Source organism: Pandoraea oxalativorans, assembly GCF_000972785.3.
Lineage (GTDB): Bacteria > Pseudomonadota > Gammaproteobacteria > Burkholderiales > Burkholderiaceae > Pandoraea > Pandoraea oxalativorans.
This window is the reverse complement of record NZ_CP011253.3, coordinates 2,527,976-2,585,646: the sequence shown is the minus strand read 5'-3', so window position 1 is coordinate 2,585,646 and position 57,671 is coordinate 2,527,976. Positions and strand designations below refer to the sequence as shown.

Below are 57,671 nucleotides of genomic sequence, written 5' to 3'. Positions count from 1 at the left end.
CAACGCGAATGACGATAACGCCAGCCAGTAAGGCACGGCGACCGACACTCCACACACCAGATACCAAGATTTGACGGGTTGAACGACATGACCGAGAAACATCACGCCGAACTGGCCATTCCCGAGCACGATCCTGCCGACGGACGGCAGCTGCCCCCGCGTCACGGCGAGTTCCGTCGCGCGAAGATCGTGCTGATCGTCGTCGCCCTGCTGCTGGTCGCAGGGGCAGCACGCACGACCCTCTCCAACTTTCTGCAACGCCGGGCCGTCGCCAACGTGACGTCGCAAAACGCGAAGCAGTTCGTAAGCGTAGTGACGCCACAGGCCACCGCCGCCAGCGAAACGCTGCTGCCCGCCACCCTGCGCGGTGCGGTCGAGTCGCCCATCTACGCCCGTGCGACGGGCTATTTGCTGCATCGTTACGTGGACATCGGCGCGAAGGTCAAGCAAGGTCAGTTGCTCGCCGACCTCGATACGCCGGAAACCGATCAGGAACTGGCGCAGGCCATCGCCCAGCGCAATCAGATCAACGCCAGCCTCGGCCTGGCCAGGTCGTCGCTCGACCGGTGGCAGCAACTGCGTCAGCGCGACGCCGTCTCGCAGCAGGAACTGGACGAACGTCAGAGCACCTACACCCAGGGCGTGGCCAATCTCGCAGCGGCCGACGCCAACGTCAAACGGCTTGAGCAGCTGGAATCGTTCAAGCGCATCGTCGCCCCGTTCGACGGCGTGATCACGCAGCGCAATGTGGACGTCGGCGATCTCATCGCGGCGGGCAGCGGGAGCGCGCAGGCGATGTTCTCGCTCGCGCAGACCGACCCGTTGCGCGTCTACGCGCAAGTACCGCAGGCCTATGCGCAAAGCGTGTCCGTCGGTCAGCCGGTGGTCGTGACACAAGCCGAACTACCCGGACAGCACTTCCAGGGCAAGATCACGCACGTGTCCGGCGCCATCGACGTCGCGACGCGTTCGCTCCAGATCGAAGCCGCCTTGCCGAATCCGGATGGCAAGCTGCGCCCCGGCGCGTATGTGCAACTCGCGCTGCCCGGCGCCGTGCAACCGCATCTGAGCGTGCCTGCCAACGCGCTGCTGTTCCGCGCCGAGGGCCCGCGTGTGGCGGTCGTGGACGATCAGGGCATCGTGCATCTGCACAAGATCGTGATCGCACAGGACCTCGGACAAACGCTGGAACTGGCCGACGGCGTGTCGCGCAAAGACCGCGTGATCGTCAATCCGAGCGATTCGGTGGACGACGGCGACCAGGTGCAGGCCAAGGCACTTGAGACCAAAGGTGTCAGCAAACCCGCAGCCAAGGCGCAAGGAGGCGAATCGTGAGCCGCGTAGACGACGACAGCCAGGGTCGCCTCAAAAGCGGCATCCGGCTCAGCGCAACGCTGCTCGCCGTCGTCGCGCTGCTCAGCGCGTGCGCCGTTGGCCCGGACTACCATCGTCCGGAAGTCTCGACCCCACCCGTCTGGAAAACAGACGGTTACTGGAAGGTCGCGCAACCGTCGCGCGCTGCGATGCAGCCTGACTGGTGGAAAGCGTTCAACGAACCGGCGCTCGACGCCCTCGAAGACAAGGCCCTCGCACAGAGCCAGACGCTCGCCGCCGCCGTCGCGCATTACGATCAGGCACAGGCGACGCTGTCCGGCATTTCGGCTCAGCGGCTGCCGGAAGTCGATGCCTCGTTCGGGCTGGCCCGTCAGCGCATCTCGGCGAATCGCCCGGTCACGAGCTACTCGTCGAGCAGCATGTCGACCGTGCAGAACAACGTTCAGGTAGGACTGGGCGTGAGCTACGACACCGATCTGTTTGGCCGCATTCGCCGTCAGGTCGAAGGTGCGCAGGCGTCCGCCGAGCAAGCGGGCGACGATCTGGCGAATGCCAGACTCGTCCTCACGACACAACTCGCCACGGCCTACTTCCAATTGCGCGCCATCGACGCCGAGATCAGGGTGCTGGACCAGTCGGTCACCTTGCAGCAAAAAGCGCTCGATTACGTGAGCGCCCAGCACGATCTCGGCGCGGTCTCGGGGCTGGACGTCCTACAGCAGCAATCGCAACTCGACACCACGCGCGTGCAGGCTCGCCTGCTGCATCAGCAACGCGACCAGTACGAGCATGCCATCGCGGCGCTCGTCGGCGTGCCCGCGCCGGCGTTCTCAATTCCGCAGGGGCTCCTGCCTGCAACGCTGCCCGAGATCCCGCTCGGCGTGCCGAGCGATGTGCTGCAACGGCGTCCGGACGTGGCTTCGGCCGAACGTAGCATGGCCGCTGCAAACGCACAGATTGGCGTGGCGAAAGCGGCCTTCTTCCCGAGCCTGACGCTGAATCCCGGCATCGGCTGGCAAAGCACCGAGTTCGCCAACCTGCTGTCTGCCCCCAGCCTGTTGTGGACATTGGGCACGTTGGCGTCGCAGGTCGTCTTCGACGGCGGACGGCGTCAGGCAGGGGTCGATTACGCCAGCGCGGGCTATCGCGCCGTGCAAGCGAACTACCGTCAGACGGTACTCACCGCCTTCCAGCAAGTGCAGGACGGCGTGACCGGTCTGTCGGTCCTCAATGCCGCCGCGCAGGAATCGCACGCAGCTGTGGTCGATGCCGAGCGCCTGCTGAGTCTGGCGAACGACCGGTATTCGGGCGGGCTGACGGCCTATCTCAGCGTGATTACGGCGCAGCAGGCGGCGCTGGCGAGTGAGCGTCAGGACGTCCAGATCCGAGGGCAGCAACTCGTGCTGTCGGTCGCGCTGGTCAAGGCACTGGGCGGCGGATGGCAGCCCTCGGAGACGTCCCCTGACTCGTATAATGCGCAAAGATGAGGTGACGACATGAAAGTGCTGATCGTTGAAGACGAACAAAAGGTGGTGGACTATCTGCGCTCGGGGCTGACAGAGCAAGGCTGGGTGGTCGATGTTGCGCTCGACGGCGAGGAAGGCACGCACCTGGCGCTGGAGTTCGACTACGACGTCGTCGTGCTCGACGTGATGCTGCCCAAGCGCGACGGCTTTGCCGTGCTCGGGTCGCTACGTGAGCGCAAGTCCACGCCCGTCATCATGCTCACCGCCCGCGACCACGTGAACGACCGGGTGCGCGGCCTGCGCGAAGGGGCCGACGACTACCTCACCAAGCCGTTCTCGTTCATCGAACTGGTCGAACGCCTCCACGCACTCGCTCGTCGCACGCGCGTGCAGGAATCGACGCTGATCTCGGTGGGCGACCTGTTCGTCGACCTGATCGGCCGCCGGGCGACGCGCGACGGTCACCGGCTCGATCTCACTGCCAAGGAGTTCCAGCTCTTGTCGGTGCTTGCGCGCCGTCAGGGCGACATTCTCTCGAAGACAGCCATCACCGAACTGGTCTGGGACGTCAACTTCGACAGCCATACGAACGTGGTGGAGACCGCCATCAAACGGCTGCGCGCCAAGCTCGACGGCCCCTTTACCACCAAGCTGCTGCATACCGTGCGCGGCATGGGCTACGTGCTGGAAGTGCGCGAGGCCTGAGCGCCCCCGCCCTCTACACCCACGACCTCACCGTGAAACACTCGATCTCCCGCCGCCTTGCCGCCATGTTCGCCGTCGTGGCGCTGTCGGTGTTCGCGCTCGTCGGCGCGGCGTTGTATCTGGTGCTGCGCGTTCAAATGGAGCGGCACTTGCGCGAGTCGCTGGACGACCGCGCGCAGATCGCCCACATCATCGTGTATCACGGCGCCACGCCCGAGAAGTGGCAGATCGTGCGGGAAAAACTGAGCGACATGACCCCGCGCGACGGCACCACGACGTACGCGGTCTCGAGCGACGACCCGCGCTACACGTTCGGCACGCCGGTGAGCGGCATGTTCGTCAAACGACTATCCAACGGTTATGTGCGCCTGAGCCCGGACGGCGGTGGCGACGATATGCTGACGACCCGCGAGATCTTGCCGCCCTACGGCGCGCGCCCGGCCGTCACGCTGCAAGTCGCGGCCAGTTACTCCCCCAACGAGCAGACGCTGCGCGCGTTCGGGCTGAGTCTCGCGGCAATCTCCGGATTGGGCGCGCTGGGCATGCTGCTGCTCAGCTACTCGGTAGCGCGCCTGGGTCTTTCGCCGCTTACGCGGCTCACGCGCGAAGCGTCTGAAATCCGGCCGGATAACCGTTCGCAACGCCTCGTGACCCGCTCGCTGCCCGTCGAACTGGACGATCTCGCGCATTCGTTCAACGGTGCGCTGGCTCGGCTCGACGGCGCCTACGAACGGCTGGAATCGTTCAATGCCGACGTCGCCCACGAGTTGCGCACGCCGGTCACCATCCTGATCGGACAAACGGAAGTGGCCCTCACGCGCGACCGGCCCGTCGAGGAACTGCGGCTGCTACTGCAATCGAACCTCGAAGAACTCGGCCGCATGCGCACTATCATCAACGACATGCTGTTCCTCTCACGCGCCGATCAGGGCGAACGCGCGACGGGCCTCACGGCCGTGTCGCTGTCGAGCGAAGCGGCGCACACCCTTGAATTTCTGGAATTTCCGCTGGAAGAGGCCCAGGTCACGGCCAGACTGCATGGCAGCGCGTTCGCGCAGGTCAACAAGGCGTTGTTCGGACGCGCGCTGGCCAATCTGGTGATGAACGCCGTCGAGCATTGTGCGCCGGGCGCGAATATCGACGTGCGTATTACCACCGAGACCACCTCGACCATCGAGGCCATCAATGCCGCCGAGCCGAACCGTGCCCGTCAAGTGCGCATCGAAGTCGTCAATCCGGGGGCGGAAATCCCGGCGGACGTGCTCAAGCATCTGTTCGACCGGTTCTACCGCGCGGAGGCGTCGCGCACCAATAGCCGTGAGAATCACGGCCTTGGGCTAGCCATCGTCAAGGCCATCGCGGAAATGCACGGCGGTACGGTGTGGGCACACAGCGCGAACGGTTTCAACGCGTTCGGCTTTTCGGTCAGCCATCGCGAAGACGCAGGTGCCGTCGGCACGCCACCCGCCACGTCTTTCGCTGCTTCTACCGCAACCCCATCGACTCAGCTCGTGCGTCAGACCCCGTGACGACCCAGGCCGCTCGCCTGCTGCACGGCATGCGGTGCGAACACCGTGAGCGTTTCGCCCAATGCCTCGCGGGCATAGGCGGCGGCCACCGTCATTTGCGCCAGACGCGCCCGTAGCTCCAGATTTTCCCGTTCCAGATGCTGCACACGACGCATGGCGTCGGCTACGTCGGTGACGCCATCGCTGGCCGTGCCGTGACTCTCGGGCATCGCGTCGAGCAGCGTCATGGCGCGCGCCAGATTCTGTTCGAGCTGCTGCGCTCAGACGGACTGCCCTGCGACGGGTATTCCCCCGAACGCCGGGATGACCGGGACTTCGTACATGCTGCGGGCACGCACGATGGCTTTTTGCACGGTACCGGCGCTCGGACGGCGTGTCACACCGGCCTGCGCCATGAAGCGCAGATAGGTTTGCGCACCGTAGATCCGGCGTGCGGCTTTCCATGCATCCGCCAGGAAGGCATCGAGGAAGGCGGGGTTGTTGTGGGGGTGTGCGGCGTCTGCATCGCGTGCAGCGCCGAGCAAGGCAGCGTAGGTTGCATCGTCGAATTGCAAGGCGGACCGTGCCATGGCGATCTCCGGGTGCTTACCGTATCAGGGGGTATCGCGCCCCGGAAAGCCAACACGGGCCCTCCGGGGACACGACAGTCAATGCGACTGCGCGCTGCGCGGCGCAGTCGCCGGGTGACACAACTTAGGGCTTCGGGGCCGAGGCAGGCACCGACGGCACCCTCTTTGCCTTGTTCTTTGCCGCCGGATCGGGCGTCACGGCCACGGCAACCGCTTCGGTGTAGTTCACCGTCATGGAGTCGCCTACCTTCACGCCTTCGAGCAACTTCGGATCTTCCACGTTCACGTCGACCGTGCGATTCGGGCCACGCAACGTCACGACATTCGACTTACGGTCGATACGCTGCACCGTCGCCACGACCTTCAGATTACGAGCCGCGTCGGCGGCAGGCTTCTGACCCGGCGTCGCGCGGTCGGCCCCTTCGGTCAGCACGCGGCTGCGAATACCGTCGCCCGGCGCGACGGAGATGGCCACCGAGCGCTGAAACGCCACGATGATTTTGTCGCCCTTGCGAATCTGATCGAAATTCCGGACATCCGGGCCAACGACGAAGGTGACCGGCTTGCCGTTATCGTCGGCGACCTGAATGGTGCGCTTCTTAACATCCACGCCCAGCAACGTGGTCCGGAATTCGACGACGTCGCCTGCAACGATCGGTGCCGGACGCGCCGCATCCTGTGCGTGCGCCACCGTCCCCAACGACAACAGACCGGCCAGAATCATGGCATTCGTGAGCTTCATGCTGAGTCCTTTTGTTATCGATGTATGCATATCGAATGCATACGTTGCATATTGTTTCGCAAACTAGTTAATTGTCCAAACTAAAACACCGGGCATTCGCCGACTTCGTAAAAACCCGGATGTTTCCATCGGATAGTAACAAAATAATTCAAAGCCGCAAGTTTCTTTCGAATTGCATACCAAATTCCATCATCGACTTACGTAATTTAAATTACCCTCAAATTCCCACGAAATCTCTTAATATTCACTAAATATGGGAATCGAGAATATCGCTGGTTGATGCAGATCAAGCTTTTCCGACGGTTCACGGGGTAATAGGTTTTCTTTTTGCATCGCCCCGGATACAGCTTGTTACAAAATTATTCGTCAAGTTCAAGTAATTCTTAATCCGTTCGGATGATGGTTACGCCGCTTGACAGTTTGCAATCCGAATCACTATTCTGATCCCACATACCGCGCGCCATGCCGCCCGGGTATTGCCTGAAGTTCATGTTTGCGCGCCATCTGGCGTCGCGTCCGCACATGTTGGTCGTCCCGTTCAATTCCATCATTCGAATGAGGTCACACAGTGCTTTTTCCATTCTCCCGACGAAAAATCCGACGATATCCGCCCCGCGGCGTGAGGCTGGCCTTGTTGACGGGCGCACTGCTCGTGGCCGCACCGGCATGGGCGCAGGCCCCTGAATCGGACAGTACTTTGCCAGTACAGGGTATGCCGGAGATGCAGCAAGGCGCCGTCGATGCGTTGACGACAATGAGTCGGTACTTGCGCTCCCTCAAACGATTTCAGGTACACGCGGATACCGTGACCGATGCCGTGTTAAGTACCGGACAGAATGTCGGCTTTCTTCACCAAACCGAGTTATCCGTCCAACGCCCCGATAAAGTCCGTGCTGTTGTGACGGGTCAGGCGCGCAATCGCGGGTTCGTCTACGACGGCAAAACCTTCACCCTTTATCAAGAATCGCAAGGCAAGCGGTATTTCAGTCAGGCAAGCGCTCCGCCGACCATCGACGAGCTGATACGCGATATCGACGAGAAATATCAGGTCGGTATGCCATTGGCCGACCTCTTCTATTGGGGCATGGACCCGGACGATGCCACGCAATTGCGTTCAGCTCTGTTTATCGGTCTGGACCGCGTGGGTGGCGAGTGGTGCAACCATTACGCGTTCCAGCAGCCCGACGTCGACTGGGAGCTGTGGATTCGGGTGGGTTCGCGCCCGCTGCCATGCCGCTTCGTGATCACGGATACGTCGCAACCGTCGCGCCCGCGACATTCCGTGAATTACCGCTGGGACGTGAATCCGACTTTCCCGTCAGGGACCTTCACTTACAAGGCCCCGGCCGGCGCGCAACGCATCGAGATGCGGCCGCCGTCTGCCGCAGGAGGTCAGCAATGACGCGAACGACCTCTTCAACAAGCACACCTGCGACGGTGGGCACACGCGGCATCCTCACTGTGGCTCGTGCGACGTGCCTTGCCACAGCGGCGGTGCTCGTCCTGACGTCCACGGCCAGTTATGGCTTCGGTTTTCGGGGCGGCGCGCGCACCAGTCTTCACGCTGGCGGCGGTGGTGGCTTCCACGGAGGCGGCGGGTTCCATGGCGGCGCGCCGCAAGGCAACTTGAGCGGTGCCACGCGCGGTGGCGGCCCTGCGGGCGGCGGCGCGATGCATGCCAATGCCGGGGGTGGACAACCGCCCGGACCGGGACCTCAGCCGCATCCGAACCCCGGCCCCAATCCGTCACCGAATCCCGGCCCGCACCCGCCTGGCCCCGGACCTGGCCCCGGACCTGGACCTGGACCTGGACCTGGACCTGGACCTGGACCTGGACCTGGACCTGGACCCGGGCCGCACCCGCCCGGCCCCCCTCCTGGCCCGGGGCCAGGACCCGGGCCACATCCGCCGCCGCCCCCTCCACCACCCCCACCGCCGTATTGGGGTTGGGGTGGCGGTTGGTATGACCCGGTGGCGGCCGCCGTCACAATCGGGGTATCGGCAGCCATCATCGGCTCAACTGTTGCTTCGTTGCCGCCGAGTTGCGTGAGCACTATCGTCAACAACGTTGCCTATCAGCGTTGCGGCTCGACCTGGTATCAGCCGGTCTATTCCGGCACTACCGTCCAGTTCGTCGTCGTGACGGCACCTCACTGAGGCAGCTATCTCAGCGCGCATGTCGGCAGCACCGGATATCATCTCCGGCGCTGCCGCATCGCTTTTGGGGTGTCGCTTGTGGGCGTCGCATCGGGAACGTTATTCTTGAGCCCATGAACCGTCGCATTCTTATCGCCCCCGAAGACGTCGAACTCACGGCCATGCGCGCGCAAGGCGCAGGCGGCCAGAACGTCAACAAAGTCTCCAGTGCCATCCATTTGCGCTTTGACGTCATGCGCTCGTCGCTGCCCGACGAAGTGAAAGCCCGCCTGCTCGCCCGGCTCGATCACCGCATTACGCAAGACGGCGTGATCATCATCAAGGCGCAACAACATCGCTCGCAGGAACTCAACCGCGCCGACGCGCTGGCGCGTCTTCAAGCGCTGATCGACGCCGCAGCCATCGCCCCCCGCCGCCGCGTGCCCACGCGCCCCACGCTCGCGAGTCAGGTGCGCCGCCGCGATGCCAAGCAGGTGCGCTCTCGCGTTAAAGCATCGAGAGGCAAGGTACATTCCGGACACGAGGGTTAAGGCTAATTTTTATTAGCATTAACACATAAAAGCTAATTTTAATTAGCTTATTTTTTGCACGTCGCCCGGGAAAATGCTAAGATAAGTCATCATTTATCCCGAAAAGCACATGATAATGAGCTTCATGGAACCGCTAATCTCGGCACGCAAAGACGCCGGACTGACCCAGGCCGAACTGGCGGATCAGGCCGGGCTGTCGCGCATGACCGTGCAAAAAATGGAGTCGGGCGCGCTCGATCCGCGTATGTCGACCTTGCTGGAGACGGCGCGCGCGCTCGGACTGGAACCGATGTTCGTGCCCGCCGCACTGCGTCAGGAAGTCGAAGCGTTTCTGCGCTCCGGCGGCAAATATCTCGGGCAGCCGAGCGGCGTGTCGGCCCCGCCCTCCATCGTGGATACGCTTCGGGGCTAACCCGCCCGACGGGCATTATCGGCACTGGCGGCACCCTCGACACATGACCGCCCGAACGAGACTCTCGCCATGAATATCAAGTACTTGCGCGCCTATCTGCACCAGCCGGACGGCAGCCGTCGCGCCATCGGCTATCTCTCCCAGTACGGGGACATCCTGCGCATGTCGTTCGACGAGGACTACATTGCGGACGCACGACGTCCTGTCCTCTCGCTCGCCTATCGCGGGGCCAACGAGACGGCGACCCGCGAAATTCTCGCCTCTCCGCAGGACGTTCGTCTCGTGCGCACCGATGGCCGCTGGCCTGTGTATTTCGAGAATCTGCTGCCCGAAGGCCACAACCGCGAACGCCTCGCGGCCGAGCGCCATTGCAGTCCCGACGACGAATTCGAACTGCTCGCCGCCGCCGGTCATGATCTGATGGGCGCATTGGAAGTCGAGCCGGTACCGCCGCGCGAAGGCGTGCCGGACGTCGTGCATCGCTGGCACACCGCATTGGGACTCGAAATGGTCGAGCCGGGCTTCGTCGACACGCCAGTGGAAGATGCGGCGTCGCTGCCCGGCGTCGTGACGAAGTTCTCCGCCATTCGCGACGGCCGCCGCTACATCGTGAAGCGTCAGGGGCGCGCGGGATCGGTCATTCTCAAGCTGCCGACCACGCGCCACCCCGATCTCGTCGAGAACGAATTCACCGGCTATCGGCTGTGCGAAGCCCTCGATCTCGAATGCGCAAAAGCCGAAATCATCTCGCGGCACGACGCCGATCTGCCTGAGCACGTACCGTTCGAGCACATCCTTGCGGTGCCGCGCTTCGACCGGCTGCCCGATGGCCGACGTGTGCATATGGAAGAGTTCGCTCAGGTGCTGCAATACCCGCCGCGCAGCAAATACGGACGCGGCCTCGACGTCGACTACACCACGATGCTGCGCGTGCTCGACCAACTCTCCGGCCAGCCCGTACGGGACGTGCGCGAGTTCATGCGGCGTCTGATCGCGTTCATCCTGCTCGGCAACACCGACGCGCATCTCAAGAACTGGGCGTTGATCTATCCCGACGCGCAGACACCACAACTCGCCCCCGTCTACGATCCGGTGTGCGTCGCAGCCTTCTTTCACGATGTACCGCTCTCGCACTACGGCGTAAACCGGGCCATCGACAAGACGCTGCGGGCGTTCGACTGGCCCGCCCTCGAAGCGCTGCTCAAAGGCGCAGGACTGCTGCGCGTGGGACGGCTGATGACGATCGCCCGTGAGACAGTTCGTGAAGCGCAGACCGTCTGGCCCACCTTGCTCGACGAGGCACCGGGTGCCGTCAAGGCCACCGTGCTGGAGCGACTGAACGGCGGCGTGGCACTGACCGCCTGAAACGCCGACTTGCTACACCGCCGACAATATTACCCGGATGATATTGCAATTCAAATAACACCCGGGTAATATTCGCCACATCGACCGTCCGTCACTGTTATCGGAGTCCGCTGTGGCTGCTCAATCTCTTGGCTATACCGTCTTTCGCGACAAGCGTCGCATTGCCTCCGGTTCGCTTGCCGACGCCGCCATTGCCTATCAGCAGGCGATGCTCGCCGACCCGCACGCGTCGGTCCTCATCTTCGACAACCTGACGGGCGACACGCGCGATGTAGACGCACGCGGTAGCGCCGCCGACATCCGTGCGCGCTACCCCGCCGCCGTGGCCGACAGCCCCGACAGCCCCGTGGGTGCCGACAGTGCATCCGAACCGGCCGATGCCCCCAAAGGCCGGGGCCGCCCGAAGCTCGGCGTCGTGGCACGCGAAGTCACGCTGCTGCCGCGTCATTGGGACTGGCTCTCCGAGCAGCGCGGCGGCGCGTCCGTCGCCCTGCGCAAGCTGATCGACGAAGCCCGTCGCGCGAATGCCGAGCGCGATATGCAACGTCGTGCGCAGGAGCGTTCGTACAGCTTCATGTCGACGATGGCAGGCGACCTGGCGCACTTCGAAGAGGCGTCTCGCGCGCTCTTCGCCAACGATCTCGACGCACTGGCCCAGCGCATCGTCGAATGGCCCGAAGACGTGCGCACGCACCTGATGCGCCTCACGTCCACCGACGATCTGGTCGATGCGTTGGCCTGATGCACACCGGCGGGCCATTTGCTGGCGAGGGTGCCTGACATCCGTCACACCGGACTGACCACGCCGTAGGCCATCGGCGCGAGGTGCCGCCGCGCCCTCGCGCCCCCTTCACGGATTTCACTGCTCACCGGGCGGACCGCCGTCCCGGATAGGCCTCGCTTTGCCTGTCGCTTTTGCGGTATCCCGTTCGATGCCCCCCTGTCGACGTCCCTGTTTACCGACGTCCTTGTCCGACGTGTCCCGTCCGACGTTTGCGTTCTCACCAAGGAAAACGAACCATGACGCAACACCCCTCCACCCCACCGCAGCCGCCCAGACCGCTCTGGAAGACCTGGCTCCTCATCGCCGTGCCGATGATGCTGACCAACGCGCTCCAGTCCATTGCAGGCACCGCCGACGGCATCTATCTCGGCCACCTGATCGGCACCGACGCGATTGCGGCCGTCTCCGCGTTCTTTCCCGTCTTCTTCTTTTTGCTGGCCATCGTGATCGGTCTGTCTGCCGGTGCAACCGTCATGATCGGCCGGGCATGGGGCGCGCAGGATCGGGCGCTCGTGCGCAACATTGCAGGCACGGCGCTCGTGATGATGTGCGGCGCGAGCCTCGTGATCAGCGTGCTGGGTGGCCTGTTTGCGACGCCGCTGATGCGCCTGTTCGGTACCCCCGAGCCCGTCTTCGACGCCGCGACGCTATACGCCCGATGGATGCTCATCGGCATGCCTGTCATCTTTATGCTCTGGCTGACGACGTCGATGAGCCGGGGCACCGGCGACGCAGTGTCTCCCCTCATCGCCCTACTGATCGCAACGCTGCTGTCGCTTGGTCTGACACCGGCGTTCATCTACGGCTGGGGACCGTTCCCCGCACTGGGCGTAGCGAGTGCCGTGGCGTCGACGATGCTCGCGTTCACCGTCGCCCTGCTCTGGATGACCATCCACTGGCGACGCAAGGGGCATCCGCTGGCGCCGAGCGCCGATCTGTGGCGCGCGATTCGATGGAATCCGGCGTTGGCGCGCGGCATCCTTCACATCGGCGTGCCCGCAGCGATTCAGATGCTGACGATGGCGATTGCCGAGATGGCGCTGCTGAGCATGGTCAACCGACACGGTGCGAATGCCACCGCCGCTTACGGCGCAGTGACGCAGGTGATGAGCTGGTTGCAGATGCCGGTGATGACGCTGGGCATCACGGCGTCGATCCTGTGCGCCCATGCCATCGGCGCAGGACGCGGTGAGCGCGTCGGCGCGATCGTGCGCACCGGTCTGCTGTGCAATCTGGGACTGACCGGCAGCCTGATCATGGTGATCTATCCGATCGCACCGACGCTCCTTCGCGGCTTCCTGACCGATCCCGACGTGCTGTCGCTCGCGACGCACCTGCTCTACATCGTCGCCTGGAGTGTGCTGGTGATGGGAGCCACCGCAGTGATGACCGGCGCCATGCGCGCCAGCGGCCGCGTGTGGGTGCCGACGCTACTCGGCATGACCGGGCTGTTGGGCATCGAAGTGCCCGCCGCGTGGATGTTCGAGCGGATCGCCGGACTCACCGGCATCTGGTGGGCGTATCCGCTCGCGTTCATCGCCATGCTGACGATGCAGGGCTTGTGTTACCGGGCCTTCCGGCGGGCATCGTGCCGCGCCCAGAAGAACATGACCATGCCCGCGCAGGAGAGCAATGCGCCGACCCAACCGGTCGACGTCCAGCCGTAACCCGCAGTGATCGCCACACCGCCGAGCCATGCGCCGGCGGCGTTGGCCATATTGAAGGCCGAATGATTCAGCGCCGCCGCGAGCGTTTGCGCCTCGCCTGCCACGTCCATCAAACGAATCTGCAATGCGGGGCCGATGATGATGATCGTGCCGATCGCCAGCACGTTCACTCCCGCCAGCCAGGGGCTCGACGATGTGAACGCGAAGGCCACGAGCAACAATGCCGACCAGATCAGCGTGCCGCCGATGGCGCGCATCAACGTGGCCGCCGCCACCAGACGCGGGCCGATGATCGTGCCACCGACCATCCCCACGCCGAACAGCGCGAGATAGAACGGCACCCACGACTCGGGCACACCGGCGACTTGCATCAGCGTCGGCTTGATATAGCTGAAGACAGCAAACATGCCGCCGAAGCCGATGGCGCCGATTCCCAGTGTGAGCCAGACCTGCGAGTTGCGCAGTGCGCCCAACTCGCGCAGCGGGCTCGCGCCATGCGGTGCAGGCGCGTCCGGCACCCAGCGCCACACGAGCAAGGCCGTCAGCGCGCCGATCACCCCCACCATCACAAACGCCGCACGCCAGCCCAGCCATTGGCCAAGGCCTGCGGCAATCGGCACACCGAAGAGTGTCGCGAGCGTGAGTCCGAGCATGACTTGTCCGACGGCATGCACTCGGCGATGCGGCGGCACGAGCGACGCCCCGACGAGCGCCGCCACACCGAAATAGGTGCCATGCGGCAGACCGCTGAGAAAGCGCAACACGATCAGCGAGAGATAACCCGGGGCCAGCGCACTTGCGAAATTACCGATGGCGAACATCGCCATCAGGGCGACGAGAAACGCGCGACGCGGCAGACGCACGCCGAGCACCGCAAGCAATGGCGCGCCGATCACGACACCCAGTGCATAGGTGCTGATGGCGTGACCGGCCTGAGGAATGCTGATGTCCAGACCTTTGGCGACGTCGGGCAACAGGCCCATGATGACGAACTCGCCGGTCCCGATACCGAAGCCGCCCATGGCGAGCGCCACGAACGAAAGCCAGACGGGAATGGATGAACGGGGCAACGTTTCGGTCGCCTCGACGGGGAGGATTTGGGGGGAACTCATCGGGATTCGGAGATGACAGCAAGCAAGGATTTTACGCGAAGCCGTCAAAGTCTGCAGACTCACTGCGGCGTTGCAACATTATCAAAACGTCACAAATGCGGGCAATTGGCCTCGTTTTTGCATGCATCTGCCGCACCGCAATATGGCAAGCGACGAGACGCGCCCCCATCAACATCGCGACACGCGTGCACGCGCGGGGGCGACGTAAAAAAAAACCGGCCCAGTGGGTGGGCCGGCAAGCTACGAATGCGCTCCGGTTGCGGGAACCGAATGCAATCGTATTGGGGGTCAACGGCGAGTGCCGCTTCGCGTACGCCGCACGGATGCCACTGCGCAAAGCTTCCGCGCCCTCGCCGGAACCACCGGTCAGTGGTCAATGATGCTTCGAATGCCACTTCCCGGACTTGTCATCCTTTTCGTAAGTCTGTTTCACGGCGCTCCATGCCACTTTGTGCGCCGTCTCTTCACGCGATTCATGACCGCGTCGCTCGCCGGGATCCTTGTACTCATCCCAAGCCGAATTGAACGCCTTGAGATAGATCTGCTGAGCGTGCGCCGGCAAGTTGTCTTTCACGCTCGCCGGTAAATCGTGAGTCTGTCGATACGGCATGACGCGTCCTCCTTGTCCTCCTTGGGTGGGGCCAACCGTCAGATATGCCCCATCACCACGAGCAACACCACAATCAGAACGACCAATCCGAGCCCGCCGGATGGGTAGTACCCCCATTCCCGGCTATGCGGCCACGCGGGTAACGCACCGATCAACAGCAACACCAAAACAATCAACAAGATGGTGCCAAGCATGACTTTCCTCCCTTGCCGACCTGACGACGTCCGTCACCTGCCAGCCATCCGGGCGACCTGCACGCTGTCCCGCCCCAACCGCACGACCGCTCGACATACTTGCCGGGCGGGCGGACCGGGGGATCTTCCACCGGCGGATCGAGCGGCCGGTCGGGCGGCGGCATCGGCGTCGGTTCGTCCTCGTCAGGAGGCGACTTCGGCGGCGGTGTCCCCGGCGGTTTGCTCGGGTCAAACGGCTCCGGCAAATGCCCTTCCAGACCGGGCACCCGCGTCAGCCGACGAATTTGTTTTGGGCTCGGCATGAGCAAAGACTCGTGCGGCTCAATGCCAGTACGGGTCGACGGTGTAATACGTATGCACCTGCTCGGCCCAATGCATGTCGGCCATACTCGGCCAGTGGTCCTTGTCGAACCCCGGCGCCTTCTTGAGCGCCTCTTTGTCGATGTTCAGGATGAAGCGCTTGTTCTCCACGTCGAGCTGTAAGGCATGCCACGGAATGGCGAACAGTTTGTCCCCCATGCCGAGGAAGCCACCGAAGGACAACACGGCATAAGCCACGGTCCCGCGCTGGACGTCGAGCATGATGTGCTTGACCTTCCCGAGGCTCTCGCCTGCGGTATTCACGACGTCTTCCGCGTCGAGCGTGTCGGCCGCCATCACGGACGGACCCGGGCCATCGGGCAGCTTGTGCGATGCGCCGACGATGCGAGCACCGGGTTGATTGGGTTGGGGCGTCTGGCCCCGGCCTGATTGCATGTTCATGATTCCTCCTTCGCTAATGAAGTCGAAGCACGCATTTCAGAACAACGGCGAGTAACTTACGCCGTCATCCCAACAATGCGTCTTCGACAGGGCGAGAGTGCGGTCTCTTGTACATTGCGGCGACATGAGTCGCCGCAACGTGCTGCAATGACTGGCGCTTACTTGGCGGACACCTTGAGGTCGTTCTTGACATCGACCACGCCATCCACGCCCTTGACCGTATCCTCGACGAGGGTCTTCTGCGCCGACTCGGGCACCGAACCCGTCAGATGCACCACACCGTGGCGCGTCGTGACGTGGACCTTGGTCGACGGCACGTCCTTCTTCGCGAGCAACTCGGCCTTGACCTTGGCGGTCAGCGCCGAATCGTCGATCTTGCGGCCGGTATCGCTCATCACGCTGCTGGCGCTCGCGTTATCGGCAATCTTGATGATCCCGCCCTGATCGAGCGCGTGAGCTGCGATACCCGTGGTAGCAAGGGCACCCGCCATGACGAATTTGAGCAAATTGGCTTGTTTCATTGTGTTGACCTCCCGAAATTGGCCGTCGCGTCACTGGCATTGCGTCGCATTGCCTATGGGCGTCACCTCCTGCACGTCAAGCGCGCGGCGCCCACACGACGACCGAGTCTTAGGTGATACATCCCCTCGCCCGGAGATGCCCGGTCTTGCCTCTTGACCGGCGTCTTCGGTGCATTGCCTGTATCGCTGCACCCCCCGATGCCGGTTTGTCCTTTATTAGGTTGTTTGCGTTAAATCTTGTGACCTTCCTGGCTCTCGCCCGGGCGGCTCATCGATTTCATACGCCGCTCGTGCAACCGGTTGTCGACGCCCTTCACGCCGTCGACCTTCTCCACTTCCGTCTGCACGACGTGTTGCATCCAGCGTTCGGGCACATAGCCAGTCAGCAGTACCAGGCCTGACGTCACGCTCACTTCGACGTGGGACACATCGAGGTCGATGGCGTCGGACAGCGACTTGCGAATCGCGTCGTGTATCGCGCCATCGGCCTTGACGTCTTCGTTCTCATTGCCACGCCCACCGCTACGGCCCCGACGCCCTGCTGCCTGTCCGGCTTCGCCCTCGATATCCTCGACGCTGCTCGCCTTCGCATTGCGCTTGAGCGCATCCACCGGTTCGACGCCGACCGTGCCCTTCGGCCAGTCGACTTGCCGCGACTGCGCCGGACTTCTCACCGGCGGCATCGATCCCGAGGCATCCCGTCCGGTACCGGCATAGTCGTCGTGCGGACCATAAGCGCTTTGCCGCCCGAATCTCGGGTGCTCGCCCGGCACTGCATCTGCCGGGCCATAGCCGCTCTCCTCGCCATGAGCGATCTGCGGCGCATAGCCGTGACCGCCCGAACCACTTGTCGACCTCTTTTCTGTTCCCTGGGACGCGGCGCGCTTCGGCGACGACGCCCCTAACCATTCCGGCTCGCTTTGCTGGACCGCGCGCGCCGTTTGTTCGTCGCGCGCCGCCGCCTGCCTGGCCTCATGCGGCTGTGCTTTGTCCGCATCGTCCGTCACAGGCTGTGGCGCTCCGTGCGTTTCGGCATCGCCGTCTTCATGCGTGAGTTCGTGATCCTCGCGTTCCGGCCGATTTGACGACGTGCCTTTGCGCGCTTCTTCTTCCGCCAACCCACGCTTGCCCGTGTGGGTGGGCGCTACGGGCGACGGGGGGTTACGCTTCGCCATGACAAACTCCTTGGCTGCCGTCCGTGCTATTGCATCTCGCACCGGACTTGTTGAAATCGATTGTAGAGAGCCCGCCGCATTCGGCGAATCGGCGGAATCTGAAAGACGTGTAGGCGGGCGCTGGCAAGACGTAAATGACGGATGCATCATTCCGTCGATACGCAAAGAGTCACCAAAGGATCAAAGACTTACAGCCGTCTTTTGATCCTCTTGAAGAACGAGAGATTCGCGAGAAAATGCGGACCATGAATCGTCGATCCGCACCCGTTGCAAGTGCGAAACCAGACAATTCCTACGAGGAGATGGGGACGACCCGCGGGGAATCGACGGACTTACGATGCCAATGCGGCCGTAGCATCGTCTTCCGAAGCGACGATCACGCGATTGCGGCCGGTGGCTTTGGCCCGATAAAGCGCGCGGTCCGCAGCCTTGACGAGCATATCGACCGACTCCCCGGCGCGGGGCTGTCGGCAAGCCACACCGATGCTCACCGTCACATGACCGAAGTCGCTCGATGCATGGTCGAGGTCGAGGCGGTCGACCGCTAGACGGATACCCTCCGCTACGCGCTGAGCGCCCTGTGCATCGGTGTCCGGCAGCACGACGATGAATTCCTCTCCACCATAGCGACCGGCGGCATCCGACGGGCGTTGCAGCGCCGCCCCGATGGCGCTGGCGACCGCAGCGAGTGCGGCGTCGCCCGCCTGATGCCGGTGCGTGTCGTTGTAGCGTTTGAACCAGTCGATATCGATGAAGGCGACGGCCAGCGAATGACCGGCGCGGCGCATGCGCCGCCACTCCGTCGCAAGGATCTTGTCGAGCGAGCGGCGGTTCGAGAGGCCGGTGAGACCATCGGTACGGGCCAGAAGGCTCAATTCCCGCTCGGCCCGCAGGCGTCTGCGCAACTGGGCTGCGAGGAGTAACGACGTCAGCACGAACCCCGCGTTGAGCAGGAGAAACAGTCCGCCGAACTCGATGACGCGCTTGTGCCACGGTGCAAGCGTCTCGTTGCTGGACGTGACGATGATCAGCGTCAGGGGCGCATTACTCAGAAACCGGCGGGACATCAGGCTGTCGCGCCCCATGAAGCGGATCGGATAAATGCGATATTCGTCACGCCCCGGGGGCAACGATTCGTAGCGACCCCTCTGCGCCATCGTCAACCCGATGACATTTTCGTCGTACGGTTTGCGCATGAGAATTACGCCGCCCTTGCCGAGCAGCAGGATCACCCCCTGACGTCCGACTTCGATGTGATCGAACAAGTGACGGAAATACTCGATGTCCACCGCGAGCGATACGACGCCGCCGAACGAGCCGTCCGCGCGGGAGATGCGTCGGCTCATGACCATGGTCGGCGCGTCGTTGCGAAGGCGCGAATGGAGAAAGCCGCTCACGTACAATCCGGCATCCGGGTTGGCGCGATGGACGCCGAAATAGTCCCGGTCGGCGAAGTTGAACGGACGCGGCACCTCGCTCTGCGCGTCAATAGCGACGTTTCCCTCGGGATCGAGCACGACGAGCGACCCGATGTAACGCGACGCCCCTGCCCGCTCGAAGATCAGCTCACGACGAAGTGCGGGCGCCATGGCCTCGATGTCGGGACGCGCCAGCAACTTCACGACCGCGTCGAGCGAAGCCTCGTACAGCTGAAAGTTGAGCTCCAGATCCCGGTCCAGGACTTCGGCGATGTTGCGCTGGTTATCGGCCGCACGGGCGAGCACCAGCAGCCGACCTTCGTAGAGCAACGCCACGGCCACCATCATGACGAGAATGGATATTCCCACGCCACTCCATACGATGAGCGTCGGCGTGCGCACGACCCAGCGCACCGCCGTTTCCAACGCGACGACGATACGTGCCTGCAACCGATGCAGCGGCATACTTCAATGCGCTCCTTCCTTAGTCGGGTCCAGCGTCAAGCGAATGGCGACGTCGGCCCATCATCGCTTCAGGCCATAAAGTCGGCGGCCATATCCGCGTCGGTGCGCGCTTCGAGCCTTCCGTCACGGCATGCCTTGCGAAACACTTCGTAGTCCCGCTCGACCTGATCGGCGTAGTCCGTCGCGTAATGAATCAGCGCCTCGCCCAGACGAATCCCCTTGCCGACGTAACCCACGAGTTCGGGCGCGCATCCGCCCGCTTTGGCATGCGCACGGGCCAGCACCCAGCCGCACAGACTGGCGTACTCGCGAAAGCCGTCGGCACGAAACAACTCGAACTGTGCGGAGATCTTCATGTCGCGCAACTGGCGGCCATAGATACAACGACCGAACGGTCCCGAACCCCAACCGAGGAAGGCGTCGGAGGCCGCCTGCATGAGACGCTGCCCCTCGACCACACGACGTCCGTCATGCTTGGGTGTGGCATTGCGGAAGAAGCGAGAGACGACCGAACGCGACGCCTCCTTGAACTGAAGGAACAGCGGCTGCGCGTGGGTATCCATCATCAGCAACACCAGACAGCGCGTACCGACGCTGCCGACGCCCACGACCTTGAACGCCAGGTCCTGCTGCGTGTAGCTATCGAGCATGCGGGCGCGATCGGGCGGGAGTGAGTTGGTGTAACTCTTGTAGACCGGAGCGAACAAAGTACGCCAGTCGCCCAGACCCAGCCAGTCGTCTTCCGGACCGAAAAGCGTGGTCGCGCCATGGACGTGAAACACCGTGGGCGGTGTGTCGCGAATCTGCCAGTAATCGCCGATCTGCTGAGCGAACTTCGGCAGAACGTGCTCATGGGTGCGGCCGGACGCCCGGGCGATGCCGCGCTTGACGCCCTCGCGCACCCGGTCGGACCCGGCCAGGTTCAGCATGCGCTCAAAGGTGATCTGCTCGTGCCAGAGTTCAATGGTCGGCATGTGGGCGTACTCGTCCAGCCGTCGGGCATAGCTGTCTACGGCCGTGCGCACCATCTCGACACCCAGCGTGTCGCCGAAGCCGAACTGCCGGGCGGCGAGCACCAGACTCGCGCACAGCCGTTTCAGATCCCATTCCCACGGGCCGGGCGCGGTTTCGTCAAAATCGTTCAGATCGAAGATCAAGCTCCGCTCAGGGGTGGCGAAACCGCCGAAGTTCGCCAAATGGCAATCCCCGCAGATCTGCAGGGTGAGCCCGGTGTTCGGCGTACCGGCCAGATCGTGCGCCTGGACGATCGCGCTGCCGCGATAGAAGGCGAACGGCGACGCGAGCATCCGACCGTAACGCAACGGTACGAGCGCCGCCACCCGCCCCTCGCTGCTCGTTCGCAACAACGCCACGATGTCGCGGTCGGTGTTACCGAGGTGCGAATGACTGCTGCGGGGTGTCTTCTCGCGCAGTTGGCGCCCCGCTGCGACGCGGGCTTCGAACGGAACGCTGGGCACCGTCGGTTGCGACGATGAGACGGGCGCGACAGACGCTGCGGTCGGTGCGGCTGGGGCCGCTTTCGCGGCACTTTCCTTTGTCGTCAATGATTTAACGGGCATGACCGGTTCCTTGTTCTTGTGATGTCGGCAATGGTGCGGATGTCGATGGCGCGCTGCCCGCATCCACGGGTGCGCGCGCCGGGGCCGGATACCAATGTTCTGGCTGGATCGTCAGCGGCGAGTGGGGTTGCTCTTCGAAATGCGGCGACATGATCTGGACGCCGTAGCGGTTGAAGACGTCCTGAATGTTTTCGTGAAGCGCGGAAATCGCCCCGAAACGCGTGGCCGGATCGCGCAAGGTGGCAAAGACTTCGTACTCGACGTAGAAGTCCGACAGCGCCCGTTGCAATACATACGGCGCGGGCTCAGCGGCGACTTGCGGCGTGTGCGTCGCCGCTTCGATCAGCATGGCGTGCACCTGACGCCACGGCGTGTCGTAGCCGATGGTCAGCGTCGTGCTGATTGCAACACCGTGCCCACGCCCATGCGTCGTGAAGTTGCGTACCGTGGAGGCCACGACGACGGCGTTCGGGATCGTCAGTTCTTCCTGCGCAAGATTGCGCAACTTGACCGAAAGCGCATCGACGCCGACGACTACGCCGGTAGCGTCACCAATCGACACGAGATCGCCCTTCTTCAGCGAGCGGCTGTAGATCACGACCATCCCGCTCATCAATTGATTGACAATGCCGCTGGATCCCAGCGTGACCATCAGACCGAGCAGAACCGACAGACCTTTGAAGACGTCGCTCTGCGCGCCCGGCATGTAGGGGTAAGCGAATGTCAGCGCAAGACCCCAGACCACCACCGACACCAAACGCCGTGTTGCGCCAGCGGTCTCGGGGTGCATGCCGGGAATGGACAGGCGTCCGCTTTGCACCGCGTCGAAGACGTTGTTGACGAGGCTCTGCAGGGCACGCGTGAGAAGAAAGATGACGATGACCGTGAGGATGCCCGGGATGGCGGCGGCCACGCCGATGCCGAAACGGTCCACGAGCGTCCAGAGGAAGTCCGACAGGCGTCCGGCCAGTGGCTGGCTGGCCGGGAACTGCATCAGCACGAAGATGAGGTAAAGATACGCGAAGGCCAGCGCCAGACACACGGCCCCGATCTGCACGACCTGATGCACAAGGTGAAAAGCCGACCCTGTCCAGTCGAAGGTGCGGGCCGTGCGTTGCAGGACACGCTTTTCGAAGGCGGTCTGAAGGCGCGTCTCAAGCCGGGTCCGCATGCGCCCGATGCCGATCACGATGATCGTCAGCACGACGGCCCCGAGCGCACTGAGCGCGATGCCGCGCAGAATCGTCGGCCAGTGAAGCTGCGCGCGCCGCGCGGCGAAGGCGGTCTGAAGATTCGTCTGCACCTCGGCCACCACGGCGTCGAGCGGGCGCGGGTCGCCCGGTGCGAGGTCGTCGGTCGTCAGCGCAAAGAGGATTCGGTCGCGCACGCGGAACGCCACGCCGGACGCACCGCCGAGCGATGCGTGCAGCACGTCGACAGGCAAATCGAAGGTGCCGCCGGGCAGACTGTCGAGCACCGCCTGGGCCCGTGCCGCCCGCACCTCGGGGGTTGCGCCGCCAAGCGTGCCGCGGAACGTGACAACCGGCCGGTCCATGAAGCGAAGCTCGGCCCCGTCGTTCGGCGCGTTGGCGGACGCGTCTGCCACGCCCGAGGACGCCGGCGGCGAAGCCGCGACCGCAGATGTCGCTGATACCGCTTCAGTGAGCGGCGCGACGGCCATTCCAACCACCACCAGCACTTGCAACAGCCTCATGCGAATGCGCATATCACGGCTCCTGCGGGCACGTTGGCCACCAAGATTGCACTCAGTGAGAGGAAATCCCAAGGAAATCAGGCAAAATCTAGGGCTGCTGTATTTCGCCCCGCGCGGGCGGGTATGGACGGATTATTCACTATGGCATCGGCACTGTCGAGCATCGACGCAGCAGGCGCGAATACGCGCGCGCGAGGTGCAGGCAGTCGCAGGTTCCCAGATTCTCGGCAATATTCCACCGCAATCCTCAACTATTGGCGCTGCGTGCCGATAACCAGTTAAGCGGGACTTTTCGGTCGGTTTTCATATGTCCAGTTCGTACAGTGGTTGGCTTGTTGCGCTATCGCTAGCAGTGGCGGTACTGGCGTCGTTCACGGCGCTCGACCTGTCAGGTCGCATCTATCTTCTGACCCACCGTGGCATGCGCCAGGCGTGGCTTGCCGTAGGCGCGACCGCCATGGGTATCGGCATCTGGTCGATGCACTTCATCGGCATGCTCGCCCTGTCGCTCTCGCCTTCGTGGTCGCCGCTCGACTCGAAAGCCACGCTCGCCCTCGGCTACGACCCGGCCATCACGGCGGCGTCGCTCGGCATTGCCATCGCGATTTCATGGGCAGCGCTCTGGCTCGTCGCCAGCGAACGCTTCACCCGGTGGCGCCTCGGATGCGCGGGCGTCACGCTGGGCATCGGCATCGCCGCCATGCATTACTCCGGCATGGCCGCCATGAAGATGGACCCAGCCATCAGCTACGATCCGCTGCTCTTCGCCGCGTCGATCGCCATTGCCATTGCGGCCGCCACGGCGGCGCTGTGGATCGCCCGGACGCTGCGCGACGGCAGCCTGCGGTATGTGATGGCCAAGCGCATGGGTGCCGCCGTCGTCATGGGGCTTGCCATCACCGCGATGCACTACACCGGCATGTCGGCCGCCACGTTCGCCGCGGGCGCCGTCTGCGGCGCAGCCAACGGCGTGAGTTCGCCGTGGCTGGTGACGACCGTGAGCCTGTTTACCTTCCTGATTCTGATCACCACGATGCTGGTCTCCCGTCTGGACGCGCGTACGAGCTTCCTGGCCAACTCCGTCCTGCAACTGAACACCCAGATCGCCCGCATGGCGACGTACGACGCGCTGACGGATCTGCCCAACCGCCGCGCCCTGCATGACGCGGCCGCGCGCATGCTGATCAACTCGCGTCGCGACCAGCGCCGGTTTGCGGTGCTGTTCATGGATCTGGACGGCTTCAAGACCATCAACGATTCGCTGGGCCACAACGTAGGCGACGACGTACTGCGCGCCTTCGCCAAGCGACTGCGCAAGAACGTGAATGGCGACGACGTGGTGGCCCGGTTGGGCGGCGACGAGTTCGTGGTGCTGCTCGGCTCGCTGTCGTCACCCGAAGTCGCGGGACGTGTGGCACAGCGACTGCTCGACGACATGCGCGACGGTCTGAAGGTCGGCACCCAGTCGCTGCACGTCATGCCCAGCATTGGTGTGGCGCTGTTTCCTGACGACGGCGACAGCATCGACTTGCTGCTCAAGCACGCCGACACCGCCATGTACGAAGCCAAGCGCGCGGGCCGGGGCATCTTCCGGTACTTCGAGCCGCGCATGAACGCGGCGGCCCAGCGCACCTGGGAAATTCAGCAAGCGCTGCACGACGCCGAGAGCGCGCAGTACTTCTCGCTGAATTTTCAACCGAAGTATCGTGGCGACACGGAAGCGCTGGCGGGTGCCGAGGCCCTGCTACGCCTGACGCACCCGACCTTCGGCGAATTGCAGCCGGCCGACTTCATCCCGGTCGCCGAGCGCACGGGTCAGATCGTGCAGATCGGTTACTGGGTGGTGCGTGCCACGTGCAAGCACATCAAGGAGTGGGATGCGGCCGGGTTGCCGCCGGTGAAGGTGGCGATCAACCTGTCGCCGCGCCAGATGGCGCAGTCGCAGTTGGTCGAGAACATCGTGCAAATCGTGCAGGACGCTGGCATCGCCTGCACGCGTCTGATGTTCGAGATCACCGAGACGGTGGCGATGTTCGACGCACAGCACACGATCGACGTGATCCGCGCCTTTCAGGATCACGGCTTCGAGGTGGCGATCGACGACTTCGGGACGGGCTATTCGAGTCTGGCGTACTTGCAACGCTTCCGCGTCAAGCAGCTGAAGATGGACCGCTTTTTCACCAACGGACTGGATACTTGCGGACGCGAAGGCAGTGCTGTGGTGTCCGCCATCATTGCGCTGGCCCACTCGCTCGATATGGACGTGGTGGCCGAAGGCGTCGAGACGGCGTCGCAACGCGAAGCGCTCAAGACACTCGATTGCGACGAGCTACAGGGTTTCCTGCTGGGCAAACCGCTGACCGGTGACGCCTTTGCCCGCCTGCTCGCATCGCTGCCGGGCATCCCGGGCACGCCTGTGATGGCCTGAGCGGCCGCCAGAAAACCAAACAAAATCAACGATCAGCCGCCACTTCCTCAGAACTGGCTTCCGCTTTTCCTTCTGCCTCCGCCACAGGCTGCCCCGTCGCAAACGCTGCGGCTCGCGCCAGGCGCGCACGCATGCCCTGGGTGGCCACCGGACCTGCGCTAGGCACGTGCCGCTTCGGGTCCAGTCGCACCCCGGTCACTGCATCGACCACGACCGGCTCGACCACTTGCCCCGTCTCCCGGTCCACCAACTGAGCCGCAATGCCTTCCGGCGCAAAGTGCCGATTACCCCATGCGAGCAATGCCCACAGCACCGGACGGAAATCCCGACCGGCGTCGGTGAGCACGTATTCGAAGCGCGGCGGGCGATCGCAGTACTGACGACGCGCCAGCAAGCCTTCTTCCACCAACGCATTCAGACGTCGGGTCAACATGTTGGGCGCGATATCCAGGCGACGCTGAAAATCGTCGAAGCGCGTGGTCCCGTAGCCTGCCTCGCGCAAGATCAGGATGCTCCACCATTCGCCCACGCGCTCAAGGCTGCGGGCAATGGGGCATTGCATGTCGCGGAATGTCTTTCGTTGCATAAGGATTCCCCCTGTTCAGCGCCGTCGATGACGACCGCTGCCTATTACCATGCAAGTGAGCATAAGCGCGTCAACACCTGCGGGCAAGCCGACCGCGTCTCAAGAACCTCACATTTCACTTGAACAACGAGGCGTCACCGTTCTTAATTATTAAAAATCAACTATTTACAGACGGTTTGGGACGTAAATAATCTAAAGTGAATTCTCCGACCGATGTCCTCAGTGCGCATCTGCGCTCGGCGCTTTGGGCGGTGCAACCCGACGCATGAGCGGCACCATCAGCGTCACCCCCAGAAAAATCAGCCCCAGCCCGCCAAAGATATCGCCGAACGTAATCGTCTGGGCTTCGCGCAGCGTCAGCAGCCAAAGTTGTCGAAGCGCAGCCGTCTGCGCATCGACCAGGTCCAGTCCTGTCGCACCCAACCGAGCGCCCACGCTCGCCAACCACTGGCCGACCGCCGGATTGCCCTCACCCATGCGCTCGGCGAGCCGGAAGAAGTGCAGATTTGTCCGGTCGTTAAGGACCGTCGTACAGACTGCGATGCCAATGGCACCGCCGAGGTTGCGCATCAGATTGAAAAGCCCCGACGCCAGACGCAATCGCGCAGGCGCAAGGCTGCCCAGCGTCAGCGTGACAATCGGCGCCACCGCGAACTGTTGCGACGCACCGCGCAGCGCCTGCGGCAGCATCAGTTGCAGCGAACCCCAATCGTGCGTGATGGGCGCGAACTGCCACATCGACGAGGCAAACCCACCGATCCCGAGCATCATCAGGATGCGTAAATCGATCCGGTTGGCCAGCATTGCGTAGATAGGAATCGACAACAACTGGAAGACCCCGGTCGAGAACACCGCCATGCCGATCTCGAACGCCGAAAATCCACGCACGCGTCCAAGGAACAGCGGCGTGAGGTAAATCGTCGCGAAAATGCCGATGCCCGTTGCAAACGAGAAGAAGCACCCGAGCGCGAAGTTCCGCTGCTTGAGCGCCCGCAAATCCACGATCGGCTGCGAATACACCAGACTGCGCCAGATGAACGCCACGCCACACAGCCCGGCCAGCCACGCCGTCGCACGGATGGTGTCGTCACCGAACCAGTCCCAGCGCGGCCCCTCTTCCAGCGTGTATTCGAGACACCCGAGGCTCACCGCCATCAGGACCATCCCCAGATAATCCGCACCACGCAGCAGCGAGAAGTCGGGACGGTCGATGCGCACCAGCAACGGCACCGTCACCGTCACGAAGATGCCCGGGACGATGTTGATGAAAAACAGCCAGTGCCACGAGTAGTTGTCCGTGATCCACCCGCCGATGGTCGGCCCGAGTGTCGGCGCCAATGACGAAAGACCGCCGATCACAGCCGCCGCCACCACGCGCTGCGGCCCACTGAAGAAGGCAAACGCCGTGGTGAAGACCAGTGGAATCATCGAACCGCCGAGAAACCCTTGCAGCGCACGGAACGCGATCATGCTCTGGATGTTCCACGCCGCGCCGCACAGCAGGCTCGCCACGGTAAAGCCCGCCGCCGAGGCAGCGAAGATCCAGCGCGTCGACATCACGCGAGACAGCCAGCCCGAGAGCGGAATCACGATGATCTCGGCGATCAGGTAACTGGTCTGCACCCAGGCCGTTTCGTCCGCGCCCGCCGAAAGGCCGCCGCCGATATCGCGCAACGAGGCCGACACGATCTGAATGTCGAGCAGCGCGATAAACATGCCGACGACCATCGTGGCGAAGGCGATGATCTTGGCGGGCGTCGACATGGCGTCAACCGAGAAGCCGCCACCCGCCGGTGCCGGGGCCGCCGCCAGTCGCGGTCGCTCGTCATTCGCAGAGTGCGCCGGCGATCTACCGGCGTCACCACTGGAAGGCAGCGGTTGCGCGCCCCCCGGGTTCGTGGCGCTCATCGCGCGGCTACCTTGGCGGGTGCCGGGGCCGACGACTTGTCGCCCCTGCCATCACCGCTACCTTCGCCGCGCGCATCCACCTCGGCCGTCACCGACAGACCGGGGCGCAACGTCCCCAGACGCGCATCCGCATCGTCAAGCTGCACTCGCACCGGCACGCGCTGCACGATCTTCGTGAAGTTGCCCGTCGCGTTTTCCGGCGGCAACACGCTGAATTGCGCGCCCGTCGCAGGGGCAAGACTCGCCACTCGGCCGTGGAAGACGCGACCGGGCAACACGTCTGCCTCGATCTTCACGGGCATGCCGGGACGCAGATGCGCCACCTGCCCCTCCTTGAAGTTCGCATCGACCCAAAGTCCGTGCGCCGGTACGACGGCCAGCAGTTGCGTGCCCGCTTGCGCGTACGCGCCCGGACGCGCCCGACGGTTCCCGATGGTGCCGTCGACCGGCGCACGCAGGACCGTGTATTCGACGTTGAGTTTGGCGATGTCGCGCTCGGCGATGGCCTGTGCCAGTGCCGCCTGCGCCTGCTGCTTCTGTGTGGCAATCACGTCCAGTTGACGCTCGGCCGCCACGGCCCCTGCCTCCGCCCGATCGCGATTCGCGACGATCTGCTTGTAGTCGGCGTCCGCCTTCTGCGCGCTCTGCACCGACACCGCCGCCTTGGCGACGAGATCCTGATAACGCACCTGGTCGTCATGCGCACGTCGTGCGTCGGCAGTCACCGCCACCACGCTGGCGCGCGCCTGCGCAATGACCGCCGCCTGCAGCTTCGCCGTTGCATCGAGATTCGCAATCAGCGCCTGCTGCGCGGCAACAGCGCCTTCGGCCTTCGCCAATGCAGCGCGGTAGTCGCGGTCGTCCAGCCGCACCAGCACGTCACCCGCATGCACGGTCTGGTTATCCGTCACCAACACTTGCGCGATGTACCCCGGCACCTTGGGGCCGAGCACGGTGACGTCGCCACCGACATAGGCATCGTCCGTCGATTCCAGATAGCGCGCCGTCGTCCACCAGTAAGTCCCGTAACCCAGCACCGCGATCGCCGCGGCGACAACCGCGCCGCGCATGGCGAGGCTGCGCAGGAACTTGCGCTTCTCAGAGGGACCGCCCGGTTGGCTGGCGTGTTGGGCGGGAGTGCTCGGGGATGTCATGGGTCGATCCTTCTTCGCGCTTAAGGCGGTCATGAGACAGAGAACGGGAAATCGCAACCAGGGGTTGCTTTCATAATGGAAGTGAGTATAGAGTTGTGACTATCATCTTGCAAGTAACTTGGTAAATTCCATGAATGCAACCCTGCTCACGGTGCCCGGCGCTACCCCGTCGATTCTGCGCAATGCCTTACTGGCGCTGTCTGTCAGCGCAATGGCCGGATGCGCGGTCGGCCCCGATTACGTCGCGCCGAAGGCCGATTTGCCGACGCATTTCCAGGGCGGCGCAGCGCTCGCGCAACGCGATGCGAGCCATGGACTGACGGACTCGCCGCCAGAAAACGGCGTGGCATTGGAGACCTGGTGGACGCGCTTTCATGACCCGGTGCTAACAGGGATCGTCGAGCAGGCGCTCGCGCAGAACCTCGACTTGCAGGCTGCCGTGGCACGCGTCGAACAAGCCCGGGCACAGGCGCGTGCGGCTGGCGCGCAACGACTGCCCTCGCTCACCCTGGACGGCAGCGTCACGCGCGAGCATCAGTCGCTGGAAAGCCCGCTTGGCGTGGTGGCGCGCAACCTCCCCGGCTATAACCGCAACATGACGATTTACGACATCGGCGCGGGCGCAAGCTGGGAGCTGGATCTGTTTGGCGGACTGCAACGCTCGGCACAAGCCGCAGGTGCGTTGGCGCAAGCGGCGCAGGCACAGCGTGACGGCGTGCGTGTGAGCATCGTGGCCGAGGCCGCCGATGCCTATTTCCGCGTCAGGGCCGCCCAGCGACGATTGGCGATTGCACAGGACCAGATCGACACCGACGCGCGGTTGATGGACATCGTCCGATTGCGGCTGAAGGATGGCTTGGCGACGGCGCGCGAACTCGCGCAATCGGAAGCGTTGCTGGCACAGGCGCGTACAACGCTGCCACCGCTACGCATTGAGCGTGAGACGCAACTCAATCGACTCGATGTGTTGATGGGCGCAGCACCTGGCACCTATGCGCGACGCATGAGCGTGGTCACGCAGGATGACGATCTGAAGGCGCGTCCGCTGACGATTCCGGCCATCGGTGACGCCAGCGCCCCCACCGATTTGCTGCGCCGCCGACCGGACGTCATCGCCGCAGAACGCAAACTGGCAGCGTCCAATGAACGGATTGGCGCATCGCTCGCGGAGTACTACCCCAAGCTATCGCTCTCCGGTGTGCTGGGATTCGACACGCTCGCTGGCGCACGTGTGCCGAGCGCCGCGACGTTCCAGCCGCTTGCCGCGCTGGGCCTGCGCTGGCGTCTGTTCGATTTCGGACGCATCGACGCCGAAGTCGCTCAGGCGCGCGGCGCAAACGCACAAGCCTTGGCGGAGTACCGGCTGTCGATGCTGCACGCCACGGAAGACGTCGAAAACGCCATCGTCACACTGGTGGAACTCGAACAGCAACGCAAGGATCTGGCGAGCGCCGTCGACGCGCAGACACGCGCGCGCGACAGCGCGCAGGAGGCATACACGGGCGGGACCGTGAGTCTTTACGAAGTGCTGGACGCCGACCGCCAGTTATTGACGGTGCGCGACGCCGATGCCCGCGCACAGGCAGACAACGCTCGGGCGGCCGTTGCGACGTTCCGCGCGCTGGGAGGTGGATGGGAGGCCAGCACACCGACGCTCGCGCAGGCGAAGTGAAGGTCCAGGTAGCCCATCGCCGAATGTCACGGACGCCGCGCCCGACGTAACACTGAAGCCGTCGGCGCGACGGCGCTGCTAAGACGCCGCTTGACGCCCAATGTCGCGCTCGACGCCACGCCGCGTCCGGCCACCGATGCAGGCGGCGCCGCCAACATCGACTGATAGGTCGAGACCAGTGCTTCCTGCGTGCCGACCTGTTCGCGAAGGCGCGCGATCACGACGTCCTGCAACGCTTTGGCCGAACGCATCTCGTGCTGCGCTTCGGTCATCGCCGCGAGACTGGCCTCGGCGTCCTGCAACTGACGTTGTGCCTGCTTGCGCTCCTGCTGCAACGACTTGATGGATTCGCGCGCCGTATCCAGCTCCAGCATCAAGCGACGTTCGTTGGCGTCGGCACGTTCCACCAGCTTCGCGCGCTCGGCATCCCAGTCTGCTCGATGCGAGGCATGCGCGTCCTGCATCGCCTGCGCCGCGTCGCGCGCCGAGGCAAGCGACTGACGCGAGGCCACGGCATCCGCCTGCGCATCGATGAGCAACGCCTCGGCGCGACGTGCCTGTGCCTGCGCCTCATCGCGCGCCTGACGGGCATCCGCCGCAGCCGTCTCCGCCGAAGCAATCCGCTCGTGCAGCACAGCGCGGGCTTGCTCCAGCGCTTCGCGATCCGCCGCCAATTCGGCTTCCCGCGCATCGAGCGCCGCGCGCTGCGCGGCAGCCTCCTCGGCCAGCGCCGTACGGGCTTCGTGTATCGCCAACGCCCACCAATCCAATGCGGCCCGGGCCACTGGCTCCGGCATGGGCACTCCGTCCGGCAAACCCATCACGCCGCCACCGGCACCGTCCGCACCTTTCAGACGCGCCCCCAATCCCGCAAACCACGCATCCAGATAAGGACTCACGGTGTTCGGCGATCCGCGCCCCAGTTGCTGGCGAATCCGCTCAATCGTCGGACGCTGCCCCGACATCAATAACGTATCGGCGGCCGTCCATACGTCATGCTCGGAAATACCGCGACCGCCCTGTCGAGGCGACGGCGCGAGCGTGGCGGATTTCGGGGTGTGGGACGCAGTCATCGTGAATACTCCTTGAATTCGACGGCATTGCCAAATAGGTCACGATAATGGAAGATTATCGATACTTATTTCTCGCATACGTTATATTTACTACATATCACATAAAAATTCATATGTTCTGTAGAAAAATTACGTTTCAAGGCGGTTCAATGCGCAAAAGCAACGCTGGCGATCTCGTGAAAATCGTGGATGCAACCCACCTCCCTACGCCGCTGGATCCGGCCACGCTGAATGCCGACGCTCGGGAAGCCGCGCAGGCGCTCGTTCGTGAAGGCGACTCGGCAAATACACGCCAGAGTTACCAGTCGGCCATGCGTTACTGGATGGGTTGGTATCGGTTGCGCTACGGTGCGCCGCTGATCCCCCCGCTAACGCCCGCAGTGATCGTGCAATTCGTTGTCGATCACGCACAGCGTCAGGGCAAGCATGGGCTGACGACGGAGATGCCAGAGGCCCTCGATGCGGCGCTGGTCGCACAAGGGCTCAAAGCGCGCACCGGTCCGCCCGCGCTCGCGACACTGCGCCACCGGATCAGCGTCATCGCCAAGCTGCACACCTCGCGCGATCTGCCCAATCCCTGCGCCGAACCGGCAGTTCGGGAGTTGCTCGCCAGAACGCGGCGTGCCTATGCGAAACGTGGCGTGAAGACCGCCAAGAAAGATGCGCTCACCCGCGAACCGTTGCGCGCGCTGCTGGCCACCTGCGACGACTCGCTGCGCGGCAAGCGCGACCGGGCATTGCTGCTCTTTGCATGGGCGAGCGGCGGACGCCGACGCTCCGAAGTCGTTCGCGCAACGTGTGAGAACGTGCGACGAAGTGGACCGGAACATTACGTCTACACGCTGGGCTGGTCGAAGACGAACCAGCAGGGGACCGACCGCCCGGAGAATGAAAAGCCGGTGACGGGTGCTGCCGCCGCCGCGCTCACGGACTGGCTGGCAGCGTCGGGCATCGATGGCGGTCCGATCTTTCGGCGGGTGCGGCGCGGGGGCCATATCGGAGAAGCGCTTTCGGAGGCCGCAGTGCGCGATATCGTGCGTGAGCGCTGCGCACTGGCGGGCCTCGAGGGCGATTTCTCGGCACACTCGTTGCGCGCAGGCTTCGTGACGGAAGCGGCACTTCGGCAAGTGCCACTGGCCGAGACGATGTCGATGACCGGACATACCAGCGTGGCCACCGTCGTCGGATACTTCCGTCGGGCAGACATGCAACGCTCGCGTGCCTCCGATTTGATGGGCGCCGACGACGGCGCGCACGAATAAGCATTACGTGAGCGAAGCTCAGCTATTGCCCGGCGAGCGCATGCCACGGCGAGATGCCCCGACAGCGTCAAGGGTGGTTGGCATAAAGATGTATTTAAGTGGTATCTTTTGTGGCGTTGGGCGTATGCCATAGTGAACATACCGCCTGCTGTGACTGCTGCTGTTCCCCCCATTGAACACTCTTAGGTGCAGATCGTCATGCCTAGCTCCCTTGCTTCCCAATCCCGTAATCGCGCGCTCATCGAGCGACTCGGCCTGCTCACTCCCATCATTCAGGCGCCGATGGCGGGCACGTCCACACCGGCGCTTGCTGCTGCCGTCTCAAACGCAGGCGGGCTCGGCTCCATCGGCGTGGCGGCGGGGAATGCGCAAACGGCTCGCAAAGCCATTCACGAAACGCGTGCCCTTACGCGCAAGCCGTTCAACGTCAACGTGTTCTGCCACGCGCCGGCCAAACTCGACGCCTCGCGCGATGCCGCCTGGCTCGCCTATCTGGCCCCGGAATTCGCGCGCTTCGACGCCACGCCGCCCGCCGCGCTCAGCGAGATCTATACGAGCTTCGTCGCCGACGACGCGATGTACGCCATGCTGCTCGAAGAGCGCCCGGCCGTCGTCAGCTTTCACTTCGGTTTGCCCTCGCAAGAGAAGATCGACGCGCTGCACGCCGCTGGCATCATGCTGTTCGCCACGGCGACGAATCTCGCCGAGGCCCGCGCCATTGAAGCGGCAGGGGTGGACGCCATCGTCGCGCAGGGATACGAGGCCGGTGGCCATCGCGGACGCTTCGAAGATCTCGGCGACCGCGTGCCGACCGACGACGAGCAGCTCGGCACCCTGGCGCTGGTGCGGTTGATCGTGACGCACACGTCCGTTCCCGTGATCGCCGCTGGCGGCATCATGGACGGGGCAGGGATCGCCGCCGTGCTCGCGCTCGGCGCGCAAGCCGCACAACTCGGCACGGCCTTCGTCGCCTGCCCGGAATCGTCGGCCGACGCGGCTTACCGGGCGCGACTCACCGGACCGAATCCGCCGCGCACCGCCCTCATTCGCGCCATCTCCGGACGCCCCGCTCGCGGCTTCGTCAATCGGCTCTTTGCGCTTGAACAAACCGCCGAGCGTCCCGACTTGCCCGCCTATCCTGTGACGTACGACGCAGGCAAGGCCATCAACGCCGCCGCCAAGGCCAAGGGGAACAGCGACTACGCCGCGCAGTGGGCCGGTCAGGCTGCGCCGCTTGTGCGCGCGATGCCAGCCGCTGAACTCGTGGGCGTGCTGCGTGCGGAAGTGCACGAAACGTTCGACGCGCTGCGCGATCTGGCCGCCAGTTTCTGAGACGAGGCCCAGACCATGACTACCACAGTGTCTCCGTCGGCCCGCATCACGCAACGTCTCGGCATGTCGACGCCGATCATTCAGGCGCCGATGGCTGTCGCGTCGACGCCCGCGCTCGTCGCCGCCGTCTCGAACGCGGGAGGCCTCGGTTCGCTCGCCGTCGGCAATATGGATGCCAACGCCGCGCGCGACGTGATCCGCCAAACCCGCGCGCTGACCTCCCGCGCGTTCAACGTCAATGTGTTCACGCACACGCCCGCGCAGGCCGACGCCGTGCGCGAAGCCGCATGGCTCGCCTACCTCGCACCGGAATTTGCGCGCTACGACGCAAAGCCGCCGGAAGCCCTGCGCGAGATCTATCTGAGCTTTGTCGAAGACGTCGCGATGTATGAGATGTTCCTTGAGGAACGACCGGCCGTCGTGAGCTTTCATTTCGGCCTTCCGTCGCAGGACTGGATCGACGCATTGAAAGCCGCAGGCATCGTGCTGTTCGCTTCGGCCACGAATGAAGCGGAGGCCGACGCCATCGAAGCCGCAGGCATCGACGCCATCGTGGCGCAGGGCTGGGAAGCCGGTGGACATCGCGGACGCTTCAACGACGAAGGCGACCGCCAGCCAAGCGAAGACGAGCAACTCGGCACCTTCGCGCTGGTGCGGCGGCTGGTGGCACGCACGTCGCTGCCCGTCATTGCAGCGGGCGGCATCATGGATGGTGCGGGCATTGCGGCCGTCCTGGCCCTCGGTGCACAAGCGGCCCAAATGGGAACGGCCTTCGTCACCTGTGCGGAATCCGGTGCCGACATGGCCTATCGCGATGCGCTGCTCGGCGGGCAACCGCCGCGCACCGCGCTCATCCGTGCCATCTCGGGACGTCCGGCGCGCGGTCTCGCCAATCGCTTCTGGGCATTGGAGCAAGTCGCCGACCGGCCCGCAATCCCGGACTATCCGATCACCTACGACGCGGGCAAAACGCTCAACGCAGCCGCAAAGGCGCACAAGGAAAGTGGCTATGCGGCACAATGGGCCGGTCAGGCGGCACCGCTTGCGCGTGCACTTCCCGCAGCGGAACTCATCGACGTTCTCGCGCGGGAAACACGCGACGCTATTGCGGCGGCCATCTCCGGCTAAAGCCACTTCCTGGCGACGGTTGTCTCGCCCCCGCGAAGAGCGTCGCTGCCGCCTGTGCTCGTAGCCTCACGGCCCACCCGCTTCGGAGACTTCAAGGCATGTTCAATGCAATCCTGTTGACGCAGTCGGACGGTGTCACCCACGCCCAGGTGACCGAACTGCAAGACGATGCACTGCCCGCCGACGGCGATGTCCTCGTCGCCATCGATTACTCGACCATCAATTACAAGGATGGCCTCGCCATCACCGGCAAAGCGCCCGTCGTACGCGCGTGGCCGATGGTCGCTGGCATCGATGGGGCAGGCACCGTACTCGAATCGTCGCACCCCTCGTGGCGAAAGGGCGATCGCGTGGTGCTCAACGGCTACGGTGTGGGGGAAACCCACTGGGGATGCCTCGCACAAAAGGCCCGGCTGCGCGGCGACTGGCTCGTGCGCCTGCCCGAACGCTTCACGCCGCGCGACGCCATGATCATCGGCACGGCGGGCTACACGGCCATGCTCTCGGTCATGGCACTGGAGCGCAGCGGTGTGCTGCCGCATCACGGCGATGTGCTCGTGACGGGCGCTTCGGGCGGTGTGGGATCGGTCGCCATCGCGCTCCTCAGTTCGCTCGGCTATCGCGTCGTGGCGTCCACCGGCAAGTTGCATGAGATGGAGTATTTGCAGGCGCTCGGTGCGTCGGAGGTCATCGACCGTCGTCTGATGTCGGATCCGGGCAAGCCGATGCAGAAGGAGCGTTGGGCGGCGGTGGTCGATTCCGTCGGCTCGCACACGCTGGCCAACGCCATCGCGCAATTGCATTACGGCGGCGTCGCAACGGCATGCGGTCTCGCGCAAGGCATGGACTTTCCGGCCAATATGGCACCGTTCATTTTGCGCGGCGTGACGTTGCACGGCATCGACAGCGTGATGGCGCCGCGTGAAATACGTGAAGAAGCGTGGCAACGGCTGGCGCGCGATCTCGAACCGCAAAAGCTCGGCGGCATTTCCCATGACGTCGGCCTTGCAGACGCCATCGGCATCGGTCAACGCATCGTCAATGGCGAGATCCACGGCCGCGTGGTCGTGAATGTGAATCGCTGATATTTCCGCATCCGCAGCAACATCCGCAGCAAAGACAAAGGGCAGCCAACTGGCTGCCCTCCGAACTGACGACGACGTGCAACGCTCGCGTCAGTGACTTCCCCCCAGATAGGCCGCGCGTACCTTGTCGTCGTTACGCAGGCTTTCCGCCGGGCCGTGCACGGAAATGTTGCCGTTCTCCAGCACGTAGCCATAGTCGGCCACGGCCAGTGCGGCGGCGGCGAACTGCTCCACGAGCAGCATCGTCACGCCTTCCGCTTTCAGGTTGCTGATGATGCGGAATACCTCGTCGACCAGAATCGGCGCAAGACCCATCGACGGCTCGTCGAGCAGCACGATGTCCGGACGCAGCATGACCGCGCGCGCCATCGCCAGCATTTGCTGCTCGCCGCCGGAAAGCGTGCCCGCCAATTGATTTCGACGCTCCTTCAGGCGCGGGAACAAGTCCATTGCGCGCTCCAGATCCGCCGCGACGTCGCCGCGCGGGCGGCTGCCGGTCAGACGCGGAAATGCGCCGAGGCGCAGATTGTCCGTCACCGACATCGTGGCGAACACACGACGCCCCTCCGGCGAATGCGCCAGACCGAGCTTCGCAATGCGGTGAGAGTCCAGTCCGTCGATACGCTTCTCGCCGAGCGTGATTTCGCCCGACGAGGGCTTGATCATGCCGGACACCGCACGCATGGTGGTTGTTTTGCCCGCGCCGTTCGAGCCGATGAGCGTGACGACCTGACCGCCCGGCACATCGATGTCGATGCCGTGCAGCACCTGCACCTTGCCGTATCCCGCTTGCAGATTACGAATGGAAAGCATAGTGGTTCCGTTTGTCCGTCTATCCCGGTCAGTGCGCGGTCGATGCGCCGCCCAGATACGCCTCGATCACCTTCTCGTCGGCCTGAATCTGCGCGGGCAGCCCTTCGGCAATCTTCTGCCCGAAGTCCAGCACCGACACCGTCTGGCAGGTGCTCATCACCACGTCCATGTGGTGCTCGATCAGAATCACCGTGATGCCGTGATCGCGAATCTTGCGGATGATGGCAAGCAACTCGCGAATGTCGGGTGCCGTCAGCCCGGCTGCCGGTTCGTCGAGCAACAGCAGACGCGGATCGAGTGCGAGCGCACGTGCGATTTCGAGCAGGCGCTGTTTGCCGTACGGCAGGTTGCGCGCCTCCTCGTCGGCCAGCGACGCCAGCCCCACGAACTCCAGCAAACGCATGGCACGCGCACGCGCACCGTCTTCTTCGCGCTTGTAGCGCGGCAGACGCAGCGAAACATCGACCAGCGTCGAATGGAACGTGTGGTGCAGACCGACCAGCACGTTTTCGAGCGCCGTCATTTCACCGAAGAGCTGCACGTTCTGGAACGTACGCGCGACACCCGAGAGGGCAATGTCGGCGGACGTGCGTCCGGCCAGCGACTCACCGGCGAACTCGATGCTCCCGGCCGTGGGCACGTAGATGCCCGTCAGCACGTTCATCATCGTGCTCTTGCCCGAGCCGTTCGGGCCGATCAGCCCGTGAATCGTGCCGCGCTTGACCGTCAGGTCCACCTGATTGAGCGCCTTCAGGCCGTCGAACTGCATGAGCAACTGACGCACCTTCAGCAACTCGTCCGGGCCGCTGGCCGCCGCCATGAGCACCAGGTCGCTGCTGCTGGCGGCCGTTTCGTCCACCTGCGTGGCCGACACCGTGAGCGTGCGGCGACGATGGAGAATGCGCGAGCGCAGGAAACCGATGATGCCGTCCGGCAGGTAGTACACGACGAACAGAATCATCAGACCGAAGATCGTCAGACGCCAGTCGGTAATGCTGTCGCGCCACCACGTCACACCGGCCAGTGCGATGGTGCCGATGACCGGCACGGCGGCCTTGGCGAGCGTGGTCCGCCCACGTGCGACTGCGGCTACCGCTGCAACCGTCGTGACGGCAGCGATGGCCGACGCCACAATGCGGAAGATGTTGATGTCGTCGAGCAACTGCGGCAGCAACACGATGATCGCCGCGCCCAGCAGCGAACCGCTGCGCGTCTTGCGTCCGCCCATGATGACGGCCAGCAGGAACAGAATCGTCAGCTCGAAGTTGTACGTGTTCGGCGAGATGTACTGCTCGGAGTAGGCATAAAGGCTACCGGCCAGACCGGCAAACCCGGCGCTGATCACGAACGCATACACCTTGTAGCGATACACCGACACGCCCATACAATCGGACGCCACCGGCGAATCGCGCAACGCTTCGAACGCGCGACCGAGGTGCGACTTCAGGATGCGGTGGGCCACGAGCATGCTCAACAGCAGCAGCACGGCAACGATCCAGTAGTACTCGACCTCGTCGATCGGATGACCGCCGATGACCGGCTTCGTGAGCTTGATGCCCATCGGACCGGACGTCAGGAAATCCATCTCGTTGATCAGAATCTGGATGATCGTGCCGAAAGCCAGCGTCACCATCGCGAGATACGGCCCGATCACGCGCAAGGCAGGTAATGCGAGGACTGCACCGAAGGCCGCAGTGACGAGAATCGCGGCAGGCAGCGCGAGCCAGAGCGAGAGGCCCAGCTTGGCGAAGAACACACCCGCGACGTAGGCGCCGATGCCGAATAGCCCGGCGTGGCCCAGCGACACCTGTCCCGTGTAACCCACGACGATGTCCAGCCCGAAGAGCAGGATCGCGTAGATCATGATCGTCTCGATCATGTGGATGTAATACGGGTTGCCGATGGCCAGAGGAAAGCCGAACAGCGCGACGATGCCGAGTACGGCAGCGATCTTGGTCAACGTACGCATGCCGCCGAGATCGCCGGCCCCGCGTGCAGTGGAGGTCTGTGCGGTCATGGTTACACCTTCTTGATGGCGGTCTTGCCGAACAGACCTGCAGGCTTCACAGCCAGCACGAGCAGCAGCAGTACGAGACCCGGCACGTCTTTGTAGCCGGTGGAAATGTAGAACGCCGTCGTGGTTTCGGCCACGCCGAGAATCACGCCACCGACGAGCACCCCCATGCCGCTCGACAGCCCGCCGATAATCGCCACGGCAAATGCCTTGAGGCCGAGCACGGCACCCATCGTGGCGCCGGTCAGCGTGAGCGGTGCGACCAGCACACCGGCAAACGCCGCAGCCATCGACGACAGCGCGTACGAGAACGTAATCACCAGACTGGTGTTGATGCCCATGAGCCCGGCGGCGTCGCGATCGTTCGCGGTGGCCACCACGGCCTTGCCGTAGATAGAGCGACGGTTGAAGAACTCGACGGCGGCCATCATGAGCAGCGCGCCCACGACCACCAGCAGTTCCATCGGCAGCACGTTCGCGCCGAGCAGATTGATCGGGGCTTCGGGCAGCGGCGACGGGAACTTGAGGTCGTCACGACCCCAGAGGTTTTCCGCGACGTTCTTGAAGATGATGCCCAGCGCAATGGTGGACATGATCCAGCCGAATTCCGACTTGATCCGCAAAGCGGGTTTCACGCCGATGCGTTCGACGAACGCGCCTTGCACGAGACCAAACAGACAGACGATGGGAATCATCAGCCAGTAGTTCAGCCCGAGGGTGTCGACGAGCGTCAGGCCGACCAGTGCGCCGAGCATCAGCGCTTCGCCCTGGCCGAAGTTCAGCGTGCCGGATGTCGCAAACGTCAGTTGGTAACCGAAGGCGATCACGGCGTAAATCATCCCCAGCGCGATACCGCTGTAGACGAGTTGAATCAGGATGGTCATGCGGTCCTCTCTCGCGAGTGCGAGCCTACGAGCGATGCTCGGGAGGCATTCGGTACTTGTGCCGCACACCGGTCCCGAGTGCCGGCGGCAGGCGACAGTTGCGTGAAGACGGCACGCCCGCCTCGCCCGACTGCCCCGAAGCCGATGGCTCGGGGCGCGGGCGTAAGAGGCGGAAGAGACGGTGCGCGCCGTCGTTCACCCGTCATGGCTGCAACGGCAGCCTTGGGAGGAGGTGCGGCTTACTTGGAGGCCGTCGCGCCCGCCTTCTCGCGAACCTTGCTACCCGCCTTCAGGTCGCTGTCGTAGGCATACACGACACGGCCGCCCTTCACTTCGCCGAACACCGGAATGTTGGCCGTGATGGCGTCGTGATCGTCATGCGTGAACGGACGATCGTACGTCGTGACCACGCCTTCGACCGGCGTCTTCAGGTCTTCCAGTGCTGCGCGCACCTTCGGGCCGTCCGTGCTGCCGGCTTGCTTGATGGCAGCGGCCAGCAGGTAGATCGAGTCATAGCCTTGCGCAGCCGACACCGCCGAGTCGATACGGTTATTCTTCGGCTTGAACATGGCCACGTAGGCGTCGATGAAGGCCTTGCGCTTGGGCGTGTTCGGCTCCTGAATGAACGTCTGCGGCATACGCGCGCCTTCGCCGTTCGCACCCGAGTTGTCGATGTAGTTCGCCATCGCGAGCGTCCAGCTGCCCACGATCGGCAGCTTCCAGCCGAGCTTGCCCATGCCGTTGGCGATCTGCGCCAGTTCCGGGCCGATACCGTACGTGAGGATCACGTCGGCGCCGGCTTGCTTGGCCTTGAGCAACTGGGCCGTCATGTCGACGTCCTTGATGTTGAATTTCTCGACGGCGACCGGCGTGATGCCCTTGGCCTTGAGCGCTTTTTCAAGGTCCTCACGACCGAGCTGACCGTAGTTGGTCGAGTCCGCGAGAATGGCCGGCTTCTTGAAGCCACGGCGCGTAATCGCTTCTTCCACGATCATCGGTGCCTGAATGCTGTCCTTGGCGGCGTTGCGGAAGACGTAGTTGTCCGGATATTGAGGCGGCTTGAACTGGTCGGTAATGACCGTGCCCGTGGCCACGTTGTTGAACACCGGAATTTTGGCGTCCTGATAGAAACGCTGCGACGCGAGCGCCACGCCGGTGTTGATGTAACCGACGGTGGCTACCACCTTTTCCTTGTTGATCAGTTCCTGCGCGACTTGCACGCCGCGCTCGTTCTTGGCTTCTTCGTCGCGCTCGACGAGCTGGATCTGACGGCCAAGTACACCGCCCGACTTGTTGATCTCCGCAGCGGCGAGACGCACGCCGTCGCGCATGGAAACGCCCATCGACGACGAGCCGCCGGTGAACGGGCCGGACACGCCGATCTTGATCGGATCGGCCGCGATGGCCATCGAGGCGGACAGGGCGAACGCGACGGCGCCAGCCATGAGCTTGAATCGGAATTGCATAAGGGTCTCCTTCGGTGCGATGCGTTTCGATATGACGCTTTTTTGCTGCGATTTCCTTGGTGTCGCAGGCCCTGCCGTGGATGCGCGAATCCCGGGATGTCTCCCCCCCGTCGCACCGCCCCGGTCCTTGTATTTCGTGTCAGGGCGATACCGTCAAGCACGCGTCGAACGACCAACCTAGCGCGCCGATTATGTGATCGCTGAGTTTCGCCCGCAAAGGCGGGAATACCCCTACGGGGGCGTGGGTTTGCGCCCCGTTATCGCCATTTGGCGCGGGTTTCCAAGGGGTTTTGTGCCGCGCGGCCATGTACGGCGCGTGTCAGGAGAACGGCACGGAGTGCCAAAGAGTTCGACTCGTATGACGGGTCGTAAGCGAGTTGTAAGCGAAGGCGATTAATCAGTGCCGGGGCGACGCATGATCGCCGCCCGGACGACGCATGCCCGATGCACTATTCGCCCGGCGCGACCACTTCGCGGGTGCCGTTGCGGCCCATCGGCGTAACGAGCCCGGCCGCTTCCATCTGCTCGATCAGCCGCGCCGCCCGGTTGTACCCGATGCGCAATTGCCGCTGCACGGCGGAAATCGACGCGCGCCGCGAGTTCAGCACGAAAGCCGCGGCTTCGTCGTAGAGCGGATCGGCTTCGGCGTCGCCCGCCGTGTCGCCGAACAGATCGGCGGACGCTGCGTCGGCCGGATCGCCTGCGAGGATGGCCTCGTCGTAGTCCGGCTCGCCGTACTGCTGCCAATGCTGCACCACGCGGTGCACCTCGTCATCGGCGACGAACGCGCCGTGCACGCGTTGCGGATACCCCGTGCCCGGTGGCAGAAACAGCATGTCGCCCTGCCCCAGCAACGACTCTGCCCCCATTTGATCGAGGATCGTGCGGGAGTCGATTTTCGACGATACCTGGAAGGCGACCCGCGTCGGAATATTCGCCTTGATCAGACCGGTGATGACGTCGACCGACGGGCGCTGCGTCGCCAGAATCAGGTGGATACCGGCGGCACGCGCCTTTTGGGCCAGACGCGCGATCAGTTCCTCGATCTTCTTGCCCGCCACCATCATGAGATCGGCCAGTTCGTCGATGACCACGACGATGAACGGCAAACGGTCCAGCGGTTCGGGCGCGTCCGGCGTCAGCGAGAACGGGTTGCCGACCTTCTCGCCAGCGGCGCGCGCTGCATCGATCTTGTCGTTGTAGCCCGCCAGATTACGCACGCCCAGCGCCGACATCAGCCGGTAGCGTTTCTCCATTTCGCCGACGCACCAGTTCAGCGCATGCGCAGCTTGCTTCATGTCGGTGACGACCGGTGCAAGCAGATGCGGAATACCGCCGTAGACGGACAGCTCCAGCATCTTCGGGTCAATCATGATGAGACGAACGTCGTCCGGCGTCGCCTTGTAGAGCAGCGACAGGATCATGGCATTGACCGCCACCGATTTGCCCGAGCCCGTCGTACCGGCCACGAGCAAGTGCGGCGCACGTGCCAGATCGGCCACGATCGGCTCGCCCGTGATGTCCTTGCCCATCGCCAGCGCGAGACGCGAGCGATGCGCATCGAAGACCGGCGCAGTCAGAATTTCCGAAAGGCGGATCATCTGACGCTGTGCATTCGGCAACTCAAGCCCCATGCACGTCTTGCCGGGAATCGTCTCGACCACGCGGATGGACGTAACGCCCAGCGCACGCGCCAGATCCTTCATGAGACCCACGACCTGCGCGCCGCGCACACCGACCGCCGGCTCCACTTCGAAGCGCGTAATGACCGGTCCGGCGGATGCGCCGACGACCGTCACCGGCACCTTGAATTCGGCGAGGCGTTGCTCGATCAGTTGACTCACTGCAGCGAGCGCTTCGTCCGAAACAACGTTGGCATGGTCGCTGGCCGTTGCCGGTGCCAGGAGGTCCAGCGCAGGCAGGTCGTAATCGATGGCGACACGCGGCGGCGGTAGCTCGTAAGGCGTGGCTGCGGTGAAGTTTGCCGCTGGCGTCGCAGTGGAAGGCGCGACACCGAAGGGGGCCGACGGTGCTACGGATGCGGCACCGAACGACGGGATCGCAGGGATCACCGGCGTAGCAGGCGACAGGTGTTCAGGTGTGGGCTGTGCGAGCGGCGTCGTATCGTCCGACGTCAGCGGCAACCCATCCGCCCTCGCCCACGTGCCATCGGCGCGCAGAACGTAATGCGGCTTCACGGAGGGCTCAAGGGCTTCGTCGATGTCCGGTGGAATGACACGCGCAGAGGTGTCTAAGGCCTCCGCCCCATCGGGCAATCTCGACGCAGCCTCATGGACAGACGGCACGAATGCAGGCGCAACAGGACTTACCTGCCCCGCAACGTCAGCAACGTCCGCAACATCGATCACATCGGTAGCGCCGGAAACGTCGAAAGGAGGAAGTTCATCGTCTCCACCCGATGCTTCGGCTGCAATCCCCGCCGACACGGCAGCGGTTTGTGCGGCGACGGTCTGAGTTGCAGGTGCCGTGACGGTAGCGTCGTACGCTTCGACGCTCGCCAGCACGTCCGCAAAGACGAACGGACGCGGTGGCGCAGCGCAGGGCATCGCTGTGCCGGATACGGGAACGACCGGCTGCCGCAGTTGCATCATCGGCGGCAAATTGAGGACTTCCGCAGGCGTGAGCGGCTCAGCCACAACGACCTCGGGCGCCCCCGCCGGTGCAGGAATGTCAGGTACCGCGATGTCGACATCGCTATCGCGCGACGTCGGCGCGGCGTCGTGCGTATCTACGTCGACAGCGTCAGACGGTTCCGCCAAAACCGGTGCACCGCGTGCGTCCGACGACACAGGCGACGCCCAGTCTCGTAAGTCGCGCAGCAATGCCTCCGCCTCCTGACGCAGCGCAATCATCGCGTCGATCCTGGCCTGCTCGGCTGCGCGCGCGGCTTCCTGTTCGGCCAGCATCGCCAGGCTCGGGCCTTCGGGCATCGGCTGGGCGGTCGGTTCCACGACGTCGTTGACCGACCAGTCGATGGGAGAAAACGCTGCCACGTCGGACGCCAGCGGGACAGCAGCGTCTGCCGCCGACCATGAGGCTGCACCACGCATGACCGCCGTCGCTGGCGTTGCGGGTGTTGCGGGAGCAAAGGGGATCGACTCGGCGGCATTCGATGCACTCTGCGTCGACACCGCGTCGCCCGCAGGAGACGACATTTGCGACATCGGCGCTTGCGAACGCGGCGGGGCACCTCGCGGCGGAACATCTTCGAGACCCAACTGCGGCTTGCGGAACGGACTGTGCACGACCGTGCCACGCAAGTGCGCCGGAGCCATGCCGACAGGACGCCGATAGCCGGTCGCGCCAGGCATCGATGCGGAATTCAGCGGCCCGGTCTGCGAAGCGGAATTCGGTACGGAGGTTGAGTTCGTCGATGGCGGGGCGTGCCGCTGCACGACAGATGACGACGGCGACGCGGCCGGTCGCGGCTCGCGAGGCGTTATGCCCGGTTCGGCGCGCACGAATTCCGTCGTCCGCAGCGCTTCGCCACGGCTCAGTTTCGCGGCATACGCACCACGCGGGATGACGGTGCGCGTCACTCCGGTAGTTGCAGCAGCGCTACCCGATGACGCGACCGCACCGGCACCCACTGCCGCGGCAACGACTGGCGTTGTACGTCCGACCGAAGTCCCCTTCCCTGCCGGACGCGTCGCCGCATTGGCGCCAAACGTCGGCTCGGCACGCGGCGCACCGCGTGTGGTCAGCGGCGGAGGTTGCATGGCATCCAGACGCGCGCGCTCTTCGTCCGACAGCTTCCAGCGCGGTTGTGCCGCCAGGCCGCGACGACGCGGCACCGGTTCTTCGATCAGACTGCCGACGTTGTGGTGACCTTGTCCGAGCGTCGGCGTGTAGCTGCCGCGCTCGCCACGCTCTCCCGTGTCAAACGATACCTGTGACAGACCCCGGACCGGCTCACGCGTGCCCGTGTCTAAACGAGAATCGCGCGGCTCGAACGCAGGCGCTTCGTCCTCGTCGTCGGCCGATGGGCGACGCGAGAACATGCCCCACCAGGTGGTGCCGAAGACAAGCGGGAGAGAAAAGAGGAGGACGAAGCCGGAGAGGCCCATGGCCAGCGTGCCGCCGAGCGCGACGCTCAAACCATGGGAGAGCGACTGGCCGATGCTGCCACCGGCAGCATGGCTGTCGCCGCCCGTGAGCGCAGCCAGCGTGGCGCTGGACACCATCGCCAGCGGAACGCCAAGCAGCATACGGAGTGTGCCGGGGCCGAAGATTCGTATCTCACCGCCAAGCAGACCCCGTACGCCAGGCCAGCACAGTGCCAGCAACCAAAACGTCGACAGTCCGAACCAGCCAAACCCCATAATCGCTCATTGCTTCAGGAAAACCCGGAGAGCGATTGTAGCAGGTAGGCCACCGCGCGGCGGCCCTACGCACGGACTTTTGCGCATCATGCGTGCCGGGGCGCGTGCCGCATCGCGCGCATGATGTGTGGCCGACGGACGTCAGGCGTGGCCGTGCGTTCCCGTTGGCCGCAGCGACGGCGCGCCATCGGCCGCCACCATGTCGAGCGGTGCGACCGGCAACGCCTCGTCGGGCATGACCAGGCTCAGATTCCGGCGACGCAGCGAACGCCAGTCGACCTTCGCGAAAATGTCTTCGCCCAGTGCGCTCGTACGCGAGAGGTTCTCGACGCGCACGCCACGCGCGCGCAATACGTTGGCGGCCAGCCGGAACGATGGCTCGATCAACGTCGAGAATTCGGCGTCCAGACGCGTCTGCGCACGCGTCTGCATGGTTTCGTAAAAGCGCGGGGTCGCTGCGGCGTCGCGCAGATCCAGCCCGTGCATGTACATCTCGCTGAAACCCAGCCAGGTCGCAACTTGCAGTGCAAAGTACGCGACCGTGCCGCCGTGGAAAAAGCCGTTGTCGATATCGAAGCTGAACCCCAGTCGACTCTCGTCCCCGAAGAACGCCGCACTGGCCGAGACCTGCACGTCTGCGCGCAGCGTCTGCGTCGTGCGGGCCGCTTCAAGCCCGCGCTTGAAAATGTCGTCGACAAGATAGAAGCGGCAGCCGAAGGCGGACATCGGGAACATGTCCAGCAAGCGGGCCAGCACGACCGGCGTGACGAACAGCACCAGATCGCACGCCACGATACGGCGCGCCAGGTCGGGACGCTGGCGCACGAAGCCCGCATCAAGAATGCAGTAGTAGTTGAATTTGACCGGCGCGCGCTCGGTCAGCGCGATGGCCCCGTTCACGCCCATCACGTGATGCATCGGCAGCGCGTCGTAGTCGATGTCGGCGACGGAAGGACCGCTGGCGATGATGTGGCAAGGCAATCGACGCAGGCGTTGCAGCTCGGCACGACGCGCGAGCGGCACATTGCATCCGCGCCAGGTGAATCGTTCGATCGCCCCCATCGCATCGCGCGCAATCTGCGCGTGCGGCCACAGGCGTTCGTTGTGCCGCCACTTCTCCGAATGGCTGAAGCGGTAGGCGAGTTTGAGGAATGTCGAAAGCATTGTCGTTGTTCTGGTTAGGTGTTCTGGTTGCGCCGCGCTCACCTCGCAGTGATACGGTCCTAACCCCGTTCGTAGCGCGTGTCGGTCGATTGCCGAGCACCTGTGAGCCGACTTCCCCCGCGACTCCCCTTGTCTCGCGGTATAACTCACGATGGCATGGAGACCTGGCTCCATCACGTCGATGCGCAAATTCTGCCATTCCAGCTCAACGCCGGACAAGATTTATTCCAGTTGGAAATCTTACGTCGGGTTACCTTTGTGCGCCGTTTTCGAATGACATGCTTGACAGCGAAACCCGCGATCCATGCGGGTTTCCGGCACGTTGTGCATGACGAGACAGCGAAGGAAAGGAAATTCGCCGAGAAATAGAGCATTGCGCAGAATGCACACAATGCGCAGCACACTTTGGCGATTAATGCGTCGTCCGCAAGCGTCTTTGGGACGGAATTCGCGAGGTATCGCCCTCTTCACGCGCTCGCGAAGAGGCCAAGGTCGGGCAAAACGGTCAGTGCAGTGCGGAACGGGTGCCCGGGCGTCGGTAGAACGACTGTTCCAGTTCACCGAGCAAAGTCGCCAGTTGCGGATCGCGAATGAAGCTTGCGGCAGAGTCGGCGGCGAGGATCGCTTCAGGCGTTTGCGGCCGTGCGATGAGAAAGCCCTGCACGTAGTCGACGCCCAGCTCGGAGAGCGCTTCCAGCGTTGCGGCGTCTTCGACCCACTCCGCCACGCTGCGAATGCCGAGGTTCTTGGCAAGCGCCACGATGGCCTCGACGATGGCCAGATTGGCCGGATGTGCCGCCATGCTCTTGACGAACGCGCCGTCGATCTTGATCGCGTCGACGGCAAGGTCCTTAAGATAGGAAAACGAACTGAAGCCCGCGCCGAAGTCGTCGAGCGCGATACGCCCGCCCAACTGGTGGATGCGATCGACGAAGCGTCGCGTGTTGTCGAGATCGTGCAACGCGACCGTCTCGGTGATTTCGATGCACAGCAGCCCCACCGAACGCTCATGCGCGGCCAGCGTCGCAAAGATATCCCGCACGAAATGCTCGTCGTTGAGCGATGCCCCCGAGAGGTTGACGCAAACGAAGCGCGTCTTGGATAGCTGATCCCGATGCGTATCGATCCACGCCAACGTATTCGTGAGCACCCATTTGTCGATCATGCCGATGGTGCCGTTCTCTTCGGCCGCGCTGATGATGCGCGACGCCGGCACGATATTGCCGTCCGAATCGCGCATGCGCAGCAGCACCTCGAAGTTCAGCGAGTCGCCTGGCGACGCCATCTCCATGATCGGCTGCATTTCCAGGAACAACGTGTTGGGCGTGAGTCCGGCATCGAGCGCGTCGATCAGACGCAACTCCGCCAGACGCTCCCGGAACGCCGCCGCCCCGCGTTCGTAGACGACGAGTTCGCGACGGCTCTTCTTGGCCTCACGGCAGGCCCGGTCGGCGGACGAAATCGCGTCGGGCACGCGCATATCGGTCGTCAGCTCGATGACACCGGCCGATGCGCGCACCTGAAACGCCCGCTCGCCGATCTGATACGGCTCTCCGGCGATAGCGTCCACCAGACGACGCGCGACCGCCGCCGCCTCCTTGATAGTGGCGTCGCGGAACACCACGATGAACTCGTCGCCGCCGGTGCGCCCCACGCTCTGTTCCGTCGACAATCGCGCACGCATCCGGTCGCAGGCCTGACGCAGCACCTCGTCGCCCGCCGCATGCCCGAACAGATCGTTGACGAGTTTGAAGCGGTCCAGATCGAGATACGCCAGCGCCGCCGGACGCGCATCGGAGAGCGTGCGAATGGCTTCGCCCAGCGATTTTTCGATGCCACGTCGATTCGAGACGCCCGTGAGCGGGTCGTTCTCCGCCAGATACCGCAGTTGCTCCATCGTGCGGGCGCGTTCCGTGATGTCCTGCAAGGACCCTTCGATACGCCCGTCGGAGAAAATCGCCTTGACGAGATAACGGCTGATACGCCCGTCGTCGCGAGGCAGCGAGAGGATTTCAAGCTCGGACTCGTCGCTGTGCTGGGCGACGTCAAGCAACATGCGCCATGTGCTCTGACCGAAATACTGGTCCCAGCGGAACGTGCGTCCCTCGGCGTTGGGAATGCCGAGCATGGTATGCAGCGCCGCGTTGCCCCGGACGAACACGCCCTGATCGTTCAGCGTGAACAGGCCAACCGGCGTCACGTCGTAGGCGTTGCGCAATTGGGTCTGCGCTTCGAGCTTGCCCTTGTGCTCCAGACGCATCTGCTCGGCAATCGCCAGCGCGGCCATCAGACTGGAGAACAACGCCGCCGTCACGCTATTGAGCGCCGACGACAACGCGCGCGCATTGAAGGCGGCGGCAATGACCTCGGAGAACGTCGCGAACAGAACGATGGCCAGCGACGCGCTGTACCAGACCGCCACGCGGGAGCGCGTGAGCACCAGAATGCGCACGAGCAATACCAGCACGATCACGATGCCCAACGCGGCCACAGCCCACAGCACCGGGATAAAGTGCGCGTACGGCAACGCGATGGCAGCGCAGCACAGTACCACGCCAGCCCATTGCAGGACCATCACCATCCAGCGCAGGCCGATCAGACGCAGTTCCTTCTTGAATAGCTGCGTGAACAGCGAATAGGTCAGCACGTAATAGATGGCGAACGTCGCCTTGCGCACCAGCGCGTCCCACTCCATCGGAATGGCGCGCTCCAGCCACTGCGTGTCCGCGCCGAGCGAATTGGCCGCTAGCCGAAGGTTGCCGATCAGCCAGGCGGCGAACAGCACATACAACCATTCCTTATTGATGATCGCGGTGACGAGCACGAATGCCGAGAGCGTCAACAGACCGCCTTCGAGCAGGCCGTTGCTGCGATGAAATTCCTTCTCGGAGATGCGCAGCTCGGGTCCGGGCCAGGCGACGAGCGACAGATGCGCCGGGCCGGAGAATGTGCCCTGACACAGCAACGTGACCGGCTCGACCAGATGACCGAGGTCAATCGCGAAGCCCGCCTTCGACATGCGAATCGCACCGCTGACATCGCCCCGGTCGGCGCGGCCGATGGCAGGCGTGTCGGGGCTTCGCCAGCAGGCGAGCGTCTGCGCATGCCGCGAGGGAAACTCGATGACGGTTCGCTCCTGCCCGCCCACCGGCGGCACCGAGAAGCGAAACCACACCGGCGCTTCGGACAGATGCGTGCTGAATTGCTGGACCAGCGGCGCGCGCTCCAGCGCCCCCTGCGCCATCGGCGGATTGAACGTCGCAGGAAAATCGCCCTGCGCCCGAAAGCTCACCGTGGTCGCACCGCGCACGGCGTACTGACTTTCCTGGAACATGAGCACGATGCCGGAGAGCAGCATGATCGCTGCGGGCACCGCGTATAGGGAAATGCTGCGAAAGAGTTCGTCGAGCCGGGCCGTGATGCGCCAACGGCGCCGCGTGCCGGTGAGTTCGCTCAACTCATCGGAGAAATCGTTCGTATTACGGCCGTCGTCGCGCTCGTTGCCGAGTTCCCCCGCCATATGACTTTTGTGCCCTTATCTCGTTGGTCGCCCCCGTGTCGATCTCCGGACGAGGCGAGCATCGAAGCTCGCCTCCCCGGCCGGGCCGGCCCTGTCCCGTGCGGCCGTCGTCCGGCCATCACGGTCAGGTGTCTCTCGCCCGTCCTACCCGTTACCGCCGTCGTGCAAAACATTGCCTGTTGCAATCGACGGGATAACGTAATTTCGAATAACGGCATTACACCGCCAGGCTGTAGCCTGCTGCTACGCATCGTACCTCGTCGGCACCAAAAGATAAATCCCGCAAATGCGCGCCAGCACTGGCTTCAACCGGCACTGACCCGTCGTCGTTCCGTACCTGCCCAACCTCTGCCTCGCGCGACATGCCAAGACGCAAGTCGGGGTGATGGGTGAGGCACATGTAGGCAAACAACGGGTGACCTGCCGACTGCCAGCGCGTACGTGCCTGCGCCACATCCAGCGCCAGCACCCGATGCCCGATGCCGCCGACATGTGCCATCGGGATCAGCCCCCGCGACGGGAAGACGTCCGCAAACATCAGCGCTTCGTACTGCCGATGCAGCGGCGGGCGTGCCGTAATCACCATCCAGTCGATGCCCGAGATCAGGCAGTACTGATAAAACGCCTTGAAAAGCGCTGTCTTCACGACGCGTCCCACCGGACCCGCCACCACGCCAAGACGTGTGGCTTCCGCCAGTGCTGCGCTGTCGAGCCAGTCGGGCAGCGGTGCGGAATCCTCAAGATGCAATGCCTGATAGCGATTGGTCTGGATGCGCATCGTGCCGAGCACCGCGCCATCGAGCCGGGCGCGCGCCACCAGAACAACGCAGCCCGGTTCCCGGTCGCTGATCTCCGGCTCGCTCAGCGTTGCCGCGAGTTCGGGCAGATGGCGGCCATAGGCCGCCTGGCGCATCGCAACGGCATCGCGCAACGACGACTCGTCGCTCGCGATGGTGACGACAAACGGCAGACGTTCTTCGCGCAGCGCACCCATGCCGGGCACGGCTGACGCCGGCGCCCGGGCGGCCGCAGGTGACGACGCAGGACGCAGGTTGTCGGCTGGCCGGTCTGCATGGGTCGTAGAGAGGACATCCGAAGCTTGTGCAAGGTCAAACATGATTGACACTCCTTAAGGTCAATGAAAGGGCGGGTGCCGTGCACGGGCGCTGACGCCGGTGCATCGCACCATTCCTTTCTTGACCCGCCGAGGCGAAGTGTCAAGTGCTTATTTTCGTTAGGTTTTTCACAGTTTGGCTGCACGGCTTCGCCCGCCCGTCGGTTCGTCGTCCCAACCGCCCGGGAACCCCCGTCGCGCCGTATGAAACGCCCCAAAACCCGACGTCCCCGCCCTTTCCTTCCGATCCCTTTGTCACCTATTTGCGACAGTTGCCGTCCGAAGAAGGACTCTGGCAAAATGCTAAACCTATTTACTAATTTTCCAAACCGATGCGACGTGCCGCTGTGCCGTTCGACGTCGGCCCGGCGATCGACCACGACACTCCCGACCATGGCGAAAATCGACTGGTCTTCCCGATTTGGCACGCTGGTGCACGACACGGCACGGGTCTATTCGCGCCTGTTCGACCGGCGCGCCCGGGGTAATTTCGACCTGACACGCGCTCAATGCCGCGTGCTGGTGATGCTGCACCGCTACGGCGTGCAGACGCAGGCCGAACTCGCCGAGCGCATGGAGCTCACGCCGATGGCGCTCGTGCGCCTGCTTGACCGTCTGCGGGAAAAGGGGCTGGTGCGCCGCGAGCGCGATCCCAAGGACAAGCGCGCCCATCTGCTTTATCTGACGCACGCCTCCGAAGCCAAGATCGACACCATCGTCGCCTTCGCCAACGTCACGGAGCGTGAGGCGCTGGCCGATCTCACCCCCGCCGAGCGCACCGAACTGTCCCGGCTGCTCGGCAAGGTGCTGGCCAATCTGACGCGCGCCGAGGCGGAATGCCCGGCACCGGTGCGTCGACGTGAGGAGGTGGATCCGGAGTAGGCGTCGGAGAACACGGCAGCCGGAGGAGACAAGCGCCATTGCCGCGCTTAGCAACGCATAACAACGTCGGGCACGAACAGAACGACGATCTACCAGAGGAATTACCGTGGCATCCCCCAAAATGGCCGACGACTCGGGCAAACACCGGGCGCTCGTCAGCGTGTCCGTCATGCTGGCAACGGTCTTGCAGACACTCGACAGCACCATCGCCAACGTTGCACTGCCTCACATGCAAGGCAGTCTGGCCGCATCGCAGGACTCGATCACGTGGGTTCTGACGTCCTATATCGTGGCCGCCGCCATCGCCACGCCGCTCACCGGCACGCTGTGCGCGCGCTTTGGACGCCGACGCGTCTTCCTGTGGTCCGTTGCAGGCTTCACCATCGCCTCCGCGCTGTGCGGCATGGCGCACTCGCTCACCGAGATCGTGGCGGCGCGTCTGTTTCAGGGGATCTGCGGCGCAGCGCTGGTGCCGCTGTCGCAGGCGACCATGCTCGACATCAATCCGCCGCACAAGCACGGCTCGGCGATGGCCGTCTTCGGCATGGGGGTGATGGTGGGACCGATTCTCGGACCATCGCTCGGCGGCTGGCTCACCGACAGCTACAACTGGCGCTGGGTGTTCTACATCAACCTGCCCATCGGGCTGATCGCCTTCCTCGGCATCGCCGCCTATCTTAAGGAGCCGCCGGAACAGAAAGTGGGCAAGTTCGATGCGCTGGGCTTCGTCACACTGGGTCTTGCCATCGGTTTGCTGCAACTCCTGCTCGACCGGGGCGAACAGCAGGACTGGCTGAGTTCGACGGAAATCTGGCTGGAGATGCTGGGCGCAATCATCTGCTTTGCGTACTTCATCGTCCATACATGGACGGCGGGCGAGCATTCGTTCTTCAACCGCGCACTGCTACGCGACCGGAATTTCAATACGGGCGTCGTCTACATCTTCGTGGTCGGCATCATTCTCTATGCCACACGGGCCCTGCTCCCGCCGATGCTGCAAAGCCTGTTCGGCTATCCGGCGATCCTCACCGGACTCGTCACGGCACCTTCGGGCGCGGGCACGATGGCTGCCATGCTTGTGGTGGGACGGCTGGTCGGCAAGGTCGACGTGCGCTACTTGCTCGGCTTCGGCTTCGCGCTGACGGCTTACTCGCTCTACCTGATGGCAGGTTACTCGCTCACGCTCAGTCCGTCGGATATCGTCTGGCCGGGCGTAATTCAGGGTTTCGGTCTGGGCTTCGTGTTCGTGCCTCTGACGACGGTCACCTTCGCGACCCTGCCCGGACAGCTTCGTGCCGACGGCGCGGCCATCTACAGCCTGTCGCGCAACATCGGCAGCAGTATCGGCATCTCGGTCGTGCAAACGCTGTTGACCCAAAACACGCAGGTCAATCATGCGGTGCTGTCGGAGCACATCACGCCGTTCACGCAAGGTGTCGAGACTTACGCGCAGACGTACGGAGCGGCCGCGATGGCTGCGCTCAATGCGGAGGTGACGCGTCAGGCGGCGATGATCGCTTATCTGGACGACTTCCGGCTGATGCTGTTCCTGACGATTATCGTCATGCCGCTATTGCTGTTCATCCGCATGAAGAAAAAGGCGCCCGGCGAAACCGACGAGATGGTTCACGTCGCTGCCGACTAAAGCCATATTGGCAATGCCGAAGCGCGCGGGTTATTAATCAATATCTTATAAATTCGACGCGCGCTTCTTTACGGATTTACGTGGTTTCCTAGGCTTTGGCTCAATACCAATACGCGAATCTCCGGCAAGTACCAATTTCGTCACGCGCTCGACAACCGCTTCGAATTCAATTTCCGATTGCGGGATATAAAGCCATTTCCCGAGAACCGGATGCGGACGCAACGTCGGCATCTCCGCAATGAGCGACGCATGGTGTTCATGCGACGTGCACACCAGCAGACCATCCCACGGCGATTCCCGGTCGATCACGGCAACGCATTGCCGCCCGTTCAAATACGCCGCTTGCGCACCGAACATCCGCTTGTGCATGAAGGTGTCGTCACGCTCGAACGCATCGAAAATCCAGAGAAGCGAATTGCGAATGGAAGATGGCATACCCTCAACACCTCAATGAAACTTAGAAAATCTAGATAAAAGTAACAACTTATTACAACTCACCAAAATACAACGCCGACATTTGTCATTATTGAATTGAACATCTAATTTGAACTCACTCGATTTGCGCTCGATGAAATAAAAACTCGCCACCCTCAGGAGTGCGATATGACAATCTCGCCACGTGCAGTTGAGTTCGTCCGGCATTCGCCGTGTCAGTCGCCGCCTCTGCCTCTCAAGCCCCTGATTATCGCCCTGACGCTCTGCCTCACTGCTCAGGCGCGCGCCGCATGCGATAACGTTGCGCCCGCCAGCGGGACAACCGTGACCTGCACGGGCACCGACGGCGTGGTCGCGGCGCAAACCGGCAGCACAGGTGTCAATGTGAGCGTACAGCAAGGGGCGACCATCAGTTCGGTCCGGACCACCGCCGACGTCGCCACCATCACCGTCGATACCTCGAGCACCATCACCAACAGCGGCACCGTCAGCATCACAGGGACCAACTCGCCCCAGCCCGGGCGCGGTGCCGCCATTCTCGGTGCGCACGACAACAACGTGCTGGTCAACACATCCACCGGCGTCATTTCGACATCGGGCTACGAAAACGACGGCATGGCCGTCAACGGCAACCACGGTTCGCTGACCAACAACGGGACGATTACCGTCAACGGCCCGAACGCCTTCGGCATGACCGCGGCCTGGGGACAATCGTCCGGCCTCGGCCTGAATAGCACCTTCGTCAACACCGGCACGATCACCGCGAATGGCGGCGGCAGCCGTGCAATCAGCGTCGTGGGCGGACAAAGCACCGTGACGAACAGCGGCACGCTGATCACCACAGGCGGCACGGCGTCGAACCGGTCGTTCACCGTCTTCATGCAGGGCAACAACAATAACGTCACGAACAGTGGCTACATCGAAGCCCGCGGCGTCAACAGCGACGCAGTCGTATCGAACACCGCATCGGGCTTCACGTCGTCCATTGTGAATCAGTCGGGCGGCCAGATCATCAGTCGGCAAGGCTACGGCGTGCGCACGGTCAACGGCACGATCTCGATCACGAACGCAGGCCTGATCGAAAGCGATGCAGGGACCGCCATCCCCTGACCAATGGGGGCACGGTCCACCCCGGCGACGGCAGCGGCAACGGCACGCTGACCGTTGCTGGCAACTACACGGGTAGCGGCGGCAAGCTCGCCATCGATACGGTGCTGGGCGACGACGCGTCCAAAGTCGCCCCGCTCACGGTCAGCGGCGGCACCATCGGCGGCAGCACAACGATTGCCGTCAACAATATGGGCGGCGCGGGCGGACTGACGACCGGCAACGGCATTCCAATGGTCAACGCTGTGGGCGGCGCGACGTCGAGCGCCAACGCGTTCGCGCTCGGCGGCACGGTCAGCCAAGGGGCATACGCCTACTACCTGTATCGCGGGGGTACGACCCTCGGTTCGGAAAACAGCTGGTTCCTGCGCTCGACAGTGCCGGTGGCCACCGCTGTGACCTACGTCGACCCGGTGACCGGCCAGACCGTCACCACGGTGCTGACGCCTGTCGGCGCAGCGGGCAGCCCGCCCACGGCCGCTGCAGGATCGACGCCCATGCCCATCTATCGCGTCGAAGTCCCCGTCTATTCGGCGATGCCGGAAATCGCACGCGTCGCGGGCTTCGCGCAAATGGGTACGTTTCACGAACGACAGGGACAACAGGGCTTGCTGACGGAGAACGGTGTGCTACCGGCCGGTTGGGCACGCGTGTGGGGACAAACCGAACAGTTCCGCGCCAAGGGCGACGTGTCGCCGCAGTTCGACGGCAACATCGGTGGCGTGCAGGTCGGCCACGATCTCTTCGCGCGCAGCACGGACAGCGGGCATCACGACCATATCGGCGTCATTGCGGGATGGACGCGCGCCTACGGCGACACGCAAGGCAGCGCACTGGGGTCGATGGACACGCACACCGGATCGCTGGGGCTGGATATGTACAGCGCGGGTCTGTACTGGACCCACGTGATGCCCAACCTCGCCTACGTCGACGCGGTCGTGCTTGGCTCTGCGCTTCAATATGAATCGAAGCCTGTGAGCGGCATGAACACGAGTACGCACGGCAAGGCGGTGGCCGCGTCGCTCGAAGCGGGTTGGCCGATTCGGCTGACACCCGGCCTCATCCTCGAACCCCAAGCGCAGATCGTCTATCAGCATCAGTCGCTCAACGATCTGACGGACGCCGTCTCGTCGGTGACGTTCGCCAACACCAATAGCTGGCTTGCGCGCATCGGTGCACGTCTGGAAGGAAATTACGATGGCGCACGCGGATTACTGCGGCCTTACCTGCTGTTCAATCTGCTGCATACGTTCGGCAACGACGGCCGCGCCATCTTCGGCGGCACCACGCCGATCGTCAGCAGCGCGAACACCACGGCGGCCCAGTTCGGTATCGGCGTCGCCGGACGCTTCAATAAACACGCGAGCGTATACGCCACGCTCGCTTACCTCACGCAAATCGACGATACCCGCCAGCAAAGCGTGTCGGCCACACTGGGATTGCGCTGGCGCTGGTGACCTATTGACGCACGAAGCCCCCCGGCTTTCACGACTTGTCGAACGCTGCCGCTTCCGGCTTGTAGATCCGGAAGCGGCCTCACACAACATTCCGGAAACGCAGAATTATCGCCAAACATATCATTTGATAATTTTAATTATTACGAGATGAATTTATTTAAATATCCGTCGTAATTCATCATCGATAAATCTAAAATCCGACTGCATTGGCATAAACAAAACCGGTCATTCGTCGAAGGAGACCACGATGACGCCAAGCCGTCGGTGCCTTGTTGCGGGAGCGTTGATGGTCGGCATGGCCGCTGCGCAGGCCCAGACCTCTGCGGAGGATTCGAACAAGAGCAATAACCCGCTGAATCTGGCGGCGTCGTTCAATGTGCAGAACTA

Annotated in this window: 47 protein-coding genes (2 of these 47 running past the window's edge); 22 read left to right on the top strand and 25 right to left on the bottom strand. The window is 63.7% G+C overall.

Annotation, left to right across the window (positions count from 1 at the left end):
• The 5 genes in view from MB84_RS11620 to MB84_RS11600 are tightly spaced (at most 56 nt apart) and all read left to right on the top strand, a layout consistent with a single transcriptional unit that may run on beyond the window.
• Positions 1-31, top strand: the 3' end of a protein-coding gene (locus MB84_RS11620; RefSeq protein WP_046291896.1) for an efflux RND transporter permease subunit. 3,194 nt of this gene lie to the left of the window's left edge; the window shows 31 of its 3,225 coding nt (coding positions 3,195-3,225); its start codon lies beyond the left edge, outside the window; the stop codon is at positions 29-31.
• Between the two features lie 56 nt (positions 32-87).
• Positions 88-1,335: an efflux RND transporter periplasmic adaptor subunit gene (locus MB84_RS11615; protein WP_046291895.1), complete on the top strand. Its 1,248-nt coding sequence runs from the start codon at positions 88-90 to the stop codon at positions 1,333-1,335.
• Positions 1,332-2,822 (top strand): efflux transporter outer membrane subunit, encoded by a 1,491-nt coding sequence (locus tag MB84_RS11610; RefSeq protein ID WP_052653212.1) that lies wholly within the window; start codon positions 1,332-1,334, stop codon positions 2,820-2,822. Before MB84_RS11615 ends, MB84_RS11610 begins: the two co-directional genes overlap by 4 nt.
• Positions 2,823-2,831: 9 nt before the next feature.
• On the top strand, positions 2,832-3,506 hold the full coding sequence (locus MB84_RS11605; protein WP_046291894.1) for a heavy metal response regulator transcription factor: 675 nt from the start codon (positions 2,832-2,834) through the stop codon (positions 3,504-3,506).
• 32 nt (positions 3,507-3,538) lie between these two features.
• Positions 3,539-5,035 carry a heavy metal sensor histidine kinase gene (locus MB84_RS11600; RefSeq protein ID WP_157122699.1) on the top strand — a complete coding sequence of 499 codons (1,497 nt, stop codon included), beginning with the start codon at positions 3,539-3,541 and terminating at the stop codon, positions 5,033-5,035.
• On the opposite strand, the gene MB84_RS11595 is transcribed toward MB84_RS11600, so the two are convergent.
• The 3 genes from MB84_RS11595 to MB84_RS11585 form a co-directional block, all read right to left on the bottom strand.
• Positions 5,023-5,262: a hypothetical protein gene (locus MB84_RS11595; protein WP_046291892.1), complete on the bottom strand. Its 240-nt coding sequence runs from the start codon at positions 5,260-5,262 to the stop codon at positions 5,023-5,025. The genes MB84_RS11600 and MB84_RS11595 overlap by 13 nt on opposite strands.
• 33 nt (positions 5,263-5,295) lie before the next feature.
• On the bottom strand, positions 5,296-5,604 hold the full coding sequence (locus tag MB84_RS11590; protein WP_046291891.1) for a hypothetical protein: 309 nt from the start codon (positions 5,602-5,604) through the stop codon (positions 5,296-5,298).
• A gap of 124 nt (positions 5,605-5,728) precedes the next feature.
• Entirely contained in the window at positions 5,729-6,346 is a 618-nt protein-coding gene (locus MB84_RS11585) for a hypothetical protein (protein WP_052653210.1), read from the bottom strand.
• 721 nt (positions 6,347-7,067) lie between these two features.
• Between MB84_RS11585 and MB84_RS11575 the strand changes: the two genes are divergently transcribed.
• The 6 genes from MB84_RS11575 (at position 7,068) to MB84_RS11545 (ending at position 13,261) form a co-directional block, all read left to right on the top strand.
• Positions 7,068-7,748 (top strand): DUF2092 domain-containing protein, encoded by a 681-nt coding sequence (locus MB84_RS11575; protein ID WP_211279369.1) that lies wholly within the window; start codon positions 7,068-7,070, stop codon positions 7,746-7,748.
• Between the two features lie 868 nt (positions 7,749-8,616).
• Positions 8,617-9,033 (top strand): alternative ribosome rescue aminoacyl-tRNA hydrolase ArfB, encoded by a 417-nt coding sequence (arfB, locus tag MB84_RS11565; protein WP_046291888.1) that lies wholly within the window; start codon positions 8,617-8,619, stop codon positions 9,031-9,033.
• Positions 9,034-9,157: 124 nt separating this feature from the next.
• On the top strand, positions 9,158-9,445 hold the full coding sequence (locus MB84_RS11560; RefSeq protein ID WP_245725535.1) for a helix-turn-helix transcriptional regulator: 288 nt from the start codon (positions 9,158-9,160) through the stop codon (positions 9,443-9,445).
• Between the two features lie 69 nt (positions 9,446-9,514).
• Positions 9,515-10,810: a type II toxin-antitoxin system HipA family toxin gene (locus tag MB84_RS11555; RefSeq protein WP_046291886.1), complete on the top strand. Its 1,296-nt coding sequence runs from the start codon at positions 9,515-9,517 to the stop codon at positions 10,808-10,810.
• 112 nt (positions 10,811-10,922) lie between these two features.
• Positions 10,923-11,552 (top strand): DUF2239 family protein, encoded by a 630-nt coding sequence (locus tag MB84_RS11550; RefSeq protein ID WP_046291885.1) that lies wholly within the window; start codon positions 10,923-10,925, stop codon positions 11,550-11,552.
• Between the two features lie 278 nt (positions 11,553-11,830).
• The gene (locus MB84_RS11545) at positions 11,831-13,261 is read left to right on the top strand and encodes an MATE family efflux transporter (protein ID WP_046291884.1); all 1,431 of its coding nucleotides are present in this window, start codon (positions 11,831-11,833) and stop codon (positions 13,259-13,261) included.
• Here the strand turns inward: MB84_RS11545 and MB84_RS11540 are convergent.
• The 9 genes from MB84_RS11540 to MB84_RS11505 all read right to left on the bottom strand — a co-directional run bounded on the left by MB84_RS11540 (position 13,159) and on the right by MB84_RS11505 (position 22,824).
• Positions 13,159-14,373: an MFS transporter gene (locus MB84_RS11540; RefSeq protein ID WP_084009729.1), complete on the bottom strand. Its 1,215-nt coding sequence runs from the start codon at positions 14,371-14,373 to the stop codon at positions 13,159-13,161. The genes MB84_RS11545 and MB84_RS11540 overlap by 103 nt on opposite strands.
• Before the next feature lie 373 nt (positions 14,374-14,746).
• Entirely contained in the window at positions 14,747-14,983 is a 237-nt protein-coding gene (locus tag MB84_RS11535) for a ChaB family protein (protein ID WP_046291883.1), read from the bottom strand.
• 38 nt (positions 14,984-15,021) lie between these two features.
• Positions 15,022-15,177, bottom strand: a complete 156-nt coding sequence (locus MB84_RS28930) for a DUF3309 family protein (protein ID WP_084009728.1) — start codon at positions 15,175-15,177, stop codon at positions 15,022-15,024.
• A 321-nt stretch (positions 15,178-15,498) separates the two neighbouring features.
• A complete protein-coding gene (locus MB84_RS11530) occupies positions 15,499-15,939 on the bottom strand; it encodes a PRC-barrel domain-containing protein (RefSeq protein WP_046291882.1) in 441 nt (146 codons plus the stop codon).
• A gap of 158 nt (positions 15,940-16,097) precedes the next feature.
• On the bottom strand, positions 16,098-16,460 hold the full coding sequence (locus tag MB84_RS11525; RefSeq protein WP_046291881.1) for a BON domain-containing protein: 363 nt from the start codon (positions 16,458-16,460) through the stop codon (positions 16,098-16,100).
• A gap of 230 nt (positions 16,461-16,690) precedes the next feature.
• Positions 16,691-17,635: a BON domain-containing protein gene (locus MB84_RS11520; protein ID WP_046291880.1), complete on the bottom strand. Its 945-nt coding sequence runs from the start codon at positions 17,633-17,635 to the stop codon at positions 16,691-16,693.
• A 332-nt stretch (positions 17,636-17,967) separates the two neighbouring features.
• The gene (locus MB84_RS11515; protein ID WP_052653204.1) at positions 17,968-19,518 is read right to left on the bottom strand and encodes a GGDEF domain-containing protein; all 1,551 of its coding nucleotides are present in this window, start codon (positions 19,516-19,518) and stop codon (positions 17,968-17,970) included.
• A gap of 68 nt (positions 19,519-19,586) precedes the next feature.
• Positions 19,587-21,098, bottom strand: a complete 1,512-nt coding sequence (locus MB84_RS11510; protein WP_084009726.1) for a DUF2252 domain-containing protein — start codon at positions 21,096-21,098, stop codon at positions 19,587-19,589.
• Entirely contained in the window at positions 21,088-22,824 is a 1,737-nt protein-coding gene (locus tag MB84_RS11505; protein ID WP_065225776.1) for a mechanosensitive ion channel family protein, read from the bottom strand. Before MB84_RS11505 ends, MB84_RS11510 begins: the two co-directional genes overlap by 11 nt.
• 295 nt (positions 22,825-23,119) lie before the next feature.
• On the opposite strand from MB84_RS11505, the gene MB84_RS11500 reads away from it, so the two are divergent.
• The gene (locus MB84_RS11500) at positions 23,120-25,240 is read left to right on the top strand and encodes a putative bifunctional diguanylate cyclase/phosphodiesterase (RefSeq protein WP_046291878.1); all 2,121 of its coding nucleotides are present in this window, start codon (positions 23,120-23,122) and stop codon (positions 25,238-25,240) included.
• A 25-nt stretch (positions 25,241-25,265) separates the two neighbouring features.
• Here MB84_RS11500 and MB84_RS11495 read toward each other — a convergent pair whose 3' ends face one another.
• The 3 genes from MB84_RS11495 to MB84_RS11485 all read right to left on the bottom strand — a co-directional run bounded on the left by MB84_RS11495 (position 25,266) and on the right by MB84_RS11485 (position 28,888).
• Positions 25,266-25,826, bottom strand: coding sequence for a winged helix-turn-helix transcriptional regulator (locus tag MB84_RS11495; RefSeq protein WP_046291877.1), 561 nt, complete (start codon positions 25,824-25,826; stop codon positions 25,266-25,268).
• A gap of 219 nt (positions 25,827-26,045) precedes the next feature.
• Positions 26,046-27,590: a DHA2 family efflux MFS transporter permease subunit gene (locus MB84_RS11490; protein ID WP_046293683.1), complete on the bottom strand. Its 1,545-nt coding sequence runs from the start codon at positions 27,588-27,590 to the stop codon at positions 26,046-26,048.
• 140 nt (positions 27,591-27,730) lie between these two features.
• Positions 27,731-28,888: an HlyD family secretion protein gene (locus tag MB84_RS11485; RefSeq protein ID WP_084010034.1), complete on the bottom strand. Its 1,158-nt coding sequence runs from the start codon at positions 28,886-28,888 to the stop codon at positions 27,731-27,733.
• 130 nt (positions 28,889-29,018) lie between these two features.
• Here MB84_RS11485 and MB84_RS11480 point away from each other — a divergent pair, with 130 nt between their 5' ends.
• Positions 29,019-30,560 (top strand): efflux transporter outer membrane subunit, encoded by a 1,542-nt coding sequence (locus tag MB84_RS11480; protein ID WP_046291876.1) that lies wholly within the window; start codon positions 29,019-29,021, stop codon positions 30,558-30,560.
• Between the two features lie 26 nt (positions 30,561-30,586).
• On the opposite strand, the gene MB84_RS11475 is transcribed toward MB84_RS11480, so the two are convergent.
• Complete coding sequence (locus MB84_RS11475; RefSeq protein WP_052653202.1) at positions 30,587-31,633, bottom strand: DNA-binding protein; 1,047 nt, start codon at positions 31,631-31,633, stop codon at positions 30,587-30,589.
• A 149-nt stretch (positions 31,634-31,782) separates the two neighbouring features.
• Between MB84_RS11475 and MB84_RS11470 the strand changes: the two genes are divergently transcribed.
• The 4 genes from MB84_RS11470 (at position 31,783) to acuI (ending at position 36,440) form a co-directional block, all read left to right on the top strand.
• Positions 31,783-32,895: a site-specific integrase gene (locus MB84_RS11470; RefSeq protein WP_046291875.1), complete on the top strand. Its 1,113-nt coding sequence runs from the start codon at positions 31,783-31,785 to the stop codon at positions 32,893-32,895.
• A gap of 198 nt (positions 32,896-33,093) precedes the next feature.
• Entirely contained in the window at positions 33,094-34,227 is a 1,134-nt protein-coding gene (locus MB84_RS11465) for an NAD(P)H-dependent flavin oxidoreductase (RefSeq protein ID WP_046293680.1), read from the top strand.
• Between the two features lie 15 nt (positions 34,228-34,242).
• Complete coding sequence (locus MB84_RS11460) at positions 34,243-35,355, top strand: NAD(P)H-dependent flavin oxidoreductase (RefSeq protein WP_046291874.1); 1,113 nt, start codon at positions 34,243-34,245, stop codon at positions 35,353-35,355.
• Positions 35,356-35,453: 98 nt separating this feature from the next.
• Positions 35,454-36,440, top strand: coding sequence for an acrylyl-CoA reductase (NADPH) (gene acuI, locus MB84_RS11455; RefSeq protein ID WP_046291873.1), 987 nt, complete (start codon positions 35,454-35,456; stop codon positions 36,438-36,440).
• 90 nt (positions 36,441-36,530) lie between these two features.
• On the opposite strand, the gene MB84_RS11450 is transcribed toward acuI, so the two are convergent.
• From MB84_RS11450 to MB84_RS11410, 8 genes are all read right to left on the bottom strand, one after another.
• Positions 36,531-37,253 (bottom strand): ABC transporter ATP-binding protein, encoded by a 723-nt coding sequence (locus tag MB84_RS11450; RefSeq protein ID WP_046291872.1) that lies wholly within the window; start codon positions 37,251-37,253, stop codon positions 36,531-36,533.
• Positions 37,254-37,281: 28 nt separating this feature from the next.
• On the bottom strand, positions 37,282-39,222 hold the full coding sequence (locus tag MB84_RS11445; protein ID WP_046293679.1) for a branched-chain amino acid ABC transporter ATP-binding protein/permease: 1,941 nt from the start codon (positions 39,220-39,222) through the stop codon (positions 37,282-37,284).
• Between the two features lie 50 nt (positions 39,223-39,272).
• Positions 39,273-40,151 carry a branched-chain amino acid ABC transporter permease gene (locus MB84_RS11440; RefSeq protein ID WP_046291871.1) on the bottom strand — a complete coding sequence of 293 codons (879 nt, stop codon included), beginning with the start codon at positions 40,149-40,151 and terminating at the stop codon, positions 39,273-39,275.
• Between the two features lie 239 nt (positions 40,152-40,390).
• On the bottom strand, positions 40,391-41,617 hold the full coding sequence (locus tag MB84_RS11435; RefSeq protein ID WP_046291870.1) for an ABC transporter substrate-binding protein: 1,227 nt from the start codon (positions 41,615-41,617) through the stop codon (positions 40,391-40,393).
• Positions 41,618-42,066: 449 nt separating this feature from the next.
• Positions 42,067-45,846: an FtsK/SpoIIIE family DNA translocase gene (locus MB84_RS28925; protein ID WP_245725534.1), complete on the bottom strand. Its 3,780-nt coding sequence runs from the start codon at positions 45,844-45,846 to the stop codon at positions 42,067-42,069.
• 255 nt (positions 45,847-46,101) lie between these two features.
• A complete protein-coding gene (locus MB84_RS11425; RefSeq protein ID WP_052653200.1) occupies positions 46,102-47,124 on the bottom strand; it encodes a hypothetical protein in 1,023 nt (340 codons plus the stop codon).
• 505 nt (positions 47,125-47,629) lie between these two features.
• Positions 47,630-50,644: a putative bifunctional diguanylate cyclase/phosphodiesterase gene (locus MB84_RS11415; RefSeq protein WP_052653198.1), complete on the bottom strand. Its 3,015-nt coding sequence runs from the start codon at positions 50,642-50,644 to the stop codon at positions 47,630-47,632.
• A 217-nt stretch (positions 50,645-50,861) separates the two neighbouring features.
• Positions 50,862-51,761 (bottom strand): N-acyl amino acid synthase FeeM domain-containing protein, encoded by a 900-nt coding sequence (locus tag MB84_RS11410; protein ID WP_157122697.1) that lies wholly within the window; start codon positions 51,759-51,761, stop codon positions 50,862-50,864.
• Positions 51,762-52,151: 390 nt separating this feature from the next.
• Here MB84_RS11410 and MB84_RS30515 point away from each other — a divergent pair, with 390 nt between their 5' ends.
• Together MB84_RS30515 and MB84_RS11400 are read left to right on the top strand one after the other, a co-directional pair.
• A complete protein-coding gene (locus MB84_RS30515; RefSeq protein WP_046291867.1) occupies positions 52,152-52,640 on the top strand; it encodes a MarR family winged helix-turn-helix transcriptional regulator in 489 nt (162 codons plus the stop codon).
• 121 nt (positions 52,641-52,761) lie between these two features.
• The gene (locus tag MB84_RS11400; protein ID WP_052653194.1) at positions 52,762-54,285 is read left to right on the top strand and encodes an MDR family MFS transporter; all 1,524 of its coding nucleotides are present in this window, start codon (positions 52,762-52,764) and stop codon (positions 54,283-54,285) included.
• A gap of 45 nt (positions 54,286-54,330) precedes the next feature.
• On the opposite strand, the gene MB84_RS11395 is transcribed toward MB84_RS11400, so the two are convergent.
• A complete protein-coding gene (locus MB84_RS11395; protein ID WP_046291866.1) occupies positions 54,331-54,720 on the bottom strand; it encodes a hypothetical protein in 390 nt (129 codons plus the stop codon).
• Positions 54,721-54,888: 168 nt separating this feature from the next.
• Here MB84_RS11395 and MB84_RS30940 point away from each other — a divergent pair, with 168 nt between their 5' ends.
• From MB84_RS30940 to MB84_RS11380, 3 genes are all read left to right on the top strand, one after another.
• Positions 54,889-55,830, top strand: coding sequence for a hypothetical protein (locus MB84_RS30940; RefSeq protein WP_245725533.1), 942 nt, complete (start codon positions 54,889-54,891; stop codon positions 55,828-55,830).
• Positions 55,827-57,284 carry an autotransporter family protein gene (locus MB84_RS30935; RefSeq protein ID WP_342672655.1) on the top strand — a complete coding sequence of 486 codons (1,458 nt, stop codon included), beginning with the start codon at positions 55,827-55,829 and terminating at the stop codon, positions 57,282-57,284. Before MB84_RS30940 ends, MB84_RS30935 begins: the two co-directional genes overlap by 4 nt.
• A gap of 247 nt (positions 57,285-57,531) precedes the next feature.
• Positions 57,532-57,671, top strand: partial view of a hypothetical protein gene (locus MB84_RS11380; protein WP_052653188.1) — the 5' end (the start) only. It continues 649 nt past the right edge of the window; only the first 140 of its 789 coding nucleotides appear in the window; the start codon lies at positions 57,532-57,534; its stop codon lies beyond the right edge, outside the window.

What these genes read in the sequence shown, in the direction of transcription:
- MB84_RS11615 (WP_046291895.1), top strand. Translation starts at nt 88, where the DNA reads ATGACCGAGAAACATCACGCCGAACTGGCCATTCCCGAGCACGATCCT.
- MB84_RS11605 (WP_046291894.1), top strand. Translation starts at nt 2,832, where the DNA reads ATGAAAGTGCTGATCGTTGAAGACGAACAAAAGGTGGTGGACTATCTG.
- MB84_RS11595 (WP_046291892.1), bottom strand. Translation starts at nt 5,262, where the DNA reads ATGACGCTGCTCGACGCGATGCCCGAGAGTCACGGCACGGCCAGCGAT.
- MB84_RS11590 (WP_046291891.1), bottom strand. Translation starts at nt 5,604, where the DNA reads ATGGCACGGTCCGCCTTGCAATTCGACGATGCAACCTACGCTGCCTTG.
- MB84_RS11585 (WP_052653210.1), bottom strand. Translation starts at nt 6,346, where the DNA reads ATGAAGCTCACGAATGCCATGATTCTGGCCGGTCTGTTGTCGTTGGGG.
- MB84_RS11575 (WP_211279369.1), top strand. Translation starts at nt 7,068, where the DNA reads ATGCAGCAAGGCGCCGTCGATGCGTTGACGACAATGAGTCGGTACTTG.
- arfB (WP_046291888.1), top strand. Translation starts at nt 8,617, where the DNA reads ATGAACCGTCGCATTCTTATCGCCCCCGAAGACGTCGAACTCACGGCC.
- MB84_RS11560 (WP_245725535.1), top strand. Translation starts at nt 9,158, where the DNA reads ATGGAACCGCTAATCTCGGCACGCAAAGACGCCGGACTGACCCAGGCC.
- MB84_RS11555 (WP_046291886.1), top strand. Translation starts at nt 9,515, where the DNA reads ATGAATATCAAGTACTTGCGCGCCTATCTGCACCAGCCGGACGGCAGC.
- MB84_RS11545 (WP_046291884.1), top strand. Translation starts at nt 11,831, where the DNA reads ATGACGCAACACCCCTCCACCCCACCGCAGCCGCCCAGACCGCTCTGG.
- MB84_RS11540 (WP_084009729.1), bottom strand. Translation starts at nt 14,373, where the DNA reads ATGAGTTCCCCCCAAATCCTCCCCGTCGAGGCGACCGAAACGTTGCCC.
- MB84_RS11535 (WP_046291883.1), bottom strand. Translation starts at nt 14,983, where the DNA reads ATGCCGTATCGACAGACTCACGATTTACCGGCGAGCGTGAAAGACAAC.
- MB84_RS28930 (WP_084009728.1), bottom strand. Translation starts at nt 15,177, where the DNA reads ATGCTTGGCACCATCTTGTTGATTGTTTTGGTGTTGCTGTTGATCGGT.
- MB84_RS11530 (WP_046291882.1), bottom strand. Translation starts at nt 15,939, where the DNA reads ATGAACATGCAATCAGGCCGGGGCCAGACGCCCCAACCCAATCAACCC.
- MB84_RS11525 (WP_046291881.1), bottom strand. Translation starts at nt 16,460, where the DNA reads ATGAAACAAGCCAATTTGCTCAAATTCGTCATGGCGGGTGCCCTTGCT.
- MB84_RS11520 (WP_046291880.1), bottom strand. Translation starts at nt 17,635, where the DNA reads ATGGCGAAGCGTAACCCCCCGTCGCCCGTAGCGCCCACCCACACGGGC.
- MB84_RS11515 (WP_052653204.1), bottom strand. Translation starts at nt 19,518, where the DNA reads ATGCCGCTGCATCGGTTGCAGGCACGTATCGTCGTCGCGTTGGAAACG.
- MB84_RS11510 (WP_084009726.1), bottom strand. Translation starts at nt 21,098, where the DNA reads ATGCCCGTTAAATCATTGACGACAAAGGAAAGTGCCGCGAAAGCGGCC.
- MB84_RS11505 (WP_065225776.1), bottom strand. Translation starts at nt 22,824, where the DNA reads ATGCGCATTCGCATGAGGCTGTTGCAAGTGCTGGTGGTGGTTGGAATG.
- MB84_RS11500 (WP_046291878.1), top strand. Translation starts at nt 23,120, where the DNA reads ATGTCCAGTTCGTACAGTGGTTGGCTTGTTGCGCTATCGCTAGCAGTG.
- MB84_RS11495 (WP_046291877.1), bottom strand. Translation starts at nt 25,826, where the DNA reads ATGCAACGAAAGACATTCCGCGACATGCAATGCCCCATTGCCCGCAGC.
- MB84_RS11490 (WP_046293683.1), bottom strand. Translation starts at nt 27,590, where the DNA reads ATGTCGACGCCCGCCAAGATCATCGCCTTCGCCACGATGGTCGTCGGC.
- MB84_RS11485 (WP_084010034.1), bottom strand. Translation starts at nt 28,888, where the DNA reads ATGACATCCCCGAGCACTCCCGCCCAACACGCCAGCCAACCGGGCGGT.
- MB84_RS11480 (WP_046291876.1), top strand. Translation starts at nt 29,019, where the DNA reads ATGAATGCAACCCTGCTCACGGTGCCCGGCGCTACCCCGTCGATTCTG.
- MB84_RS11475 (WP_052653202.1), bottom strand. Translation starts at nt 31,633, where the DNA reads ATGACTGCGTCCCACACCCCGAAATCCGCCACGCTCGCGCCGTCGCCT.
- MB84_RS11470 (WP_046291875.1), top strand. Translation starts at nt 31,783, where the DNA reads ATGCGCAAAAGCAACGCTGGCGATCTCGTGAAAATCGTGGATGCAACC.
- MB84_RS11465 (WP_046293680.1), top strand. Translation starts at nt 33,094, where the DNA reads ATGCCTAGCTCCCTTGCTTCCCAATCCCGTAATCGCGCGCTCATCGAG.
- MB84_RS11460 (WP_046291874.1), top strand. Translation starts at nt 34,243, where the DNA reads ATGACTACCACAGTGTCTCCGTCGGCCCGCATCACGCAACGTCTCGGC.
- acuI (WP_046291873.1), top strand. Translation starts at nt 35,454, where the DNA reads ATGTTCAATGCAATCCTGTTGACGCAGTCGGACGGTGTCACCCACGCC.
- MB84_RS11450 (WP_046291872.1), bottom strand. Translation starts at nt 37,253, where the DNA reads ATGCTTTCCATTCGTAATCTGCAAGCGGGATACGGCAAGGTGCAGGTG.
- MB84_RS11445 (WP_046293679.1), bottom strand. Translation starts at nt 39,222, where the DNA reads ATGCGTACGTTGACCAAGATCGCTGCCGTACTCGGCATCGTCGCGCTG.
- MB84_RS11440 (WP_046291871.1), bottom strand. Translation starts at nt 40,151, where the DNA reads ATGACCATCCTGATTCAACTCGTCTACAGCGGTATCGCGCTGGGGATG.
- MB84_RS11435 (WP_046291870.1), bottom strand. Translation starts at nt 41,617, where the DNA reads ATGCAATTCCGATTCAAGCTCATGGCTGGCGCCGTCGCGTTCGCCCTG.
- MB84_RS28925 (WP_245725534.1), bottom strand. Translation starts at nt 45,846, where the DNA reads ATGCTGCTTGGCGTTCCGCTGGCGATGGTGTCCAGCGCCACGCTGGCT.
- MB84_RS11425 (WP_052653200.1), bottom strand. Translation starts at nt 47,124, where the DNA reads ATGCTTTCGACATTCCTCAAACTCGCCTACCGCTTCAGCCATTCGGAG.
- MB84_RS11415 (WP_052653198.1), bottom strand. Translation starts at nt 50,644, where the DNA reads ATGGCGGGGGAACTCGGCAACGAGCGCGACGACGGCCGTAATACGAAC.
- MB84_RS11410 (WP_157122697.1), bottom strand. Translation starts at nt 51,761, where the DNA reads ATGTTTGACCTTGCACAAGCTTCGGATGTCCTCTCTACGACCCATGCA.
- MB84_RS30515 (WP_046291867.1), top strand. Translation starts at nt 52,152, where the DNA reads ATGGCGAAAATCGACTGGTCTTCCCGATTTGGCACGCTGGTGCACGAC.
- MB84_RS11400 (WP_052653194.1), top strand. Translation starts at nt 52,762, where the DNA reads ATGGCCGACGACTCGGGCAAACACCGGGCGCTCGTCAGCGTGTCCGTC.
- MB84_RS11395 (WP_046291866.1), bottom strand. Translation starts at nt 54,720, where the DNA reads ATGCCATCTTCCATTCGCAATTCGCTTCTCTGGATTTTCGATGCGTTC.
- MB84_RS30940 (WP_245725533.1), top strand. Translation starts at nt 54,889, where the DNA reads ATGACAATCTCGCCACGTGCAGTTGAGTTCGTCCGGCATTCGCCGTGT.